This window comes from uncultured Nocardioides sp., assembly GCF_902805925.1.
Taxonomy (GTDB): Bacteria; Actinomycetota; Actinomycetes; order Propionibacteriales; family Nocardioidaceae; genus Nocardioides.
Genome location: NZ_CADCUP010000045.1, coordinates 1 through 48,324, shown reverse-complemented (window position 1 = coordinate 48,324; position 48,324 = coordinate 1). Strand labels below are relative to the sequence as shown.

Annotated in this window: 52 protein-coding genes and 1 tRNA gene; 18 read left to right on the top strand and 35 right to left on the bottom strand. The window is 73.4% G+C overall.

From position 1 onward, the window contains the following. Window positions 1-42: 42 nt before the first annotated feature. Window positions 43-555 carry an SRPBCC family protein gene (locus QZX64_RS03360; protein ID WP_295656958.1) on the bottom strand — a complete coding sequence of 171 codons (513 nt, stop codon included), beginning with the start codon at window positions 553-555 and terminating at the stop codon, window positions 43-45. Then, entirely contained in the window at window positions 552-923 is a 372-nt protein-coding gene (locus tag QZX64_RS03355) for a helix-turn-helix transcriptional regulator (RefSeq protein WP_295656957.1), read from the bottom strand. The genes QZX64_RS03360 and QZX64_RS03355 overlap by 4 nt, the downstream gene beginning before the upstream one ends. Before the next feature lie 51 nt (window positions 924-974). On the opposite strand from QZX64_RS03355, the gene QZX64_RS03350 reads away from it, so the two are divergent. Beyond that, window positions 975-2,363: an aspartate ammonia-lyase gene (locus tag QZX64_RS03350; protein WP_295656956.1), complete on the top strand. Its 1,389-nt coding sequence runs from the start codon at window positions 975-977 to the stop codon at window positions 2,361-2,363. Further along, a complete protein-coding gene (locus tag QZX64_RS03345; RefSeq protein WP_295656955.1) occupies window positions 2,360-3,070 on the top strand; it encodes a class I SAM-dependent methyltransferase in 711 nt (236 codons plus the stop codon). Before QZX64_RS03350 ends, QZX64_RS03345 begins: the two co-directional genes overlap by 4 nt. Before the next feature lie 46 nt (window positions 3,071-3,116). Here QZX64_RS03345 and QZX64_RS03340 read toward each other — a convergent pair whose 3' ends face one another. From QZX64_RS03340 to QZX64_RS03330, 3 genes are all read right to left on the bottom strand, one after another. Beyond that, entirely contained in the window at window positions 3,117-3,758 is a 642-nt protein-coding gene (locus tag QZX64_RS03340) for a lytic transglycosylase domain-containing protein (RefSeq protein WP_295656954.1), read from the bottom strand. Between the two features lie 224 nt (window positions 3,759-3,982). Continuing rightward, window positions 3,983-5,302: a PhoH family protein gene (locus QZX64_RS03335; protein ID WP_295656951.1), complete on the bottom strand. Its 1,320-nt coding sequence runs from the start codon at window positions 5,300-5,302 to the stop codon at window positions 3,983-3,985. 308 nt (window positions 5,303-5,610) lie between these two features. Further along, a complete protein-coding gene (locus QZX64_RS03330; RefSeq protein ID WP_295656949.1) occupies window positions 5,611-6,387 on the bottom strand; it encodes an isoprenyl transferase in 777 nt (258 codons plus the stop codon). Window positions 6,388-6,500: 113 nt separating this feature from the next. Between QZX64_RS03330 and QZX64_RS03325 the strand changes: the two genes are divergently transcribed. Next, window positions 6,501-7,241 carry a hemolysin III family protein gene (locus QZX64_RS03325; protein ID WP_295656947.1) on the top strand — a complete coding sequence of 247 codons (741 nt, stop codon included), beginning with the start codon at window positions 6,501-6,503 and terminating at the stop codon, window positions 7,239-7,241. 41 nt (window positions 7,242-7,282) lie between these two features. Here QZX64_RS03325 and QZX64_RS03320 read toward each other — a convergent pair whose 3' ends face one another. Then, window positions 7,283-8,194, bottom strand: a complete 912-nt coding sequence (locus QZX64_RS03320) for a DUF1353 domain-containing protein (protein ID WP_295656945.1) — start codon at window positions 8,192-8,194, stop codon at window positions 7,283-7,285. A gap of 49 nt (window positions 8,195-8,243) precedes the next feature. On the opposite strand from QZX64_RS03320, the gene QZX64_RS03315 reads away from it, so the two are divergent. Continuing rightward, on the top strand, window positions 8,244-9,443 hold the full coding sequence (locus QZX64_RS03315; RefSeq protein WP_295656944.1) for an AGE family epimerase/isomerase: 1,200 nt from the start codon (window positions 8,244-8,246) through the stop codon (window positions 9,441-9,443). A 7-nt stretch (window positions 9,444-9,450) separates the two neighbouring features. On the opposite strand, the gene QZX64_RS03310 is transcribed toward QZX64_RS03315, so the two are convergent. Further along, on the bottom strand, window positions 9,451-9,861 hold the full coding sequence (locus tag QZX64_RS03310) for a rhodanese-like domain-containing protein (protein WP_295656943.1): 411 nt from the start codon (window positions 9,859-9,861) through the stop codon (window positions 9,451-9,453). A gap of 103 nt (window positions 9,862-9,964) precedes the next feature. On the opposite strand from QZX64_RS03310, the gene QZX64_RS03305 reads away from it, so the two are divergent. Beyond that, the gene (locus QZX64_RS03305) at window positions 9,965-10,762 is read left to right on the top strand and encodes a glyoxalase superfamily protein (protein ID WP_295656942.1); all 798 of its coding nucleotides are present in this window, start codon (window positions 9,965-9,967) and stop codon (window positions 10,760-10,762) included. After that, entirely contained in the window at window positions 10,762-11,385 is a 624-nt protein-coding gene (locus QZX64_RS03300) for a cyclopropane-fatty-acyl-phospholipid synthase family protein (protein ID WP_295656941.1), read from the top strand. The genes QZX64_RS03305 and QZX64_RS03300 overlap by 1 nt, the downstream gene beginning before the upstream one ends. 117 nt (window positions 11,386-11,502) lie before the next feature. On the opposite strand, the gene QZX64_RS03295 is transcribed toward QZX64_RS03300, so the two are convergent. The 3 genes from QZX64_RS03295 to QZX64_RS03285 are packed head-to-tail and all read right to left on the bottom strand — an operon-like array spanning window position 11,503 to window position 13,575. After that, on the bottom strand, window positions 11,503-11,757 hold the full coding sequence (locus tag QZX64_RS03295) for a hypothetical protein (RefSeq protein ID WP_295656939.1): 255 nt from the start codon (window positions 11,755-11,757) through the stop codon (window positions 11,503-11,505). 9 nt (window positions 11,758-11,766) lie between these two features. Then, entirely contained in the window at window positions 11,767-12,648 is an 882-nt protein-coding gene (gene mca / locus QZX64_RS03290) for a mycothiol conjugate amidase Mca (protein WP_295656938.1), read from the bottom strand. Window positions 12,649-12,690: 42 nt separating this feature from the next. Further along, on the bottom strand, window positions 12,691-13,575 hold the full coding sequence (locus QZX64_RS03285; protein WP_295656937.1) for an aldo/keto reductase: 885 nt from the start codon (window positions 13,573-13,575) through the stop codon (window positions 12,691-12,693). A gap of 75 nt (window positions 13,576-13,650) precedes the next feature. On the opposite strand from QZX64_RS03285, the gene QZX64_RS03280 reads away from it, so the two are divergent. The 3 genes from QZX64_RS03280 to QZX64_RS03270 all read left to right on the top strand — a co-directional run bounded on the left by QZX64_RS03280 (window position 13,651) and on the right by QZX64_RS03270 (window position 16,302). Beyond that, the gene (locus QZX64_RS03280; protein ID WP_295656936.1) at window positions 13,651-14,049 is read left to right on the top strand and encodes a DUF4307 domain-containing protein; all 399 of its coding nucleotides are present in this window, start codon (window positions 13,651-13,653) and stop codon (window positions 14,047-14,049) included. 132 nt (window positions 14,050-14,181) lie between these two features. Further along, complete coding sequence (gene greA, locus QZX64_RS03275) at window positions 14,182-14,679, top strand: transcription elongation factor GreA (protein WP_295656935.1); 498 nt, start codon at window positions 14,182-14,184, stop codon at window positions 14,677-14,679. Between the two features lie 297 nt (window positions 14,680-14,976). Next, a complete protein-coding gene (locus tag QZX64_RS03270; protein WP_295656934.1) occupies window positions 14,977-16,302 on the top strand; it encodes an erythromycin esterase family protein in 1,326 nt (441 codons plus the stop codon). Between the two features lie 9 nt (window positions 16,303-16,311). On the opposite strand, the gene QZX64_RS03265 is transcribed toward QZX64_RS03270, so the two are convergent. The 5 genes from QZX64_RS03265 to QZX64_RS03245 form a co-directional block, all read right to left on the bottom strand. Further along, complete coding sequence (locus tag QZX64_RS03265) at window positions 16,312-16,698, bottom strand: VOC family protein (protein ID WP_295656932.1); 387 nt, start codon at window positions 16,696-16,698, stop codon at window positions 16,312-16,314. Window positions 16,699-16,789: 91 nt separating this feature from the next. Further along, window positions 16,790-18,019 carry a threonine ammonia-lyase gene (ilvA, locus tag QZX64_RS03260; protein ID WP_295656931.1) on the bottom strand — a complete coding sequence of 410 codons (1,230 nt, stop codon included), beginning with the start codon at window positions 18,017-18,019 and terminating at the stop codon, window positions 16,790-16,792. Further along, window positions 18,000-19,355: an AI-2E family transporter gene (locus QZX64_RS03255; protein WP_295656930.1), complete on the bottom strand. Its 1,356-nt coding sequence runs from the start codon at window positions 19,353-19,355 to the stop codon at window positions 18,000-18,002. Before QZX64_RS03255 ends, ilvA begins: the two co-directional genes overlap by 20 nt. 9 nt (window positions 19,356-19,364) lie before the next feature. Beyond that, the gene (locus QZX64_RS03250; RefSeq protein WP_295656929.1) at window positions 19,365-20,756 is read right to left on the bottom strand and encodes a glutamate mutase L; all 1,392 of its coding nucleotides are present in this window, start codon (window positions 20,754-20,756) and stop codon (window positions 19,365-19,367) included. Beyond that, the gene (locus QZX64_RS03245; RefSeq protein WP_295656927.1) at window positions 20,737-21,906 is read right to left on the bottom strand and encodes a cystathionine gamma-synthase; all 1,170 of its coding nucleotides are present in this window, start codon (window positions 21,904-21,906) and stop codon (window positions 20,737-20,739) included. Before QZX64_RS03245 ends, QZX64_RS03250 begins: the two co-directional genes overlap by 20 nt. A 95-nt stretch (window positions 21,907-22,001) precedes the next feature. Between QZX64_RS03245 and msrA the strand changes: the two genes are divergently transcribed. The 4 genes from msrA to QZX64_RS03225 all read left to right on the top strand — a co-directional run bounded on the left by msrA (window position 22,002) and on the right by QZX64_RS03225 (window position 24,939). Then, window positions 22,002-22,652, top strand: coding sequence for a peptide-methionine (S)-S-oxide reductase MsrA (gene msrA / locus QZX64_RS03240; protein WP_295656925.1), 651 nt, complete (start codon window positions 22,002-22,004; stop codon window positions 22,650-22,652). 139 nt (window positions 22,653-22,791) lie between these two features. Continuing rightward, window positions 22,792-23,295, top strand: a complete 504-nt coding sequence (locus QZX64_RS03235; protein WP_295656923.1) for a mycothiol transferase — start codon at window positions 22,792-22,794, stop codon at window positions 23,293-23,295. 37 nt (window positions 23,296-23,332) lie between these two features. Continuing rightward, window positions 23,333-24,664 (top strand): AarF/ABC1/UbiB kinase family protein, encoded by a 1,332-nt coding sequence (locus tag QZX64_RS03230; protein ID WP_295656921.1) that lies wholly within the window; start codon window positions 23,333-23,335, stop codon window positions 24,662-24,664. 65 nt (window positions 24,665-24,729) lie between these two features. Continuing rightward, window positions 24,730-24,939, top strand: a complete 210-nt coding sequence (locus QZX64_RS03225) for a hypothetical protein (protein ID WP_295656919.1) — start codon at window positions 24,730-24,732, stop codon at window positions 24,937-24,939. Window positions 24,940-24,976: 37 nt separating this feature from the next. Here QZX64_RS03225 and QZX64_RS03220 read toward each other — a convergent pair whose 3' ends face one another. From QZX64_RS03220 to QZX64_RS03190, 7 genes are all read right to left on the bottom strand, one after another. Continuing rightward, window positions 24,977-26,980, bottom strand: a complete 2,004-nt coding sequence (locus QZX64_RS03220) for a VWA domain-containing protein (RefSeq protein ID WP_295656917.1) — start codon at window positions 26,978-26,980, stop codon at window positions 24,977-24,979. Window positions 26,981-27,017: 37 nt separating this feature from the next. After that, window positions 27,018-28,406 carry a magnesium chelatase gene (locus QZX64_RS03215; RefSeq protein ID WP_295656915.1) on the bottom strand — a complete coding sequence of 463 codons (1,389 nt, stop codon included), beginning with the start codon at window positions 28,404-28,406 and terminating at the stop codon, window positions 27,018-27,020. A 71-nt stretch (window positions 28,407-28,477) separates the two neighbouring features. Then, a complete protein-coding gene (locus tag QZX64_RS03210) occupies window positions 28,478-28,969 on the bottom strand; it encodes a GNAT family N-acetyltransferase (RefSeq protein WP_295656914.1) in 492 nt (163 codons plus the stop codon). Beyond that, entirely contained in the window at window positions 28,966-29,490 is a 525-nt protein-coding gene (locus QZX64_RS03205) for a DinB family protein (RefSeq protein WP_295656913.1), read from the bottom strand. Before QZX64_RS03205 ends, QZX64_RS03210 begins: the two co-directional genes overlap by 4 nt. 110 nt (window positions 29,491-29,600) lie before the next feature. Further along, window positions 29,601-30,188, bottom strand: a complete 588-nt coding sequence (locus tag QZX64_RS03200; RefSeq protein WP_295656912.1) for a hypothetical protein — start codon at window positions 30,186-30,188, stop codon at window positions 29,601-29,603. Window positions 30,189-30,311: 123 nt separating this feature from the next. After that, window positions 30,312-31,598 carry a sodium:proton antiporter gene (locus tag QZX64_RS03195; RefSeq protein WP_295656910.1) on the bottom strand — a complete coding sequence of 429 codons (1,287 nt, stop codon included), beginning with the start codon at window positions 31,596-31,598 and terminating at the stop codon, window positions 30,312-30,314. A gap of 85 nt (window positions 31,599-31,683) precedes the next feature. Further along, window positions 31,684-32,463 carry a TSUP family transporter gene (locus QZX64_RS03190; protein WP_295656909.1) on the bottom strand — a complete coding sequence of 260 codons (780 nt, stop codon included), beginning with the start codon at window positions 32,461-32,463 and terminating at the stop codon, window positions 31,684-31,686. 76 nt (window positions 32,464-32,539) lie between these two features. On the opposite strand from QZX64_RS03190, the gene QZX64_RS03185 reads away from it, so the two are divergent. The 3 genes from QZX64_RS03185 to QZX64_RS03175 are packed head-to-tail and all read left to right on the top strand — an operon-like array spanning window position 32,540 to window position 35,941. Next, window positions 32,540-33,394, top strand: coding sequence for an ABC transporter substrate-binding protein (locus QZX64_RS03185; protein WP_295656908.1), 855 nt, complete (start codon window positions 32,540-32,542; stop codon window positions 33,392-33,394). Between the two features lie 39 nt (window positions 33,395-33,433). Then, on the top strand, window positions 33,434-34,855 hold the full coding sequence (locus QZX64_RS03180) for a cystathionine beta-synthase (RefSeq protein ID WP_295656907.1): 1,422 nt from the start codon (window positions 33,434-33,436) through the stop codon (window positions 34,853-34,855). Window positions 34,856-34,912: 57 nt separating this feature from the next. After that, the gene (locus QZX64_RS03175; RefSeq protein WP_295656905.1) at window positions 34,913-35,941 is read left to right on the top strand and encodes an SGNH/GDSL hydrolase family protein; all 1,029 of its coding nucleotides are present in this window, start codon (window positions 34,913-34,915) and stop codon (window positions 35,939-35,941) included. A gap of 65 nt (window positions 35,942-36,006) precedes the next feature. On the opposite strand, the gene QZX64_RS03170 is transcribed toward QZX64_RS03175, so the two are convergent. The 7 genes from QZX64_RS03170 to eno all read right to left on the bottom strand — a co-directional run bounded on the left by QZX64_RS03170 (window position 36,007) and on the right by eno (window position 41,228). Then, entirely contained in the window at window positions 36,007-36,864 is an 858-nt protein-coding gene (locus QZX64_RS03170) for a Bax inhibitor-1/YccA family protein (RefSeq protein ID WP_295656903.1), read from the bottom strand. A 155-nt stretch (window positions 36,865-37,019) separates the two neighbouring features. Further along, window positions 37,020-37,093, bottom strand: a tRNA-Leu gene (locus QZX64_RS03165). A gap of 20 nt (window positions 37,094-37,113) precedes the next feature. After that, the gene (locus QZX64_RS03160; protein ID WP_295656901.1) at window positions 37,114-37,932 is read right to left on the bottom strand and encodes a uracil-DNA glycosylase; all 819 of its coding nucleotides are present in this window, start codon (window positions 37,930-37,932) and stop codon (window positions 37,114-37,116) included. Beyond that, window positions 37,929-38,834, bottom strand: a complete 906-nt coding sequence (locus tag QZX64_RS03155) for an exopolyphosphatase (protein ID WP_295656899.1) — start codon at window positions 38,832-38,834, stop codon at window positions 37,929-37,931. Before QZX64_RS03155 ends, QZX64_RS03160 begins: the two co-directional genes overlap by 4 nt. Further along, complete coding sequence (locus QZX64_RS03150; RefSeq protein ID WP_295656897.1) at window positions 38,831-39,337, bottom strand: DUF501 domain-containing protein; 507 nt, start codon at window positions 39,335-39,337, stop codon at window positions 38,831-38,833. Before QZX64_RS03150 ends, QZX64_RS03155 begins: the two co-directional genes overlap by 4 nt. A gap of 7 nt (window positions 39,338-39,344) precedes the next feature. Beyond that, window positions 39,345-39,929 (bottom strand): septum formation initiator family protein, encoded by a 585-nt coding sequence (locus tag QZX64_RS03145; protein ID WP_295656896.1) that lies wholly within the window; start codon window positions 39,927-39,929, stop codon window positions 39,345-39,347. A gap of 6 nt (window positions 39,930-39,935) precedes the next feature. Beyond that, window positions 39,936-41,228 (bottom strand): phosphopyruvate hydratase, encoded by a 1,293-nt coding sequence (gene eno / locus QZX64_RS03140; protein ID WP_295656894.1) that lies wholly within the window; start codon window positions 41,226-41,228, stop codon window positions 39,936-39,938. A gap of 146 nt (window positions 41,229-41,374) precedes the next feature. Here eno and QZX64_RS03135 point away from each other — a divergent pair, with 146 nt between their 5' ends. Then, window positions 41,375-41,869 carry a DUF427 domain-containing protein gene (locus tag QZX64_RS03135; protein WP_295656892.1) on the top strand — a complete coding sequence of 165 codons (495 nt, stop codon included), beginning with the start codon at window positions 41,375-41,377 and terminating at the stop codon, window positions 41,867-41,869. Window positions 41,870-41,875: 6 nt separating this feature from the next. Here the strand turns inward: QZX64_RS03135 and QZX64_RS03130 are convergent, their stop codons facing one another. The 5 genes from QZX64_RS03130 to QZX64_RS03110 all read right to left on the bottom strand — a co-directional run bounded on the left by QZX64_RS03130 (window position 41,876) and on the right by QZX64_RS03110 (window position 47,504). Further along, window positions 41,876-42,481, bottom strand: coding sequence for a MazG family protein (locus tag QZX64_RS03130; RefSeq protein ID WP_295656891.1), 606 nt, complete (start codon window positions 42,479-42,481; stop codon window positions 41,876-41,878). Window positions 42,482-42,493: 12 nt separating this feature from the next. Next, window positions 42,494-43,180: a hypothetical protein gene (locus tag QZX64_RS03125; protein WP_295656890.1), complete on the bottom strand. Its 687-nt coding sequence runs from the start codon at window positions 43,178-43,180 to the stop codon at window positions 42,494-42,496. Then, window positions 43,177-46,788: a transcription-repair coupling factor gene (gene mfd / locus QZX64_RS03120; protein ID WP_295656889.1), complete on the bottom strand. Its 3,612-nt coding sequence runs from the start codon at window positions 46,786-46,788 to the stop codon at window positions 43,177-43,179. Before mfd ends, QZX64_RS03125 begins: the two co-directional genes overlap by 4 nt. Window positions 46,789-46,920: 132 nt before the next feature. Beyond that, window positions 46,921-47,097 carry a hypothetical protein gene (locus tag QZX64_RS03115; protein WP_295656888.1) on the bottom strand — a complete coding sequence of 59 codons (177 nt, stop codon included), beginning with the start codon at window positions 47,095-47,097 and terminating at the stop codon, window positions 46,921-46,923. A 134-nt stretch (window positions 47,098-47,231) separates the two neighbouring features. Further along, window positions 47,232-47,504: a hypothetical protein gene (locus QZX64_RS03110; protein WP_295656886.1), complete on the bottom strand. Its 273-nt coding sequence runs from the start codon at window positions 47,502-47,504 to the stop codon at window positions 47,232-47,234. Window positions 47,505-47,602: 98 nt separating this feature from the next. Here QZX64_RS03110 and QZX64_RS03105 point away from each other — a divergent pair, with 98 nt between their 5' ends. Then, a complete protein-coding gene (locus tag QZX64_RS03105; protein ID WP_295656884.1) occupies window positions 47,603-47,935 on the top strand; it encodes a DUF3140 domain-containing protein in 333 nt (110 codons plus the stop codon). A gap of 134 nt (window positions 47,936-48,069) precedes the next feature. Here the strand turns inward: QZX64_RS03105 and QZX64_RS03100 are convergent. Then, window positions 48,070-48,324: HNH endonuclease signature motif containing protein (locus tag QZX64_RS03100; protein ID WP_295656882.1), on the bottom strand; the 255-nt coding region annotated here is incomplete at its 5' end.

The window sequence follows — 48,324 nt, the reverse complement described above, 5'->3', positions numbered from 1 at the left end:
CCTGCAGGGCCGCGAGGAGACCTACTGGCTCTACGTCGCGCGTCAGGAGAGCTCGCCGCGGTAGTGCGCGGCGAACGCCGGGTAGTAGTCCTCGAAGTCGATGCCCGCCACGCCGCCCCCCGTCTCCGCCGCGACGAGACGGTCGAGGTAGTAGTCCCAGCCGGGGCCCACGCTCTCGGCGATCCCGGGGTCGGTGACCTCCTGGGCGAAGGTCAGCGTCGTCACGCCGCCGGACTCGGCCAGCGTGACCTCCCAGCGCCACAGCCCCGCAGGGTCGTCGGGAGTGACCGAGCGCATCACCAGGCGCGTGGGCCGCACGCACTCGTCGATCCAGACCGTCTCCTCGGGCACGTCGTCGCCCTCGGCGGTCATCCGGAACGCGACCGTGCCGGAGGTGGGGTCGCCCGTCCAGGTGCCGATCCAGCGCTCCAGACGTCCCGGCTCGGTGATGGCGGCCCAGACGTCGTCGGCGGGCGCGGGAAAGGTGCGCTCGAAGACGAGGTACGGCGCGTCGCCCCGTCGCTGGTGCCGGCCGGTCGGGCTCGCGGTGGTCATGCTGTCTCCTCGGTGGGGGTCGTCGACGCGGTGGTGGTGGGGGTCGTGGAGCGTTCACGTACGGTGCGCCGCACCTCGAGGTCGAGGCCGTCGAGGTCGGACGCGGTGAAGCGGGGGGCCGGCGCGAGGCCCGCGAGCCAGTCGGCGACCGGCGTCAGGCCGGCCCGCTCCAGGCGGTAGTGGCGCTCGCGCCCGCGGTCCTCGGCGGCGACGAGCCCCGCCTCCCCGAGCACCCGGAGGTGCCGGCTGATGGCCGGCCGGGTGATGTCGTGGTGCGCCGCGAGGTCGACCACGCGGGCCGAGCCCTGGGCGAGCCGGCCGAGCAGGTCGCGGCGTACCGGGTCGGCCAGCGCGGCGAAGACGTCCACGAACTATTGGTAACTGTTCTGTTACCTATCTGTCAAGGGTACGGTCGGCCCATGAGCGACGACGACTACCGCATCGAGCACGACAGCATGGGCGACGTGAGGGTGCCTGCCTCCGCCCTGTGGCGGGCCCAGACCCAGCGGGCCGTGGAGAACTTCCCCATCAGCGGCACCACCCAGGAGCCGGCGCTGATCCATGCGCTGGCCCGGGTCAAGGCCGCGGCCGCGACCGTCAATGCCGATCTCGGCGTGATCGGCACCGAGCGCGCGGAGGCGATCGCCGAGGCGGCCGCGGAGGTGGTGGCCGGCGACCACGACGGCGAGTTCCCCCTCGACGTCTTCCAGACCGGGTCGGGCACCAGCACCAACATGAACATGAACGAGGTGCTCTCCTCCCTCGCCGGCGTCGCCGGCACCGAGGTCCACCCCAACGACCACGTCAACGCCTCCCAGTCGTCCAACGACACGTTCCCCACCGCGATCCACGTCGCCGCCGCGCTGTCGGTGCGCGACGGCCTGGTGCCCGCCCTCGAGACGCTCGAGCGCTCGCTGGTCGCCAAGGCCGAGGAGTTCGCCGGCCTGGTGAAGTCCGGCCGCACCCACCTGATGGACGCCACGCCGGTGATGCTCGGACAGGAGCTCGGCGGGTACGCCGCGACGCTGGCCTACGCCCGGGAGCGGCTCGACGCCGTCCTCCCCCGCGTGCGGGAGCTCCCCCTCGGCGGCACGGCGGTCGGCACCGGCATCAACACGCCGCCCGGCTTCGCCGCCGCGGTCATCGAGGCGCTGGCCGCCGACACCGGCGAGCCCTTCACCGAGGCGCGCAACCACTTCGAGGCGCAGGGCTCGCGTGACTCCCTGGTCGAGCTGAGCGGCGTGCTGCGCACCATCGCGGTGGGCCTGACGAAGATCTGCAACGACCTGCGCTGGATGTCGTCGGGCCCGACCACCGGGCTCGCCGAGATCCACCTTCCCGACCTCCAGCCGGGGTCGAGCATCATGCCCGGCAAGGTCAACCCGGTGCTGCCGGAGGCGACGCTGATGGTCTGCGCGCAGGTGGTCGGCAACGACGCGACGGTGGCCTGGGCCGGGGCGTCCGGCAACTTCGAGCTCAACGTGATGATGCCCGTGCTCGCCCGCAACCTGCTGGAGTCGGTCCGCATCCTCGGCACCGCCTCGACCCTGCTGGCCGAGCGCTGCGTCGACGGCATCACCGCCGACGCCGAGCGGATGCGCACCTACGCCGAGTCGTCGCCGTCGGTCGTCACGCCGCTGAACAAGCTCATCGGCTACGAGGCCGCCGCCAAGATCGCCAAGCAGGCGCTCGCCGACGGGTCGACCATCCGCGAGACGGTGCTGGCGATGGGCTACCTCGAGCGCGGCGAGCTCACCGAGGAGCAGCTCGACGAGGCCCTCGACGTGGAGCGGATGACGCACCCGTGAGGGTCGACGACCCCGACCACGTCCGCGAGCAGTACGCCGATGAGACGCGGCTGGCGACCCGCACCGCCGTCTGGCAGCCGTCGGCCGACGGGCGCGACCCGGTCTCCGAGGCGCTCGCGGCGGTCGAGCGCGCACTGCCGGGCGGCACCGCCGACGTGCTGGAGGTCGGCTGCGGCACCGGAGCGATGGCCGAGCGCATCGCCGCCCTGCCGGGCGTCCGGCTGGTGGCCGTCGACTTCACGCCACGCTTCGTCGAGCTGACGGCGGGCCGCGGCATCGACGCCCGGCAGGCCGACATCCAGTACCTCCCCTTCGGCGACGGCTCCTTCGACGTCGTCTACGCCGGCTGGATGCTCTACCACGTGCCCGACCTCGACCGCGGGCTCGCGGAGATCCGGCGGGTGCTGCGGCCCGGCGGCACGCTGGTGGCCGTCACCAACGGCGACGAGCACCTCGCCGACCTCCGCGAGGCCGCCGGCGCCCCTCGGGCGCCCCTGCCCTTCTCCAGCGAGAACGGAGCAGCCTCGCTGGCCTCCCGGTTCACCGACGTGCGCCGCCAGGACCTGGAGACCCGTGCGGTCTTCGCCGACCACGCGGGTGCCCAGGCCTACCTCGACACGTTCGGCGAGGGCCTCGAGGGCCGGCTGCCGCACTTCGACGGCTCCCGGGAGTACGCCGGCCACGTCGGCATCTTCGAGGCGCGCTGACCCCTCGTCGCCGCCGGGGCGAGCAGGCACCTGCTCGCAGCCGGGGTCAGTACCAGCCGTTGCCCTGCTTGAAGCCCCACGCGTTGCACGGGGTGCCGTAGCGGTCGGCGATGTAGCCCAGCCCCCAGCGGATCTGCGACTCCGCGGACGTCTGGTAGTCGGCGGGCAGGTCGTGGGTGGCGGTGAGCGCCTGCGGGATGCCGTACGCCGAGGAGGTGGGGTTGTCGGCGTCGATGCGCCAGTTGCTCTCGCTGACGTAGAGCGCGTCGAGGCAGGAGAACTGCGAGTCGGCGAAGCCGTGCTCGGCGAGCAGGGCCCGGCCGATCTGCCGGGGGTCGGCGTCGTCGAGGCTCTCGGTGCGCGTGGTCGCGAGGCCCCGGCCACGCGACAGCGCCGCCTTCTTGGCCGGGTCGGTGGCCGTGCGGCGGTCCGAGCGCGACACCGGCGTCGTGGCGGCCCGTTCGCGGAGCCGCTCCTCGGAGACCTCGGCCGTCGCCGCCCCCCACAGTCCGGGCGACGTCTGGGAGGCCGCGGGCTCGTCGGCCAGGACACCGCCGGCGACACTGATGCCGGTCACCACCACGGCGGCGCCCGACAGGGCGGCTGAGGTGCGCTTGACGCGCCGACGCGCGTTCTGGGCGGTGGCGCGGGGCGCGCAGTGCTGGGGAACGTACTTCGTGGAGGACACGACTCTCACAGGGGTAGACGACACATGCGGGGGCCCGGACCGCGGCCCGTCAGGACCGACGGGAGGGGGAACCGTCGCGGAACGGCCACCAGCCACCCTGCACGAGTCGCGCAGGCGTGGCAAAACGACGGCGGAGCCCGGATCCAGGGATCCGGTCCCCGCCGTCGCACCGGTCACACCGGCCCCGTCAGCCTCACGTCACAGGGTCATGTCACAGGTTCATCTCACAGGGTCACGTTCTCCAGCATCTCGGTCACGAGGGCGGCGATCGGCGACCGCTCGGAGCGGGTCAGCGTGACGTGGGCGAAGAGCGGGTGCCCCTTGAGCTTCTCGATGACCGCCACCACGCCGTCGTGGCGCCCCACCCTCAGGTTGTCGCGCTGCGCGACGTCGTGGGTGAGGACCACCTTGGAGTTGGCCCCGATGCGCGACAGCACGGTGAGCAGCACGTTGCGCTCCAGCGACTGGGCCTCGTCGACGATGACGAAGGAGTCGTGCAGCGAGCGGCCGCGGATGTGGGTCAGCGGCAGCACCTCGAGCATGCCGCGGGCCAGCACCTCGTCGATGACGTCCTTGCCGGCCATCGCGCCGAGGGTGTCGAAGACGGCCTGGGCCCACGGCGACATCTTCTCGTTCTCCGAGCCGGGCAGGTAGCCGAGCTCCTGGCCGCCCACGGCGAAGAGGGGGCGGAACACCACGACCTTCTTGTGCTGGCCGCGCTCCATCACCGCCTCCAGCCCGGCGCACAGCGCCATCGCGGACTTCCCCGTGCCGGCCCGGCCACCGAGCGAGACGATGCCGACGTCGGGGTCGAGCAGCATCTCCAGGGCGATGCGCTGCTCGGCGCTGCGGCCGTGGATGCCGAAGGCCTCCCGGTCACCGCGCACCAGGTGCACCCGCTTGTCCGCGCCCACCCGGCCCAGGGCGGTGCCGCGGTCGGAGACCAGCACCAGCCCGTTGTGGCAGGGCAGGTCGCGCGCCTCGTCGAGGTCGACCGCGCCGTCGTCGTACAGCTCGTCGAGGACCGGCGAGGTGACATCCAGCTCGGCCATGCCGGTGTAGCCGGTGTCGGAGTCGCTGATGGCCTCGGCACGGTACTCCTCGGCGTCGAGGCCGACGGCGGAGGCCTTGATGCGCAGCGGGAGGTCCTTGGAGACCAGGGTGACGGCGTGGCCCTCGTCGGCGAGGTTCTTGGCCACCGCGAGGATCCGGGTGTCGTTGTCGCCGAGGCGGAAGCCCGACGGCAGCGCCTGGGGGTCGGTGTGGTTCAGCTCGACCCGCAGGGTGCCGCCCTCGTCCCCCACCGGCACCGGCTCGTCGAGCCGGCCGTGCAGGATGCGCAGCTCGTCGAGCGCGCGGAGGGCGCTGCGGGCGAAGAAGCCGAGCTCGGGGTGGTGCCGCTTCCCCTCCAGCTCGGTGATCACGACCACGGGGAGCACCACCTCGTGCTCGGCGAAGCGGCGCATCGCGCCGGGATCGGCCAGCAGCACGCTGGTGTCGAGGACGTACGTGCGACCGCTCTGGACCTGCTTGGTGCCTGCCACGACTACTCACCCTCACGGGCCGGCGCGCACACTCCTCGCCCGGCCCTAGTTCACACTGGCGGACCGGGAGCCTCGCGATGGTGCGCTGGAGGAGGTGACCCGAGAGCCGGAGTGCCGGCTCCCCCGGACGCGTGCGGGCAGCAGCCCCCAGTGGCGTCCTGCGTGGTCGTGAGCGTTCACGAACGGGCCTCCCGATGCGGCGAGCTTCCCCACTCGCCGATGGAGCCGAACGTACGCCGCGGCGCGGCCCGGATCGGGCGACACGCCCGAACGCGAGGTGACCGGACGGTGACGGTCGGGGGCTGGGCTCAGCCGCCGAAGCGGCGCTCGCGGTTGGCGTACGCGCGCACGGCCCGCAGGAAGTCGACCCGCCGGAAGTCGGGCCAGTAGGCCTCGCAGAAGTAGAACTCGCTCTTGGCCGACTGCCACAGCAGGAACCCGCCGAGTCGCTGCTCGCCGGAGGTGCGGATCACCAGGTCGGGGTCGGGCTGGCCCCTGGTGTAGAGGTGCTCGGAGATGTGCTCGACGTCGAGGGTCGCGGCGAGCTCCTCCAGGGTGGTGCCCTTCTCGGAGTGCTCGGCGAGCAGGGAGCGCACGGCGTCGGCGATCTCGCGGCGGCCGCCGTACCCGACGGCGATGTTGACCAGGATGCCGTCGACGTCGGCGGTGGCCGCCTCGGCCTCCTTGAGACGGCGCGCGGTGTGCGCGGGCAGCAGGTCGAGGGCGCCCACGGGGTGCAGCCGCCAGCGACGCTCGTCGGCGAGGGAGTCGACCGCCTCCTCGATGATGCCGAGCAGCGACTCCACCTCGTCGGCCGGCCGGTTGAGGTTGTCGGTGGAGAGCAGCCACAGCGTGACCACCTCGATGCCCGTCTCCTCACACCAGCCGAGCAGCGGCTCGATGTTGGCCGCACCCGCCCGGTGGCCGTGCGCGGTGTCGGCCCCGACCGCCTTCGCCCAGCGGCGGTTGCCGTCGAGCATGACGCCGACGTGCTTGGGGAGCCGGTCGGCGGGGAGCCGCCGTGCGACGCGGGCCTCGTAGGCCGGGTAGAGCACCCGTCGCACCGCGTCCTTCCAGTTCGCCACCCCCCGATGGTAGATGAAGCGGAGCCTTGCCTCGGTCGCTTCGCGAGGGCCCACCTATGACATCGCTCGCGAAACCCTGACGCACTGGGCCCGCTCACGTACCGTTGCCCACCATGAACGACTCGTTGCGCCACCGAATGGACGATGTCCACGGGCGCGTCGACGACGCCACGGGAGCGATCAACGACGCACTCGCCGAGATCAAGCCCCGCCTGCGCGGCTGGCTGCACGCGGGAATCGCCCCGCTCGCGCTGGCCGCCGGCATCGTGCTGGTCGTGCTGTCCCCCGACGCGACCACCCGGGTCGGGTCGGCCGTCTTCGCCCTGTCGGCCCTGGTGCTGTTCACCGTCTCCGCGGTCTACCACCGTGGCTCGTGGTCACCGACGGCGCAGGAGGTGCTCCGCCGCTTCGACCACTCCAACATCTTCGTCCTCATCGCCGGCACGCTCACGCCGTTCGCGCTGCTCCTGCTCGACGGGTCCGACCGCTGGACCATGCTCGCCATCTCGTGGGGCGGGGCGATCGGCGGCGTCGTCCTCAAGGTGCTGTGGGGCGGTGCCCCGCGGTGGCTCTCGGTGCCGGTCTACGTCGCCCTGGGCTGGGCTCCGGTGTTCTTCTTCGGCGACTTCGTCGAGGGCGCCCAGCAGCTCGGCGCCGGCATGGGGACGGCCGTCATCGCGCTCATCTGCGTGGGCGGGGCCCTGTACACGCTCGGTGGCGTGGTCTACGGGACGAAGTTCCCCGACCCCTCGCCCCGGTGGTTCGGGTTCCACGAGGTGTTCCACACCTTCACGATCCTGGCCTTCGTCTCGCACTACGTCGGCGTCTCGCTGGCGACGTACTCGCTGCGCTGACCGCGGGTGCCCGTCGCGGGCGCAGAGACCCCGCACCCCTCTCAGAGCAGCAGCACCGCCATCACCGTGACCGACCCGGCCACCACCGCCGCGCCGAGGCCGGCCGCCAGGGCCGGCCACCGGGTGGCCAGCACCTCGATCACGACGTAGGTGCCCGCGACCACCGCCAGCGCGAGGGTGACCGGCAGCAGGACGGCGAGCAGCACCCCGACGATGGCGCCGGCCGCCCGGAAGCGTCCCCAGGCCAGGCCCAGGAGCAGCGGGATCGTGACCGCCCCGGCGAATCCTCCGGCGAGCTCGACCCGCCACGGCCGCTCGCCCATCCACGGCACCTCGAACGTCAGCGGCCAGGAGGCGTCGAAGAGGTCGGCGACGGCGCTGATGCCCAGCACGACCACCACGCCGACGGTGAGGGCGACCGCCGCGCGGTAGCGCCACGTGCGTGCGCCCGACCACGCCAGCCCCCGGCCGAGCACCAGCGTCGCGACCGTGACCGCCGACCACACGAGCCAGCGGCGCACGACGCCGGTGCCGGTGTCGGCCATCGCGTCGCGGAAGACCCGGTCGGCCTCCACCCGGTCGACCCGGCGGCCCTGCGTCGAGACGTAGGACGCCGGCTCCTCCGGGTCCCGCACGAGCCCGTCGTGCAGGAGCGCGGCGGGCAGGTGCGCACCGGTCTTGGGCACCAGCCAGGTGAGGAGGGCGGGCACGGAGGTCAGGTCGGTGCGGAACACGTCGGGGTCGGCCGGCACCAGCAGCTCCCCGAGGCGCCGGTCGTCGTAGGCGATGCGTCGCTGCATGCCGAACGACTCGAGCCCGGTGTCGGTGTGCCGCTCCAGGACGATGCGCGGCGCCCGTCCGCGGGAGGGAGGCTCGCCGGGCTCCGCCCCGCGCGCCGGGACGCCGCCGTCGTAGAAGCGACCCACCTGCCGGTGCACCTGGGGGATCCACACGGCGCCCAGGGTGGCACAGGGCACGGACGGCATCGGGTTGGATGGCCACGTGGGCGCACCCGAGGAGACCTGGCTGGCCGAGCATCGACGATCCCTGCGGGCGGTGGCTGCCGGCTCCCGGCACCCGCTGGGCGGGTTCGGCTGGCTCGACCGCGGCTGCCGGCTCGTGGTCGACCGACCGGTCGAGCTGTGGATCACCTGCCGGATGACCTACGTCCTCGCGATCTCGGCGCTGCACGAGGGCATCGACACCCGGGAGCTGGTCGAGCACGGGCTGGACGCGCTGACCGGGCCGCTGCACGACGACGAGCACGGCGGCTGGTTCGCCTCCTTCGGCCCCCGGGGGCCGGTCGACGACACCAAGCAGGCCTACGCCCACGCGTTCGTCGTGCTGGCCGCCTCCGCGGCGCTCGTGGCCGGTCAGGAGCGGGCCCGGGCGGTGCTGGAGGAGGCGCTGGACGTGATCGAGAGCCACTTCCACGACGACGCCACGGGCCTGTACGCCGACGTGCTCGACCGCGCCCTCGCCGAGCGGGAGCCCTACCTCGGCGCCAACGCGAACATGCACCTGGTCGAGGCGATGCTCGCCGCCGCCGATGCGACCGGCGAGCGGTGGCCGGTCCAGCGGGCGCTGGAGGTGGCCACCCGCGTGGTGCACGAGATCGCGCCGGCGCTGGACTTCCGCCTTCCCGAGCACCTCGACACCTCGGGTGTCCCGATGCTCGAGCACAACCGCGACGACCCCGCCCACCCGTTCCGGCCGTACGGCGTGACCATCGGCCACCAGCTCGAGTGGGCCCGGCTCCTGGTGCAGCTGGAGCTGGCCCTCGGTCCGGCGGCACCCGGCTGGCTGCTGGAGGACGCGCGCAGCCTCTTCGCCCGGGCCGTCGCCGACGGCTGGTCGGTCGACGGCGACGAGGGCTTCGTCTACACCGTCGACTTCGACGGCCGCCCGGTCGTGCACGAGCGCATGCACTGGGTCGTGGCCGAGGCGGTGGCCGCGGCGCACGTGCTCGACCTGACGTTCCCCGGCGAGGGGTACGCCGACCTCGAGAGCAGCTGGTGGGACCACGCACGCCGCCACCTCGTCGACCCGGCCGGGTCGTGGCACCACGAGCTGGACCGGCACCTGCGACCGGCGCACACGGTCTGGGACGGCAAGCCGGACGTCTACCACGCCTTCCAGGCGGCGCTGCTGCCGACGACGGGCGTCGCGACCTCGTTCGTCAGCCGGCCACCGGGCCGCTGACCGGGAGCTACCGGACCAGCGGAGCCACGACGCCGGCGACGTCCTCGAGGCCGCCGGCGTTGTAGACGTCGGTGAAGCCGAGCTCCTCCATCCGGTCGGCGGCGATGCCGGCGCGCCGCCCGGAGGCGCAGTAGACGACGTACGTCGCGTCGCGGGCCAGCGGCTCGACCTGCGCGTCGAAGTCGTCGGACTCGACCGGGATGTTCATGGCGCCCTCGAGGCGGCCCTCCTCGAACTCCTCGGGCGTGCGCACGTCGATCACCAGGGCCCCGGTGTCGACCAGGTCGCGGGCGGCGCCCGGCGAGACGACGTCCTCGCCGGGATCGTAGGCGCCCTGCCACCGGGCGACCCCGACGGCGACGGCCACCGCGATCACGAGGACGGTGACGGCCACGACGACGATGCGCTGGCGGGTCATGCGGTCAAGCATGGCAAACCGCGCCACGTCCCCCGCGCACCGCCGCGGCCCCGCGGAGCCGGCCGCCGCCGCTGGACGCCCGAGGGGAGTAGCGTCTCCACGCATGGACAACCTGCTCCAGGCCGTGCCGCTGCTGCGGATCTACGACGAGGACAGGGCACGCGAGTTCTACCTCGACTACCTCGGCTTCACCCTCGACTGGGAGCACCGGTTCGAGGAGGCGCTGCCGCTCTACGCGCAGGTCTCCCGCGACGGCGTCCGCCTCCACCTCACCGGGCACCACGGGGACGCCACCCCGGGCAGCACCGTGCTGGTGCAGGTCGCCGACGCACGAGCGCTCCTCGACGAGCTGCGCGCGCAGGACTACGACATGCTGCGGCCCGGCCTCGAGCACCAGCCGTGGGGCCTGGAGGTCAGCGTCGTCGACCCGTTCGGCAACACCCTCCGCTTCCACGAGCCGCAGCCGGCCGACGCGGCCGAGGTGCCCGAGCCGATCCGGCACGAGGTGGTGGTGGCGGTGGAGCCCTCCGAGGCGTTCGACCGCTTCACCGGCCGGTACGGCGAGTGGTGGGACAAGCAGTACACCCCCGACCCCGGCACCTACGACGGCATGAGCGTGGTGCCGCGCGTCGGTGGCACGGTCGCGCTGCGGCACCGGGACGCCGAGGAGCACCCGATCGGCGAGGTGACCGTCTGGGAGCCGGGTGAGCGCTTCACCCAGACCTTCACGCTGGCCCTGCCGCCCGGGCTCGCCACGACGCTGGACGTGCGGTTCACCGCCGACCCCGCCGGCTCCCGCGTCGCCCTGGAGCACGGCGGCTGGACGGCCGGCACCGCGCACCTGCGTGACAGTTTCGGCGACTGGGCGCACCTCCTCGACCGCTACGCCGCGCTCACCTGATGGACGCGCGGCAGTGGGACGAGCGGTACGCCGCCACCGACCTGGTGTGGTCCGCCGGCCCCAACCGGCTGGTGGCCGCCGAGTGTGCCGCCCTGCCCGCCGGCTGGGCGGTCGACCTCGCGGCCGGGGAGGGGCGCAACGCGATCTGGCTGGCCAGGCAGGGCTGGCGCGTGACGGCGGTCGACTTCTCGCAGGTGGGGCTGGACAAGGGCCGCCGCGTGGTCGAGGCGGAGGAGCTCCTCGGTGCGATCGACTGGGTCTGCGCGGACGCGACGACCTGGACACCGGCCGAGCCGGTCGACCTGGTCGTGGCGGCGTACCTGCAGGTGCCGGCCGACGACCGCCGCAGGGCCGTCGTGGGAGCGGTCCGGTCGCTCGCACCCGGCGGCACGCTGCTGTGGGTCGCCCACGACTCCTCGAACCTCACCGAGGGCACGGGCGGCCCGCAGGACCCCGCCGTGCTGATGACGGCCGAGGACGTCCTGGCCGACGTCGCCTCGGCCGACGTGGCCGTCGACGTCGTCCGTGCCGAGCGGGTGGCCCGTCTCGTGGAGAGCGGCGACCACCACGGCGAGGAGCAGCGGATCGCCTGGGACGCGGTGGCCCGGGTCACCCGGCGCTGACGACCGGGACCGGGGCTGGTGGTGCCGGGGGTCGTCTACCACCTGTGGGCCGGCCGCCACCGGGTCGCACCGGAGGAGATGGTGCGCCCCGCCGGCGAGGACCTCGCCGAGGTGTGATCAGCGCTGGTCGTCGGCGCGGTGGTCGACCGGCGGCACGTCGTCGGACGCCGGCTCGTCGGTCACCGGCTCGTCGCCGTACACACCGGAGTCCTTGGCGGCCTGCGCCTTGCGCAGCTGCTTGACGAGGCTGAAGGCGAGCACGACCACGGCGAGCACCAGCAGCAGGAAGATGGTGAAGGCGGTCCAGCCGGCCTTGACGTCCTCGGGCTCGGGGACCTTGTCGGTGAGCGTGATGATCAGCAGGTCGAGCATGGGGGCCTCTCAGGCGGGGTCGGTGATGCCGGCGAACAGGTCGTCCTCCGGGGTCGGCGAGTCGACGTGGCTGACGACGAGCTCGTAGTCCTCGGTCGGCCACACCGACTGCTGGATCTCACGCGGGATCGCGAACCACATGCCGTCGGGGTCGATCTGGGTGGCGTGGGCCAGCAGGGCCTGGTCGCGGACGCCGAAGAAGTCGCTGCAGCTGACCCTCGTGGTGATCCGGTCGTCCCACTCCGGCTCCCGCTTCCAGGTGGCGAGCCGCTCCCCGTAGGGCGACTCGAGGTCGTGGGCGAGCATCGCGTCGTGGAGGGCCTTGGTCTTCGCCCAGCTCCAGCCGTGGTGGTAGTAGAGCTTGAGCGGCTGCCACGGCTCGCCGGCGTCGGGGTAGCGGTCGGGGTCGCCGGCCGCCTCGAAGGCCGCGACCGAGACCTCGTGGCACTTGACGTGGTCGGGGTGCGGGTAGCCCCCGCGCTCGTCGTACGTCGTGACGACGTGCGGCCGGAAGGACCTGATCAGGCGTACCAGCGGCTCGGCGGCCTCCTCGAGCGGCACGAGCGCGAAGCAGCCATCGGGCAGCGGCGGCAGGGGGTCGCCCTCCGGCCAGCCCGAGTCGACGAAGCCGAGCCAGTCCTGCCGGACACCGAGGATGTCGCGGGCCCGCTCCATCTCCTGGCGGCGGATCTCGGTGATGTTCTCGAGGATGTCGGGCCGGTCCATCTTGGGGTTCAGGATCGAGCCGCGCTCGCCTCCGGTGCAGGTCGCGACGTGGACGTCGACGCCCTCCTTGACGTACATCGCGGTCGACGCGGCACCCTTGCTCGACTCGTCGTCGGGGTGTGCGTGGACGTGCATGAGGCGGAGGCCGGAGGGGCGGTCAGGCATGCCCCGAGTCTAGGTGTCGCCCCTCCGGACCCCGCCCGGGGATCACTCCCGGTCCAGCCGGGCGAGCTCGTCGGCGTCGAGCACCAGGTCGGCCGCGGCGGCCGAGTCGGTGACCGAGCCGGGACGCTTGGCACCGGGGATCGGGATGACCACCGGCGACTGCGCGATCTCCCACGCCAGCGCCACCTGCTGCGCGCTCACCCCGTGGGCCGAGGCGACCTCGGCGCAGGCCGGGTGCTTCTCGGCGAGCTCCTTGGCGTCGGAGAGTCCGCCGAGCGGGCTCCACGGGAGGAAGGCCAGGCCCAGCTCCTCGCACACGTCGATCTCCGGGCGGCTGCTGCGGAAGGCCGGGGAGAACTGGTTCTGCACGCTGACCAGCGCGTCCCCGAGCACGTCGTGGGCGGCACGGATCTGCGCCGGGTCGGCGTTGGAGAGACCGACCATCCGCACCTTGCCCGAGTCGGCGATCTCCTTGAGCGTGCCGATGACCTCGGCGTAGTCGACGGCCGGGTCCGGCCGGTGGTGCTGCCACAGGGCGATCTGGTCCACGCCGAGGCGGCCCAGGCTGGCGTCGACGGCCCCCTTGAGGTGCGCGGCGGAGCTGTCGGTGGCCCAGCCGCCGCCCTCGGTGCGCACGTGCCCGCCCTTGGTGGCGAGCAGCACGCGGTCGCGGACCCCGAGCTCGTCGAGCAGGGAGGCGATGAGCGACTCGTTCGCCCCCTGGGCGTCGGCGCCGAGCTCGTCGCCCGGGCCGTAGGCGTCGGCGGTGTCGAACAGCGTCACGCCGGCGTCCAGGGCGGCCCGGACGGTGTCGGCGAGCTGCTCGCGCGGCTGGGTGCCGGTCTGGTCGAAGGTCATCAGGCCGAGGCCGATGACGCCCACCTCGACGCGGCCGACGGTGTCATTTCCGATCGTTCGTGTCTGCATGGGTCGCACGCTACGTCGCCCGTGGTGACACCCTTCGTGGGGCGGGGCGGGGGTGCGGGTGGCACGCTTGGCGGCATGACATCGCAGGCCGAGCTCGCCGACCGGTACGGCGGCACCCTGTCCGTGGGGCGCCGCCGCCTGCTGTGGGTCGTGGTGGCGTGCGTCGCCGCGGTGGCCCTGGCCTGGTTGGCCTGGACGGCGTGGTTCCACGCGACGCCGCCGGTGCGCAGCCAGCTCGTCGGCTTCTCCGTCGAGGACGACCACCGCACCACCGCCGAGGTACGGGTGTCGCTCGACGACGGCGTGGACGCCTCGTGCACGGTGCGTGCCTACGCGGCCGACCACACCACCGTCGGCGAGCTGGTGTTCACCCCGACCGACGGCCGCAACCAGCTCGTCGTACGCACCGAGAGGGAGGCGACGAGCATCGAGAGCATCGGCTGCACCGCCGCCGGCCAGCCCCGTCCCCGTTGACCCCCGGGCGACCCAGCGGTTGCTAGACTGGTCCGGAAGTCAACCCGCAGGGCCGCTCAACCCACCGCGTGCGCTCCCGGAGCGCACGTCGAGGCCGGCGGGTTTTTTCTTTTGTCCCACAGGAGTGAACCCATGACCCAGTCGACCGACCCAGCGATCATCTGGCTGACCCAGGACGCCCACGACAAGCTCGCCGCCGAGCTGGCGGACCTCAAGGGCCCCAAGCGCCAGGAGATCATCGACCGCATCAGCGCGGCGCGCGACGAGGGCGACCTGAAGGAGAACGGCGGCTATCACGCGGCCAAGGACGAGCAGGGCAAGCAGGAGGCCCGCATCCGCCAGCTCGAGGACATGCTGCGCCGCGCCGAGGTGGGCGAGACCCCGCCCGACGACGGCATCGTCGAGCCCGGCATGGTGGTGACCTACCGCTTCGTCGGTGACGACGAGACCGAGACCTTCCTGCTCGGCGCCCGCGAGATCGAGGACGACTCGATCCCCACGTTCTCCCCGCAGTCCCCCCTCGGCTCCGCCATCCTCGGCGCCAAGACGGGTGACACCGTCACCTACGCAGCGCCCAACGGCAAGCACCTCGAGGTGGAGATCGTCGACGCCAAGCCGTACGCCGGCTGAGGCGACCCCCGGGGCGCCTGACGCATGGCGGGCACCGAGCCGGGTACCGGGCCCGAGCAGCCCGCCCCCACCCGGAAGGTCCCCATGAGCCCTGTACGCATCCGACCCCTGGGTGGAGCCTTCGGCTGCCTGCTGATGATCCTGGTCTCGGTGGTGCTCTCGGTGCTGCTGACCGTCGTGGTGAACCTCGGGAGGTAGGGCCGTGGCCGCCACGCCGGCCGTGCGCGAGCGCGGCCGGACGTGATGAGCCGGGGCCGCCGGGGTACCGCGAGGGCCCGTCGACCCCAGGAGGCCGCCATGACCGTCCGAGCCGGCGCCGACCCGTGTGACCTGGCCCTGCCCCTGGCCTCGGCGGGCGACCTGGACCCCCTGCTGGCGAGGATCGGCGAGGCACGGGTGGTGTGCATCGGCGAGGCGTCGCACGGCACCCACGACTTCTACGCCTGGCGCGCCACCCTCACCCGCCGGCTGGTCGAGGAGCACGGGTTCGACCTCGTCGGGGTCGAGGGCGACTGGCCCGACTGCCACCGGGTGCACTGCTCGGTCGTCGGCTCGCCGGCCGCGCCCGACGACCCGCGTGCGGCGCTGGAGCGGTTCGAGCGCTGGCCGACGTGGATGTGGGCCAACGAGGAGGTGGCCGGCTTCACGCGGTGGCTGCGGTCCCACAACCTCGAGCGCGAGCCGGAGCAGCGGGTGGGCTTCCACGGCCTCGACGTCTACAGCCTCTGGGAGTCGCTGCGCGCGGTCCTCGACCACCTCCGCGAGCGGTACCCCGACGACCTGGACGCAGCCCTGCAGGCGGTGGAGTGCTTCGAGCCGTACGCCGAGGACCCGCAGGCGTACGCCCGCTCCACCCGCATCGTGCCGACCGGCTGCGAGGTGGAGGTCGTCGAGCTGCTCACCGACCTGCTGGAGCGCCACGCCGACGACGGGGACCACCTCGTGGATGCCGACGCCCGCTTCTTCGCCGAGCAGAACGCCCGCGCGGTGATCGGCGCCGAGGCCTACTACCGCGCCATGGTGGGCGGTGGCCCGGAGTCGTGGAACGTCCGGGACAGGCACATGGCCGACACCCTCGACCGGCTGCTCGCGCACCGCGGCAGCCGCCACGGTGGGCGGGCGGCGAAGGCGGTGGTGTGGGAGCACAACACCCACGTCGGGGACGCCCGCTTCACCGACATGGCCGAGGCCGGCATGACCAACGTCGGGCGGCTCGTCCGCGAGCGGTACGGCGAGTCCGACACCGTCCTGGTCGGCTTCGGCAGCCACCGGGGCAGCGTCGTGGCCGGGCGGTGGTGGGGGGCGCCGATGGAGGCGATGAGCGTGCCGCCCGCTCGCCGGGGCAGCATCGAGGACCTGCTCCACGACTCGCTCGGGGGCGCCTCGGCCCTCTTCGTCCCACCGCCGGAGCTGCCCGCGTGGCTGTCGCAGGAGCGCGGGCACCGGGCGATCGGGGTGGTCTACCGGCCCGAGGCCGAGCGCGTCGGCAACTACGTGCCGACGGTGCTGGGGCGACGCTACGACGCCTTCCTGTGGCTCGACGAGACCACCGCGCTCCAGCCGCTCGGCGGGCGCGAGCGTGCGACCACCGGCGAGCTGGAGACCTGGCCCTTCGCGACGTGACCCGGTGGGTCAGCCCGTGCTCGCGTCGTCGATGCACATGATGTTGCCCTCGCTGTCCTTGAACCACGCCGCGTGGCCCATCTCCGCCGCGAACGCGATGTCGCCCTGCCAGGTCACGCCCGGCAGGTCGTAGTGCTCGAAGGTGATCCCGTTGGCCTTGAGCGCCTCCACCTCGGCCGACACGTCGGCGACGTGCCACTGGGCGATCGTGTGGCCGGCCTGACCGGCGTACTCGGTCTCGTAGAGGTAGAACGAGGTTCCGCCTGCCGTCGTGTAGACCAGTCCGCCGGGGTTCTCGCCGGCGGGGGTGAGACCGAGCGTGTCGGCGTAGAAGCGCCGGGCCCGGTCGAGGTCGGCGGCCGGGATGTTGGCCGTCACCGTGCTGTCGTTCAGCATGTCGTGCTCCCTCGGGTCGGGAGTGCCCGAGCCGCTCACCTGGCACGCTAGTCCTGCACGGCGGGGTGTCAAGGAGCTTCGGAGGCCACGCTCAGTCGTAGACGCGGTAGCCGTGCTGGCGCAGCCGGTCCTTGACGGCCTCCGCGTGCGGCTCGCCGCGCGTCTCGAGCTGGAGGCTGACCTCCACCTGGTCGAGGTCCAGGCTCGCGGAGATCCGCTCGTGGGCCACCTCCAGCACGTTGGCCCCCACCTCGCTCACCTCGGTCAGGAGGCTGGCGAGCCCGCCCGGCACGTCGGGGATGCAGACGCGCAGGTAGAGGTAGCGCCCGGCACTGGCCAGGCCGTGACGGATGACCTTGCCGAGCAGCAGGGGGTCGATGTTGCCGCCGGAGAGGACGGCCACCGACGGCGTCTCCCAGCGGGTCGGGTCGTCGAGCATGGCGGCGACCGCCGCGGCGCCCGCCGGCTCGACGACCATCTTGGCCCGCTCGACCAGCGCCAGCAGCGCGCGGGAGAGCGACTCCTCGGAGACCGTGAGGATCTCGTCGACGTGGTCGCGGACGGCGGCGAAGGTGATCTCACCGGGGCACCCGACGGCGATGCCGTCGGCCATCGTCTTCATCGACGACAGCGGCACCGGCCGGCCGTCGCGCAGCGAGGCGGGGAACGCCGCGGCGCCCTCGGCCTGGATCCCGACGACGCGCACGTCCGGGCGCAGGGCCTTGACCGCGATGGCGATGCCCGCCAGCAGCCCGCCGCCGCCTGCGGGCACGAGCACCGTGCGCACGTCGGGCGACTGCTCGAGGATCTCCAGCCCGCAGGTGCCCTGGCCGGCGACGATGTCGACGTGGTCGAACGGGTGGATCAGGGTGGCACCCGTCTCGGCGGCGAACTCGCGGGCCCGCACCAGCGCGTCCTCGAGGTAGCGGCCGTGGAAGACCACGTCGGCGCCGTACGCGCGGGTCGCCTTCTCCTTGGGGATGGGGGCGCCCTCGGGCATGAAGACCGTGCTGCGGATGCCGAGCGAGGTGGCGGCCAGGGCGACCCCCTGCGCGTGGTTGCCGGCGGAGGCGGCCACGACGCCGTGGCGGCGCTCCTCGGCGCCGAGCCGGGAGATGCGCATGTAGGCACCGCGGATCTTGAACGATCCGGTGCGCTGGAGGTTCTCGCACTTGAGGTCCACGCGCCCGCCGGCCAGCGCGGAGAGCCACCGGGACTCCTCCATCGGCGTCACCACCGCCGTGCCGGCGATCGCCGCGCGGGCGTTCTCGATGTCGGCCAGCGTGCAGGCCGCGGTGGGATCAGCGCTGCGCTGCGTCATCCTCCACCTCCCTCTCGTCGTCGTCCTGGTGGTGGTCGTCGGAGCCGTCATCCAGCTGGTCGCTCTCGCCGGGGTCGTCGGCCAGCGGGGGTACCTCGTCGGGGTCGGGAGCGCTCGGCGAGCGCTCGGACAGGTGCTGCGCCACCGCGTTGACCGCGGCGGCGAGGGGCACCGCGATCAGCGCACCGGCGATGCCGGCCACCAGCACGCCGCAGCCGATGGCCACGACGACGCCCAACGGGTGCATGGACACGAACCGGCCCATCAGGAACGGCTGGAGGACCTGGCCCTCGATCTGCTGCACGAGGATCACGCCGCCCAGCATCAGCAGGGCCGTGAACGGGCCCTGGTCGACCAGGGCCACCAGCACGGCCACGGTGCCTGCGACCGTGGCGCCGACCAGCGGCACGAAGGCGCCCAGGAAGACGAGCACGCCGATGGCCAGCACGAACGGGACGCCGAGCGCGGCGGCGACGATCACGATGCCCACCGCGTCGACCAGCGCCACGATCACCGTGGCCCGCACGAACTGGGTCAGCGAGATCCAGGCGACGCGCCCGGAGCCGTCGATGGCCTGGCGGGCGGCCCGCGGCGCGAGTCGCACCAGCCACGCCCAGATGCGGTCGCCGTCGGCGAGGAAGAAGTAGCTGGCGAACAGGATGATGAACAGCCCGGCCACGACGTTGCCGAGCGCGGCACCGACCCCGGCGAGCTGGCCGACGACCGCGGTGTCCTGGCTGCGCTCGGTGATCGCCGCCTGCGCCTCCTCGATGTAGCGGTTGATCTGGCTGTCGGAGGCGTGCAGGGGCCCGTCGCGGAGCCACTCACGGATCTGCTCCAGCCCCTCGACCACCTGGTCGGCGAGGTCGGCGGCGCCGTTGGCCACCTGCTGGCCGGCGACCGTGAGCAGGAGCGAGACGACCGTGATGCCGCCGAGGACGACGAGCAGGCTGGCCAGCCCCCGGGGCAGCCCGACCGCGGTGAGCAGGCGGACCAGGGGTGAGACCAGCGCCGCGATGAGCAGGGCCACGGCCAGCGGGAGGGTCACCAGGCCGAAGAAGGTGAGCGTGCGGAAGATGACGTAGCCGGCCAGGGAGATCACCAGGAAGCGCCAGCCCCACGCCGCCGCCAGGTCGAGCCCCCACGGCACCTGGGCCGGCCGGAAGTTGGTCTCCCCGGTGGTGATCGGATCGGGGTCGGACCGGCGCTCGGCGCGGATCAGCGCCCACTGGGCAGCCAGCTGCTGGGTGAGCCGGTCGCTCAGCCGCTCGGCGTCGATCTGGCTCGCCCTCGAGCCTCGGCCGGGAAGGCGGAACCGGGGCTCCTGGGTGGTCACTGAGACAGGCTACTCACCGGGCGCGTGCGAGAGACGGCGAACCAGCCCGTACGCCGCCTCCGGATGTGTCCGCGCCAGCAGGCCGGCCGCCGCGAGCACGTAGTCGTGGTCGACCACGGTGCGCGGTGCCCGCGGCAGCTGCCACCCGCCGTCGACGTCGGCGCCCGTGGACCCGGCGAAGACGCGCTCGGCGACACCGGGCCGGCCGTTGCGCAGCACGCCTCCCGACCCGATGAGCAGGCCGACCTCTCGCAGGTCCTTGCCCGTGCGCTCGACCACCCGGCCCTCGGGGCTGAGCACCACCTTGCTGCGGCCCGCGTGGCGCCGCAGGGCGAGGCCGACGGCGGCCCGGGCCAGCGCCTCGTCGTCCTCGGCGCCCGCGTCGTCAGCGGGGAGGAAGCCGGGGTCGGCCTGCCGCAGCGCAGCGGCCTCCGCGAGGTCGTCGAAGCCGGCACCGGCGGCGGTGGTGACCGCCGACCAGCGCATGCCCAGGTCCCCCTCGACGGTGCGGGTGACCGGCGTCGTGGCGACCACCTCACGGGCGAGGCCTGCGTCCTCCGGGTCGAGCTCGACGACGCTGTGCACGTCGGTGGTGGCGCCGCCCACGTCGACGACGACCACGTCGCCGGCGCCGGGTCGCTCCTCGTCCAGCCCCCGGGAGAGCAGCTCGACGCCGGTGAGCACGACGTCGGGGGTGGCGCCGGCGACCATCGCGACGAAGTCGGCGCGGCTGCTGAGGTGCTTGCCGCCGATGACGTGGGCGAGGAACACCTCGCGGATCGCCGAGCGCGCCGAGTCGGGGGCGAGCACGCCGATGCGGGGCACGACGTTGTCGGCCAGCACGTACGGCGTCCGCGACTCACGGAAGCGGGCCTCGATGAGGTCCTGCGACTCCACGTTCCCCGCCACCACCACCGGGCCGGACCACCCGCTGCGGGAGAGGAGGCCCGCGTCGGCCTCCAGCACCTCGGCGTTGCCGCCGTCGGTGCCGCCCACGAGCAGCAGCACGTCGGGCTCGGCCGCCCGCAGGCGGCTCAGCGCCGCGTCGTCGAGGCCGCCGGAGAGCACCGCCACGACCCTGCCACCGCTGGACAGCGCCACCCGGCGGCCGGCCTCGGCGGTGACGAGCTCCTCGTTCCCGACGACCGCTATCCGCAGCCCGCCACCGGCGGACGAGCAGGCCAGCACCGCGGCGTCCGCGGCCCGGGGGTCCTGCTCGACCAGCCGCGCCAGGCACGCGTCGTACCCGTCGAGGACGTCGGTGCCGATGGTGGTCGGGTGCGAGGCCGCGGCCACGATGCGGCCCCGGGCGAGGTCGACCAGGCCGGCCTTGGTGAACGTGGAGCCGAAGTCGACGCAGACGACCGTGCCGGCGCCCGGGTCAGCCGACGGAGAGGGCACGGTCGAGGTCGCCGAGGAGGTCGTCGACCGTCTCGATGCCCACGCTGAGGCGGATGAGGTCGGCGGGGACCTCGAGGCTGGTGCCGGCCACCGACGCGTGGGTCATCCGGCCGGGGTGCTCGATCAGCGACTCGATGCCGCCCAGCGACTCCGCGAGCGTGAAGACCTCGGCGGCCGCGCAGACGTCGAGCGCGTGCTGCTCGCCGCCGGTGACCCGGAAGCTCACGATGCCGCCGAAGCGCTTCATCTGCTTCGCGGCGACCGCGTGGCCCGGGTGCTCCTCGAGGCCGGGGTAGATCACCTGCTCCACCCGGTCGTGCCGGGAGAGGAAGTCGACGACCTGCTCGGCGTTGTCGCAGTGCCGCTCCATCCGCACGGCCAGCGTCTTCAGGCCCCGGTGGGTGAGGAAGGAGTCGAAGGGGCCGGCGACGGCGCCGATGGAGTTCTGGTGGAACGCCACCCGCTCGGCGACCTCGAGGTCGCGCACGACGAGCGCTCCCCCGACGACGTCGGAGTGCCCGCCGCAGTACTTCGTGGTCGAGTGCACCACCACGTCGGCGCCGAGCGTCAGCGGCTGCTGGAGGTACGGCGAGGCGAAGGTGTTGTCGACCACGAGCAGCGCCCCGGCGTCGTGGGCCACCGACGCCAGCGCCTCGATGTCGCCGATGTTCAGCTTGGGGTTGGTGGGCGTCTCCACCCAGACCAGCTTGGTCCGCCCGGGCTGGATCGCCGCGCGCATCGCGTCGACGTCGGAGACCGGCGCCGGGCTGTGGTCCAGGCCCCAGACCTGCTCGACCTTGTCGAAGAGGCGGTAGGTGCCGCCGTACGCGTCGTCGGGGATCACCACGTGGTCGCCGGGCCGGCACAGCGCCCGCACGAGGGTGTCCTCGGCGGCGAGGCCGGAGGCGAAGGCGAAGCCGCGCTCGCCCTCCTCGAGGGCCGCCATCACGCCCTCCAGCGCGGTGCGCGTGGGGTTGGCGGAGCGGCTGTACTCGTAGCCGCCGCGCATCCCGCCGACGCCGTCCTGCTTGTAGGTCGAGGTGGCGTAGATGGGCGCGATCACGGCCCCGGTGGTCGGGTCGGGCTCGAAGCCGGCGTGGATCGCACGCGTGTCGAACCCGGACTTGCTGCGGTGCTGCTGTTCGCTCACCCTCCGAGCCTAGGCGCCCGGCGGTGAGGGGAACATCGGGGGGCGGTGGGCGGTTGAGATGGAGCAAGCACCATCCCTCGACGACGGGAGACCGCATGTTCGGCCGCACCAAGTCCACCCTTCCCACCGCCGACGAGGCCCTGCGCGGGCGCGAGGCCCGCTGGTTCGGTGTCTCCGAGCGCCACGTGGTGCTCGATGCCCCCGTCATCACCGACGACGTCCCCGCCGGCCTGGAGGTCGCGATCTTCGGGCTCGGCTGCTTCTGGGGAGCCGAGGAGATCTACTGGCAGGTCCCGGGCGTCTGGTCCACCTCCGTCGGCTACGCCGGCGGCATCACCCCGAACCCCTCCTACGAGCAGGTGTGCTCGGGCCGCACCGGCCACACCGAGGCCGTGCGCGTCGTCTTCGACCCCACGGTCGTGTCCTTCGCCGACCTGGTGAAGCGGTTCTTCGAGATCCACGACCCGACGCAGGGCATGCGCCAGGGCAACGACGTCGGCACGCAGTACCGCTCGGCGATCTACTGGACCACTCCCGAGCAGGAGCAGACCGCCCGCGACCTGACGAAGGTGTACGGCGACGAGCTCTCGCGCCGCCGCCTCGGTGACATCACCACCGAGATCCGGCCGGCCTCCGAGACGCCGTACTTCTACGCCGAGGACCAGCACCAGCAGTACCTCGCCAAGAACCCGATGGGGTACCGCTGCCACGCCAACACCGGCGTGCGGTTCCCCGCCACGGCCTGAGCCCCACCCGACCCGGACCCCGCGCCTCCTGGGCGCGGGGTCCTCCGCGTCCCGCCGGGGGGTCGTCCTGGCGAGCGGGTGGTCGTGGCTCCACCCCGGGGACGTAGCGCCGGCCCCGGTCCCGGACCAGACTGGAGGCATGACGCACACCTGGCTGACCGTGGTCGAGGACGCGCTCAGCCGCGTCGACGAGTCCCTCACCGCGACCCTGGAGGGGCTGGACCCCGACGACCTCGCCCGACGGCCCGGACCGGACGCCAACCCGGTCGGCTGGCTGGCCTGGCACCTGACCCGCGTGCTCGACGGCCACCTCGCCGACCTGGTCGGCGCGCCGCAGGTGTGGGAGGAGTGGCGTGTGCGTCTCGACCTGCCCTACGACGCCGGCGCCACGGGGTACGGGCAGTCCAGCGCCGAGGTGGGAGCCTTCCGCGCCGACGCAGCGTCGCTGACCGGCTACTGGGCCGCGACCTGGCACCGCACCCGCGAGGTCCTCCGCCAGCTGGCCGGCGAGGACGCCGAGCGCGTCGTCGACGACTCCTGGGACCCCCCGGTCACGGTGTCGTCCCGGCTCGTCAGCGTCGTCAACGACGTCACCCAGCACGTCGGCCAGATGGGCTACGCTCGGGGCCTTCTCGGCGCGTGACGAGCGCGATCAACCAACCATCACGGACAATGGGCCCATGACCGAGCTCCCTCGCAAGGCCTTCGCCCGGGGTGCCCGCCTGGCGGCACTCCCCCTCGGGTACGCCGGCAGGTCGGCGCTGGGGTTCGGCCGGCGCCTCGGCGGCCAGTCCGCCGACGTGGTGCTCACCGAGATCCAGCAGCGCACGGCCGAGCAGCTCTTCCGCACGCTGGGCGAGCTCAAGGGCGGGGCGATGAAGTTCGGTCAGGCCCTCTCGGTGCTGGAGTCCGCGCTGCCCGAGGATCTCGTCAAGCCCTACCGCGAGCAGCTGGTGAAGCTGCAGGACTCCGCTCCCCCGATGCCCACGCAGACCGTGCGTGACCAGATCGCGCGCTCGATGGGCCCCGACTGGCGCGAGCGGCTGGTGTGGCTCGACGGCGGCCAGGCCGCGGCGGCCTCCATCGGTCAGGTGCACCGTGGCCGGTGGCACGACGGCCGCGACGTGGCGGTCAAGGTGCAGTACCCCGGCGCCGGCGAGGCGCTGATGAGCGACCTGCGCCAGCTCGCCCGCGTGGCCCGCAGCGTGGCGCCGGTCTTTCCCGGCATCGACATCAAGCCCCTCGTCGAGGAGCTGCAGGCCCGAGCGGCCGACGAGCTCGACTACGAGCTCGAGGGCGAGGCGCAGGCCGCGTTCGCCGAGGCGTTCAGCGACGACCCCCAGGTCGTCGTGCCCGAGGTCGTGCACGCCGGGCCCTTGGTGCTGGTCAGCGAGTGGATGGACTCCCCCGGCTCGCTGGCGACGATCATCGCCGACGGCACGCGGGAGGAGCGCGACCACTACGGCGAGCTGCTTGCGCGCTTCCTGTTCTCCGGGCCCGCACGCACCGGCATGCTGCACGCCGACCCCCACCCCGGGAACTTCCGGCCCCTCCCGAACGCCGACGGCAGCCCCGGCAGGCTGGGGGTCCTCGACTTCGGCGCCGTCGCCCGGCTCCCGGACCGCCACCTGCCCGCCTCCATGGGCCGCCTGATGCGGGTCGCCGCGCAGGACGATCCCGAGGCGCTGGTCGAGGCCCTGCGGAGCGAGGGCTTCATCAAGCCGGGCATCCAGGTCGACCCGCAGCTGGTCTTCGACTACCTCTCGCCGTTCGTCGACCCCACCCGGGTCGAAAGGTTCCGCTTCAGCCGGGAGTGGATGCGCACGCAGTTCGAGCGGGTCAACGACCCGCGGCAGCCCGAGTTCGCGGTGGCCACGCGGCTGAACCTGCCGACGTCGTACCTGCTCATCCACCGCACGTGGCTGGGCGGCATCGGCCTGCTGAGCCTGCTCGAGACGGAGGCGCCGTTCCGGGCGATCCTCACCGAGCACCTGCCCGGTTTCGCCGGCTGAGCGACGCTTGTCCTCGACACGGGGTACCTGACACCGTCAGTGCACCCACGACGAGAGGAACCCCCATGAGCGACCAGAGCGACCAGAGCGACCGGCTCGGCCACCTGGACGACGCGGCGGAGGACAGCGAGCCGTCGTCGACCAGCGACGGTCCCGCGGCCGACGGTGAGTACGACCCCGCCCAGGGCTCGCCCGACAGCGGCCCGCACGCGGTCATGCCGGCCGACGCGGAGCCCACCGGCGACACCGGCTCGGAGTCGGGTCCCGACGACTGAGCCCGGACGGTCCTGACGCCCGCTTCTGGGCCGGCTCCTAGCCGGCCCAGAAGCCGCGGCCGCCGAACCAGTCGCGGTAGTCGGCCTGGCCCGAGGGGGCGCGCGAGCCCAGGTAGGAGCCGACCACCGCGGCACCGAGGTCGTCCAGCTCGGGTGCCACCACCCGGCCGTCGACCCGCTTGGCCATCGAGTCGACGAAGCGCGCCAGGCCCGGGTCCTCGCCCAGCCGGAAGAAGGTCACCTGCGCGCCGAGCCGGCCCGCGTTGTCGAGCTCGCGGACGGCGTAGGCGATCGTGAGCGGGTGGGGCGGGTACTCGAAGTACACCTCGCCGTGCGGCTCGAGGTGCGAGGTCGGCTCGCCGTCGGTCACCACGAGCAGCACCGGCTGCGCGTTCGGGTGCTTGCGGAAGTGCCGGTTGGCCAGCAGCAGCGCGTGGTGCAGGTTGGTGCCCTTGTCCCACCGGGCGTCGAGCGCGGTGAGCTCCTCGATCTCCATGGTGCGAGCCGCCCGGCCGAACGAGATCAGCTGCAGGTCGTCACCGCGGAAGCGGCTCCGGATCAGCGAGTGCAGGGCCAGCGCGGTGCGCTTCATCGGCACCCACCGTCCGTCCATCGCCATCGAGAACGAGGTGTCCACCAGCAGCGCCACCGCCGCCTGGGTGCGGGCCTCGGTCTCCTGCACCTCGATGTCGTCGACATGGATCCGGACCCGCCCGGAGACGCCGCCCTCCCCCGCCGTACGACGCACGGCGTTGCCGATCGTGCGGGGCACGTCCCACGGCTCGGTGTCGCCGAAGGCCCACTGGCGGGTGGCACCGGAGCGCTCGCCGGCCGCCCCGGACTGGCGCACGTCGCGCTGCCCCTGCCGTGAGGTGAGCCGGGTCGCGACGTCGCGCAGCAGCGCCTTGCCGAGCTCGCGCATCGCCCGGGGGCTCAGCCGCAGCTCGCCGTCGGAGCCGCGCTTGAGGTAGCCGGACTCGCGCAGCGCCCTCTCCAGCTCGGCGAGGGTGCGCGCGTCGACGGCCGCGTCGTCGCCCAGCTGGCGGGCCAGCCTGTCGAGGTCGACGTCGTCCATCCGGGCGCCGCCGTAGGACTGCGAGAGCTGCTCGGCGAGCGCGTCGAGGTCGGCGAGGTCCTGGAGGGCGCCGGTGCCGTCGCCGAGGCCGAGGCCCTCGTCGCCACCGAACTCCTCCGAGCCGCTCCAGTCCTCGCCCGGGCGGAGCGCCCGCAGGTTGTCGTCCATGCGGGAGAGCTGCTGCATCAGCTCGGGCGACCCGAAGGCCTGCTGCGAGAGCTGCATGAGCTCGGCCCGCTGCTCGGCGCTCATCGAGTTCATCATCCGCTGGGCCGCCGCGCTGCGGGCGGCGAGGGCGTCCATCAGCTCCTCGATCGTCTGCGGGTCCTCCGGGAAGAAGTCGCCGTGCTTGTCCATGAAGTCGCGGAACTCCTGCTCCGTGTCGTCGCCGAGGCGATGCTTCTCGAGCAGCTCGTTGAGGTCGCGCAGCATCTCGTTGACCGCGGCGCGGTCCTCGTCGGTGGCGTTCTCCAGCGCCTGCTTCATGCCGGCGAACCGCTGGTCGAGCACCTCCCGGCCGAGCAGGTCCTTGATCTGCTCGTAGGCCGCGCGGGCCTCCTGGCTCGTCCAGTCGTAGGACGCCAGCTCGCTCACCGCGGCAGCCGTCGAGGGTGGGAGGCCCTCGAGCTGCATCTCGCGGAACGCCCGGTCGCCGTCGTCCATGGTGACGTCGCGGGCCAGCTGCTTGCGCTCCTCGAGCACGGCGGTGTCGAGCAGCTCGCGCACCTCCTGGAGCGTGCCGTCGAGGTTGTTGCGGGCGAGCAGCTCGCGCCGCTTCTCCGCGACCCGGCGCGCCAGGTCGTCGAGGCCGGCCTGGTCCCTGCCGCCGCGGCGCAGGAACTCCTGCATCGCGCGCTCCGGCGAGTAGCCGGCCATCACCTCCTGGCCGATGGCGTCGAGCGCCTCGGCGAGGTCCACGGGCGGCGCCAGCGGGTCGCCGCCGCCGTAGCGGGTGTACCTGCTCACGGCTCTCTCCTCATCCACCCGTCGACCCGGTGGCCGCTCATCCGTAGACCGTCTCCGAGCCGTCGCTGTCCTTGCCGACCTTGCGGGCCAGGAACAGCCCCTCGAGCGCGAGCTCGACGGCCGCCGCGCGGGTGCCGTCGTCGGTCGCGCCGAGGCGGTCGCACACCTCGTCGTACAGCTCGGCCTCGCCCAGCACGGGCAGGCCGGTCAGGAAGTCGCGCGCCGTGACGTGCTCGCCCGTGGTGACCATGGATCCCGCCTCGATGGCGTCGACCAGCAGCGCGAAGTCGAGGCCGCGGAAGTGCCGGCGCACCGTCTCGGCCGTGGCGGAGCGGAGCAGGTGGGTCAGGATGTCGCCCTCTCGGCCCTCCTCGCCCGTCTCGAACTCGACCTTGCCGCCGAGCACGTCGACAGCCGTCTCGAGGTCGACGACGCGGGCGACGGCGTGCTCCTCGCCGTGCACCGTCGCGCGACGCAGCGCGGCGGCGGCCACGGTCTCGGCCCCGGCGATGGCGAAGCGGGCGCTGACGCCGCTGCGCTGGTCGACCGAGGAGGAGCCGCGCAGCCCGCGGGTGAACCGGGCCAGGATCTCCACGAGGTGGTCCGGGACCTCGGCCACGAGGTCGGCCTCCTGCCGGATGACCGCCACCTCGGCGTCCAGCTCGGCCGGGTAGTGGGTGCGGATCTCGGCACCGAAGCGGTCCTTGAGCGGGGTGATGATGCGCCCGCGGTTGGTGTAGTCCTCCGGGTTGGCGCTGGCCAGCACGAGGGTGTCGATCGGCAGCCGCAGCACGTAGCCGCGCACCTGGATGTCGCGCTCCTCCATGACGTTGAGCATCGCCACCTGGATCCGCTCGGCGAGGTCGGGCAGCTCGTTGATCGCCACGATGCCGCGGTGGCTGCGCGGGATGAGGCCGAAGTGGATGGTCTCCGGGTCGCCGAGCATCCGGCCCTCGGCCACCTTCATCGGGTCGACGTCGCCGATCAGGTCGGCCACGGAGGTGTCGGGGGTCGCCAGCTTCTCGGCGTACCGCTCGTCGCGGTGGCGCCACGCGACCGGCAGGTGGTCGCCCAGCTCGCGCGCCCGGCGCTGCGAGGCGTGGGTGATGGGGTCGTAGGGGTGCTCGCCGAGCTCCGAGCCCTCGATGACGGGGGTCCACTCGTCGAGCAGGCCGACGATCGTGCGCAGCAGCCTCGTCTTGCCCTGGCCCCGCTCGCCGAGCAGCACGATGTCGTGGCCGGCGAGCAGGGCGCGCTCCACCTGCGGGATCACGGTGTGCTCGAAGCCGTGCAGCCCGGGCCACGGGTCCTCCCCGGCGGCGAGCCTGCGGAGCAGGTTGGTGCGGATCTCGCTGCGCAGGGAGGTCAGCTCGTGCCCGGAGGCGCGCAGCTCGCCGAGCGTCTTGACGGTGGGAGCGGTGGTCACCTTCCCAAACTACTCAGCGCCCCAACGCGCCGCGGTCCGCTCAGGCGAGGGCGGCCTGCCGCACCCGGCGGCTAGGACGTGAGGTCGAGGAACATCACGTGCAGCCCCACGTAGCCGTGGGTCGGTGACCGGAAGGCACCGGGCACCGTGCCGACGACGCGGAACCCCAGCGCCTGCCACAGGCGCACCGCCGCGGTGTTGCTCTCGACGACCGCGTTGAACTGGATGCCGCGGTAGCCCTGCTCGCGGTGCCAGTCGACCACGAGCTCGCCGAGGCGTCGACCGACCCCCTGTCCGCGGGCGGCCGGCGACACCATGAACGACGCGGTGCCGATGTGCGAGCCGCCGGCTGGGCGGTTGGGGCCCATCTTCGCGCTGCCGAGCACCACGCCGTCCTGCTCCAGCACGACGGTCAGTCCGGGCGGCTGCTCGACCCAGAGGTCGCGGGCCTGCTCGGGCGTGAGGTCGGCGGGGTAGGCGTAGGTCTCACCGTCGGTGACGACGGTGTCGAAGATCGCGTGCACCGCCGGCCAGTCGCCCTCGGTGATGGGCCGGATGGTCACAGGCCCACCTCTCCGTCGATGGCCTCTCGGATCAGGTCGCCGTGGCCGGCGTGCCGGGCGTACTCCTCGATCAGGTGCACGAGGATCCAGCGCAGGCTGGCCCGTCTGCCGTGGCGTGCCCGCTCGGAGAGCTGGTCGAGGCCGTCGCGGGCCAGCGCCGCGTCGAGCACCACCTGGGAGCGGGCCACCTCCGCCTCGTGCCGGCCTCGGAGCTGGTCGGGGCTGTCGTGGACGGCGGAGTGCCAGTCCCAGTCCTCGTCCGCCTCCCAGTCGACGTCGGCCCAGATGCCCTGCGCCTCGCCACCGGTGTGGACGACGTGGAACCACCAGTGCTCGACGAAGGTCAGGTGCTTCACCATGCCGCCCAGGGTCAGCGGCGACGTCGGCAGCGGGGTGGACAGCTGCTCCTGCGTCAGCCCGTCGGTCTGGCGGCGCAGGGTCACGCGGTAGTAGTCGAGGAAGCCACGCAGGGTGGCCACCTCGTCGGCGGCCGCCGGTGGGTCGGTGCGCTCGAGGCTCATGCGCGTCACCGTAGGGGCCGGGCGGGTCCCTCCGCGAGCGACTTCGCGGGGCGGTCCGCGCAACCATCGGCACGTCGCCCACCCCCGTGCCGGCGAGTGCGGCGCCGGCGTCAGAGCGCCGGGCCCTCGCCCCGCAGCTTGTCGACCTCCGCCATCGCCTCGCGGAGCTGGCCGAGCCACTCGTCGGCGTGCTCGCCGACGAGCCGCACCGACCAGGCGAGCGCGTCGGAGCGCGACCGGGCCACGCCGGCGTCGACGAGGGTGTCGAGCACCTGCCGCTCCGGCTGGCGCAGCCGCGTCATCACCGGTGCGGCCACGTGGGTGAAGAGCGCCCCGGTGTCACCGAGGCGGGCCCCCCAGGAAACCTTGCGGCCGTAGCGGGCCTCGGCCTCGCCGGCGACCGCGATCCGCTCGTCGCGCGTGTCGGCACGGAACCGGCTGATCCGGCCCTCGGCCTCCGCGCCCTCGGCACCGGTGCCCTCCAGGGTGCCCACGACGGTGATCTCCTCACGGTCGACGGTCACCTCGACGTCGGAGAACCACCCGTCGGGAAGGCGCCCGGCGAACCAGGCGGGGGCGTCGGCGGCGCTGGGGAGGTCGGCGCTCTGCCAACCGCCGCGGCGTCCGCCGTGGTGCGGTCCGCCGCGGCCTCGGCCTCGGCGGGTGGTGTCCTGCTCATCGGTCTCTCGGGGACTCATGGGTTGCTCCTCTGTTGCAGTGCTTACGTGATTACAACATTACAGCAATGCTCAAGACAGCCCTTTCCCAGTGCCGTGGCGCGGCCCTGCTCCGGCGCGACGGTGATGTCGATCAGCGGTGACTCAGGAGGCGCCGCGATCGGGGTCGAGGCGTGCCATCACCGGCGTCGCCAGGGCACCGTGCACGAGCACCGAGGCGATGATCGTGAACGAGAGGGTCGACCACAGCCAGTCGGCCCCCAGCTCGGGCGCCTCGCCGGCGGCGTAGGCGAGGTAGTAGATCGACCCCACGCCGCGCACGCCGAAGAAGGCGGCCGCCCAGCGCTGCTGCGAGGTGAGCCCGGTGGCGTCCGCAGGCTTCCGCGTGCCGATCCTCAGCGCGAGGATGCCCGCGGCCGGGCGCACGAGGAAGATCAGGGCGAGGCCGAGGGCGGCACCGCGCCAGTCCAGGGCGTCGAAGAGGCCGCGGGTGAGGCCGATGCCCAGCACCAGCAGCACGAACAGGGTGAGCAGGCGCTCGAGCCGCTCGGCCACCTCGTGCATGGCGACGTGGTAGTCGTGCGACCGCTCCGCGGACCGGAACGTCATGGCGCAGGCGAACACCGCCAGGAAGCCGTACCCGCCGATCACCTCGCCGACGCCGTACGACGCGACCAGCGCCGCCAGGGCCAGCAGCGACTCGCCGCGCTCGGCCACCCGCAGGGAGCGGCTGCGGGAGCGGAAGGCGAGGGAGGCGAGCACCCGGCCCACGACGATGCCGGCCACGATCCCGGCCAGCACCTTGAAGACCAGGTAGAAGCCGACCCACTTCAGTCCCCAGTGCGACACCGCGCCCTCGGTCGCGACGAGGACGGCGACGTACACGAAGGGGAAGGCCAGGCCGTCGTTGAGGCCGGCCTCGGAGGTGAGGGTGAAGCGGAGCTCGTCGGTCTCGTCGACCTCGTGCTCCCCCGTCTGCGGCCCCGCGACCTGGACGTCGGAGGCGAGCACCGGGTCGGTCGGCGCGAGCGCCGCACCCAGCACGATCGCGGCCGCCGGCGCCAGGCCGGCCCACCAGCCCAGCAGGGCGACAGCCCCGATGGTCAGTGGCATGCCGATCAGCAGCAGCCGCCAGGTGGCCGTCCAGCGCCGCCAGCTCGCGCGCGACCTGACCTCCAGCGGCCGGTCCAGGGCCAGCCCCACGCCCATCAGCGCGACGATCACCACCAGCTCCGTCACGTGCTCGATCGCCGCCCGGTTCTCCTGGGGGTCCAAGGGCATGCCGTCGGGGAGCGGGGTGAGGCCGATCAGCATGCCGACCCCGACCAGCACCATCGGTGCCGAGATCGCCCAGCGTGACAGCAGCTCGGGCAGGACGATCGCGAGGAGCAGGCTCGCTCCGGCGACGAGGTAGACGAGATCGGGTCTCACGGGAACTGTGTACCCGACCAGCTCTCCGGCCCGGGACGCCGGTGCGCCGGCACGCGCTGCTGTCTCACCGGCTGACATGCCGCCGTCACCACAGCCCCAGCACCGCTCCGCCGATCCGCACGATGAAGGCCGACACCACGACGATGAAGAACACCCGCACGAAGCCGGCACCACGGGAGACCGCGATGCGGGCGCCGAGGTAGGCGCCGAGCAGGTTGGCCAGCCCGACCGCGAGGCCCACGCCCCACAGCACGGCGCCCTGCGGCACGAACACGCAGAGCGCGGCGAGGTTGGTGGCCCAGTTGGCCAGCCGGGCCTTGGCGGAGGCCTCCAGGAAGCTGTAGCCGAGCAGCCCGACGAGGGTGAAGACGAAGAAGGAGCCGGTGCCGGGACCCAGGGCGCCGTCGTAGAAGCCGACGACCAGTCCGGTGCCCATCGCCGCGAACGTGTGGTGGTGGCCGGCGAAGCGCAGGGCGGTGTCCCCGCCCAGCGACGGCTTGAAGACCACGTAGGCGCCCACGACGACCAGCGCCACCAGGACCAGCGGGTCGAACGCCGCCCGGGGGATCTGCGAGGCGACGAACGCCCCGCCCGCCGAGCCGACGAAGGCCAGGAGCATCAGCGGGAGGAAGGTGCGCGGATCGGGACGCACGCGCCGGTAGTAGGTCGCCGAGGCCATCGTGGTGCCGCAGATGGAGGCCAGCTTGTTGGTCGCCAGCACCTGCACCGGGGCGGCGTTCGGCAGCCCGAGCAGCAGCGCCGGCAGCTGGATGAGCCCGCCGCCGCCGACCACGGCGTCGACGAACCCCGCGGCGAGACCGGCGAGCACCAGGAACGCGACGACGTCGAGGCCGATGTCGCCCACGCCGCCCCTCTCGTCCCGATCCGGCGGTGTGCCGGCTGTTTGTGTGCCGGCCCCCGATGCTGCCAGAGTCGCGGGCGTGCCCCGCATCGTGTCCCTGCTGCCGTCCACCACCGAGATCCTCTTCGCCATCGGCGCGGGGGACGACGTCGTCGGCGTGACCTTCGAGTGCGACTTCCCCGAGGTGGCGCGCAGCCGCACCATCGTGTCGACCAGCGCGATGCCGGAGGGGCTCACCCCGCGCGAGATCGACGACTTCGTCGCCGCCGCGATGGCCCGCGGGGACGACCTCTACCACCTCGACGAGGGTGCCCTCGCCGGCCTGGACGCCGACCTGGTGGTGACCCAGGACCTCTGCGCGGTCTGCGCGGTCGACGTCTCCGTCGTCGACGACGCGCTGGCCCACCTCGGCTGCACCGCTGCGGTGCTCACCATCGACCCGCACACCTTCGCCGACGTGCTGGCGTCGATCCGCACGCTCGGCGACGCCACCGGCCACCGCCTCGCGGCCGACGCCCTGGTGTCCGAGGTCGAGGCCCGCCGCGACGCCGTCGTACGGCGCGTGGCCGGCCGGCCCCGCCCCCGCGTCCTGCTGCTCGAGTGGACCGACCCGCCCTTCGCGCCGGGGCACTGGATCCCGGAGATGGTCGAGATGGCCGGCGGCCTGCCGGTGCTCGGCGCGGCCGGCGAGAAGTCCGTGCGCGTCTCCTGGGAGGCCGTCCACGCGAGCACGCCCGACGTCGTGGTCGTGGCCCCGTGCGGCTACGACCTGCCGGGGGCGCAGGCGCTGGCCGACGAGCTGGTCGCCTCCCGTGCCCTGCCGGCCGGCGTACCCGTGCACGCGGTCGACGCGAACGCCTCGTGGGCGCGTCCGGGCACCCGGCTCGTCGACGGCGTCGAGGAGCTGGCGGCCCTCCTGCACCCGCCCGCGTGAATGTCGCCGCCCGACCGGGGCGGCACTAGGTTGGGCCGCGTGAAGTACGCGACCTCGCTCCTGGACCTGATCGGCAACACCCCGCTGCTCCGGCTGTCCACCTCGCTGGGCCCCGAGCTCCAGGTCGACCCCGCGACCCCTCGGGGTGAGGAGACCGGTCCGCTGGTCCTCGCCAAGCTCGAGCAGCTCAACCCGGGCGGCTCGGTGAAGGACCGCATCGCCGAGCGGATGATCGACGCCGCCGAGGCCTCCGGCGAGCTGCAGCCCGGCGGCACCATCGTCGAGCCGACCTCCGGCAACACCGGGGTGGGGCTGGCCATCGTGGCGCAGAAGCGCGGCTACAAGTGCGTGTTCGTGTGCCCCGACAAGGTGAGCGAGGACAAGCGCAACGTCCTCAAGGCCTACGGCGCCGAGGTCGTGGTCTGCCCGACCGCCGTGGCCCCGGAGGACCCCTCCTCCTACTACAACGTCTCCGACCGGCTCTCCCGGCAGCCCGGCGCCTGGAAGCCCGACCAGTACTCCAACCCGCACAACCCCCGCTCCCACTACGAGACCACCGGGCCGGAGATCTGGGCGCAGACCGAGGGCCGGATCACGCACTTCGTCACCGGCATGGGCACCGGCGGCACGATCAGCGGGGTCGGTCGCTACCTCAAGGAGCAGAATCCCGACATCCGGGTCGTCGGCGCCGACCCGGCCGGCTCGGTCTACAGCGGCGGCACCGGCCGGCCGTACCTCGTCGAGGGCGTGGGCGAGGACTTCTGGCCCGCGACGTACGACGCAGGGGTCGCCGACCGCGTCATCGAGGTGTCCGACGCCGACTCCTTCGCCTTCACCCGTCGCCTGGCGCGCGAGGAGGCGCTGCTCGTCGGCGGCTCCGCGGGCATGGCCGCCTTCGCGGCCAAGAGGCTCGCCACCGAGCTCGCCGGCACCCCCGAGGGCGAGGGTGCGGTGATCGTGGTGCTGCTGCCCGACTCGGGCCGCGGCTACCTCGCCAAGATCTTCAACGACGAGTGGCTGGGCCGCTACGGCTTCGCGGTCGGCGAGGACACCGACGAGAAGACCGTCGGCGAGGTGCTGCGCGGCAAGTCGGGCCGGCTGCCCGACCTGGTGCACACCCACCCCGGCGAGACCATCGCCCAGGCGGTCTCGATCCTCCAGGAGTACGGCGTCTCGCAGATGCCGGTCGTGCGCGCCGAGCCGCCGATCGTGGCCGCCGAGGTCGCCGGCTCGGTCTCCGAGCGCACCCTGCTCGACGCCCTCTTCACCGGCCATGCCCGGCTGGCCGACCGGGTCGAGGAGCACATGTCCCCCGCCCTGCCGAGCATCGGCTCCACCGTGCCCGCACACGACGCCGTCGCCGAGCTGGAGGGGGCCGACGCCCTGCTGGTCCACGAGGACGGCAAGCCGGTCGGCGTGGTCACCCGCCAGGACCTCCTGGCCTTCCTCGCCCGTCCCTGAGGTGGCATCGGGGGCGTTGTCGCTGAGGAGTCCCCGGGCGTTGAATACAGTGGTGTCGTGGGGAAGACAGCGGCAGCGCGCAAGCTCGCCTCCGCCGCGGCGTACGGCGGCGGTGGCCTCTCCGTGCTCGGCGCCGGCCTCTACGGTCTCCTGACGGCCGAGGCCAGGATCGCCCGGAAGGCCATCGGCCGCCTCGACCGCCAGCCGCCGGACTCCACCGGGTGGTACGGCCGCGGTCGCCCCGGACCGGCCATCAAGATCGCCCTGATCGGTGACTCCAGTGCGGCCGGCTACGGCGTCGACCGGGTCGAGGACACCCCCGGCGCGCACCTCGCCTCCGGGGTCGCGGCCGCGGCCGACCGCCGCGTCTACCTGCGCGACGTCGCCGTCGTGGGTGCGAAGTCGTCCCAGCTCGAGGAGCAGGTCGACCGGGTGCTGCCGATGGGCGCCGCGGTCGCGGTGATCCTCATCGGCGCCAACGACGTGACCGCGAGGCTGCTGCCCTCGCAGTCGGTGCGCTACCTCAGCGAGGCCGTGCGCCGGCTCCGCGAGGCGGGCACCGCCGTGCTGGTGGGCACCTGCCCCGACCTGGGCACCATCCGGCCCATCGCCCCGCCGCTCAAGCAGGTCGCCCGCGAGTGGTCACGCCGCCTCGCGGCCGCCCAGGCCATCTCGGTGGTCGACGCCGGCGGCCGCACCGTCTCCCTGGCCTCCGTGCTCGGCCCCGAGTTCGCCGCGGCGCCCGCCCTCCTCTTCGGCCCCGACCAGTTCCACCCCTCCGCCGACGGCTACCGCTCGCTGGCCGGCGTGCTCATCCCCTCCACCGTGGCCGCCCTCGGCCTGGGACCCGAGGAGACGGCGAGGCCCGACACGCAGCGCGGCGAGCGCGTGATGCCCGTCGCGGCCGCGGCCGTCCGGGCCGCTCGCAACCCCGGCACCGAGCTCGACGGCACGGAGGTCGGCGGCGCCCAGCGCGGCCTGCGCGGCCGCTGGGTCCAGCTGCGCTACCGGCGCCGGCAGCCGGCGGCGGAGACGACCTCGCCCGAGCAGGTCGAGGCGTCCGTGGCGCTCGACGCCGCCACCTGACCGCTGACGACATGCCACCGGCCCGCCTCCCCGAGGGGAGACGGGCCGGTGTCGGAGCCGGTGGCTCAGTCCTGCTGGAAGATCGCGAGGATGCGCAGCAGGTTGGTGTAGATCCAGACCAGGCTGACGGTGAGGCCGAAGGCCGCCCGCCACGACTCGCGCTCCGGGAGGCCGGCAGCGACGCCCTGCTCCACGAAGTCGAAGTCGAGGATCAGCATGAACACACCGAGCACCAGGCCCACCACCGCGGTGATCAGGCCGAGGGTGCCGAAGCCGAACAGGCCGGTGGTCACGCCGAACAGGCTCAGCACGAACGACAGCAGGCCCAGGCCGACCATGCCGAACATCGCGGCCACGACGAACACGCGGAACTTCTGCCCGACCTTGATGTCGAAGAACTTGTAGGCGGCGAGCGTGCCGGCGAAGGCGGCGAAGGTGCCGATCACGGCGCCCGTGACGACACCGGAGCCGAACTGGGCGTCGAAGAACTTGCTCAGGGCGCCGAGCGCCACGCCCTCGACCGCCGCGAACGCGATGACCAGGGCCGGGCTGATGACGCGCTTGAACGAGTTGACCAGCGACAGGCCGAAGGCCGTCAGCGAGCCGACCGTCATCAGGGCGATCGCCTGCTGGTAGTTGCCCTCGTCGACGACGCCGTTGGCGACGACGTCGCCGATGAACCACCACGTGATGGCCGCGGTCACCATCACCAGCAGCACCGAGATCCCGGTGGCCTGCACGACGGAGTCGATGCTCATCCGGCCGGCGGACCGCTGGTCGGTGGGCGTGCCGGTGCCCCAGCTGCTGGGGTCGGAGCCGCCCCCGATGATCCCGCCGCCGGGGTAGGTCTGGTTGCCGTAGGCGTTCGTGCCGGCGCGGTTGAACTCCTCGCTGCGCGCGAACACCGGGTTGTTGCTCTTCATGGTCTCCTCCTTGGAGGCCGACGTGCGGTAAGCCGTCGCGGTGACGACTGCTGGGCCCACTCTATGTGGACTCACCGGTTCCAACGCATGACGGTGGGTCGGTGTTCCCCTGGTGCCTGAGGGGAGCCTGTGTGTTTCCCGGGCGTCGCAGGGGGTGCCCCGGGTGGGGTTCGAACCCACACTGAGCGGTTTTTAAGACCGCCTCCTCTGCCGGTTGGGATACCGGGGCGATGCTGCCGTCCGCTGCGACTATAGGTACGTCGCGGCGCGGCCCAGCACGTCGTCGAGCATCTGCGGCGTCAGGCGGCCGGTGAAGGTGTTCTGCTGGCTCGGGTGGTAGCAGCCCAGGAGCGTCACGTGCCCGATCGCCACCTCGGCGCCGTGGCCGAACCGCGGCTTGGGCCGCGGCACCTCGAGGCCGGCACCGGCGAGCGCGCGCAGGGCGCCGTCCCAGCCGTAGCCGCCCAGCGCCACGACGACGCGCAGGCTCGGCGCCAGCATCTCCACCTCGCGGTTGATCCACGGCGCGCACGTGTCGCGCTCCTCGGGGGTCGGCATGTTCTCGGGCGGGGCGCACCGCACGGTCGCGACCATGCGGGTCCCGACGAGCTGCTGGCCGTCACCCGCGTGCACGCTGGTCGCCTGCGTCGCCAGGCCGGCCCGGTGCAGGCCGGCGAAGAGCCAGTCGCCGCTGCTGTCGCCGGTGAAGACCCTCCCGGTGCGGTTGCCGCCGTTGGCCGCCGGCGCCAGGCCGACCACGAGCACGTGCGGCTCCGCCTGGCCCCATCCGGCGATCGGCCGTCCCCAGTAGGGCTGCGCGGCGAACGACGCCCGCTTGGTGCGCGCCACGCCCTCGCGCCACCGCACCAGGCGGGGGCAGGCCGAGCAGACGCTGACCCGGGCGGTGAGGGTGTCGAGGTCGCGGGTCGCCGCCAGGCGCCGTACGCCGCCGGCCGTCCGCGCCACCGGGGTGCCCGGGGCCGCCGGGTCGCCCGGCCAGCCGGTGCCGGCAGGAACCGGGGAGGGGAACGGCTGCCCGGTGAGCGGGTGCGGCAGGTCGACGATCATGGCCCGCTGACCGACCAGGCGATCCCGTCGAGGATGTCGGCCTCGGAGGCCACCAGGGAGTCCACGCGCGTGCGCCGCAGCACCCGTGACAGCACCAGCGCCCCGGCGTCGATGACGTCCGCGCGGCCCGGGTGCATCCACGGCAGCGCCAGCCGCTCGGCCACGGTCATCGCGACCAGCCGCTCGACGAGCGCGTGCACCTCCTCGACGGGCAGCACGGCCTGGTCGATCGCCTCCGCGGAGTACGCCGGCAGGTCGAGCACGCCGGCCGCGACCGAGGTGACGGTGCCGGCGACCCCGACGACCGCGTCGGCGGACCCGAGGTCGACGCCCGCCGCGTGCGCGGCGTCCAGCGCGGCGTCGATGTCGCCCACGCACGCGACGACCTCGGCGGGGCCGGGCGGGTCGGAGCGCAGGCGGCGCTCGTGCAGCCGCACCGAGCCGACGTCCATCGAGTGGGCGGCCTCCGGGGTCGTGGTGCCGAGCACGAGCTCGGTCGACCCGCCGCCGATGTCGACGACCAGCACCCGGCCGGTCACCGGCGTGCGGAGGTTGCGCACCGCGCCGTCGAACGACAGCGCCGCCTCCTCGTCGCCGGAGAGCACCTCGGGCCACACGCCGAGCCGGGCGTGCACGCCGTCGGCGAAGACCTGCGCGTTCGCACTGTCGCGGGTGGCGGAGGTGGCACAGAACCGGAGCCGGGTCACGTCGTGCGCGGCGAGGATGGCGGCGTACTCGTCGAGCGCGGCGAAGGCCCGCGCCAGTGCCTCGTCGGCGAGCCGGCCGGTCGCGTCCACACCCTGGCCCAGCCGCACCATCCGCGTCTCGCGGACCGCGACGCCGGGCAGGTCGCCGACGAGCAGCTTGATGGTGTTGGTGCCGCAGTCGATGGCCGCGATCATCGGTCCGCAGACACGCACGGGCCCTCGGCCCACCACGCGCCGAGCAGGTCGAGCACCTCGTCGCCGAGCGGGTTGACGCCGCGGCCCTGGGCCAGCGACTGCCCGGCCAGCACGTGCAGGCACTTGACCCGGTCGGGCATGCCGCCCGCGGAGATGCCCTCGATCTCCGGCACCTCCTGCCCGGTCTCCCGCGCGATCTCGCCACGGGCCGCGAGGTAGCGCTCGTGCGCCGCACGGTAGGCCGCCGCGAGCTCGGCGTCCTCGCCCAGTCGCGCCTGCATCTCCCTCATCGTGCCGGTGCCCTCGAGGGTGCCGATGCGCGAGGCCGCTCGTGGGCAGGTCAGGTAGTACGTCGTCGGGAACGGCGTGCCGCCGGGCAGCCGCGGCTCGGTCGTGATCACGTCGGGGTTGCCGCACGGGCAGCGGTGGCCCACCTCGTGGATGGCCCGCGGCGCCCGGCCCAGCTGGGCCTCGACCGTCGCCTCGTCGGCTGCCTCGATCATCGGACGCTCACTGGCGTCCGCCGATCTTGTCGGCCGGACCCTCGGTGGCTACCGGCGGGTGCCCGGCGAGCTCGACCGAGGCCCACGCGTCGTCCCACCAGGCCGTGGGCTCGGTCTTCACGACCTCGTCGGGGTCGCTCAGCTCGGCCCCCGCCTCCAGCGGCCGGCCGCGGGCGTCCAGCACGACGAACCCGGTCTCCCCCGGCATCAGGTAGCCGAAGTGGGCGCGCGCCTGCGCCTCGACGTACGCCGGGTCCTGCCAGCGCCGCTTCTCGCTCTCGAGGTCGTTGATGCTGGCCTCCCGCTCGGCGATCGCGGTCTTGAGCTCGCTGATGTGAGCCCGCTGCTGCAGGTAGGCGCGCATGGAGGAGGCGTAGGACACCGCGAGCACCGCGAGCACGAGCACCAGCACGATCGCCCGCCCGGTCAGGCGGGGCCGCCGCCGGCCGGTGGCCGCGGCGACCGCCGGGCGGCCGGGCGTCGGGGCCGCGGAGGCCGAGGGCGCGATCGAGCGGGTGCGCGGGCGCTCACGCGGCCCGGGCCGCCTGCTGCCGCCGGGAGCGCCGCGCGGCGTACGTCGTTGCTGTGCCATGTCAGGTCAAGGATGACCGATTTCTGCCTGGAATCGCGGGAAGGCGCCCCTCCCGGCGTAGCGCGCCGCGTCGCCGAGGGTGTCCTCGATGCGCAGGAGCTGGTTGTACTTCGCCACGCGGTCGGAGCGAGCCGGCGCACCGGACTTGATCTGGCCGCAGTTGGTGGCGACGGCCAGGTCGGCGATCGTGGTGTCCTCGGTCTCGCCCGAGCGGTGGCTCATCATGCAGGTGAAGCCGCTGCGCTGGGCCAGGGCCACGGAGTCGAGGGTCTCGGTCAGCGAGCCGATCTGGTTGACCTTCACCAGCAGCGCGTTGGCCTGGCCACCGGAGATGCCCCGCTGGAGCCGCTCGACGTTGGTGACGAAGAGGTCGTCGCCGACGAGCTGCGTCTGGTCGCCGAGCCGCTCGGTGATGGTCCTCCAGCCGTCCCAGTCGTCCTCGTCGAGCGGGTCCTCGACGGAGACGATCGGGTAGGACGCGACGAGGTCGGCGTAGTAGTCGATCATCTCGGCCGACGACTTCGCCCTGCCCTCGAAGGTGTAGGCACCGTCCCCGAAGAACTCCGAGGCGGCCACGTCGAGGGCGAAGACGATGTCCTGGCCGACCGTGAGCCCGGCACCCTCGACCGCGGTGGAGATCAGGTCCAGGGCGTCGCGGTTGGACGGCAGGTTGGGCGCGAAGCCGCCCTCGTCGCCGACGCCCGTGGAGAGGCCCTGCTTCCTCAGCACCGACTTGAGCGAGTGGTAGACCTCGGCACCCTGCTGGAGCGCCTCGCCGAAGGTGGCGGCACCGACGGGGGCGATCATGAACTCCTGAACGTCGACGTTGCTGTCGGCGTGGGCGCCGCCGTTGAGGATGTTGAGCATCGGCACGGGCAGGACGTGCGCGTTCGGCCCGCCGACGTAGCGGAAGAGCGGCAGCCCGGCGGACTCCGCCGCCGCCTTCGCCACGGCCAGCGAGACGCCGAGGACGGCGTTGGCGCCGAGCTTGGCCTTGTTGGCGGTGCCGTCGAGGTCGATCATCGCCTGGTCGACCAGGCGCTGCTCGTCGGCCTCCATGCCGACCAGCGCCGGGGCGATGGTGTCGACCACGCCGGCGACGGCCCTGGTCACGCCCTTGCCGGCGTACCGCTCGCCCTCGTCCCGCAGCTCGACCGCCTCGAAGGCCCCGGTCGAGGCGCCGGAGGGCACTGCCGCCCGGCCGAACGCGCCGTCGTCGAGGAGCACCTCCACCTCCACGGTGGGGTTCCCCCGGGAGTCGAGGATCTCGCGTGCGCCGACTGCTTCGATGGATGCCACGGGCTGCTCCTGGAGGTTCGATCGGGTGTCGGGACGGGCGTCCGGCAGCCTATCGGCAGCGGCGCCGGCCACGGCGTGCCCGTCCATGCCGGACCCGGCCGACCGGGCGGGGCCGGGCCCGTGGGAGCCGCTTGTACGTTGAGGACATGCGCGCCCGTCCCGACCGCCCCGGACCCGGCCAGGAGTCGGTCTGGGACTACCCCCGTCCGCCGGCCCTGGTGCCCAGCGACGCCCTGGTCGAGGTCGTGCTCGGCGGCATCACGGTGGCCAGCACCCGCCGCTCGCTCCGGGTGCTGGAGACGAGCCACCCGCCGACGTACTACCTGCCGGCCGCGGACTTCCTCGCCGGCGTGCTCATGCCGGTGGAGGGCTCGACCTTCTGCGAGTGGAAGGGCGCCGCGTCGTACTTCGACCTCGTGGCCGAGGGGCGGAGCGCGCCGCGCGCGGGCTGGACCTATCCCACGCCGACGCGTGGGTTCGAGGGCCTTCTCGACCACGTGGCGGTGATGCCCGGGCTCGTCGACCGCTGCACCGTCGACGGCGAGGTCGTGCGGGCGCAGGCCGGTGGGTTCTACGGCGGCTGGATCACCGACGCCGTCGTGGGGCCGTTCAAGGGCGAGCCCGGCACCTTCGGCTGGTAGTAGCGCTCAGTCGAGCCGGCGGCGTACGGCGTCGCGCAGGGCCTGCTCGGGGTCGACCCCGTCGTCGTGGGCCTCCACGACCAGCGCCAGCAGGCGCTCGCCGAGGTCGGGCTCCTCCGGGTCGACCTGCGTGGTGACCCCGGTCCGGCCCAGCCGGTCGACCACCTTGTCGGCGTAGAGCAGCGCCGGCAGGCCGGGCGGGAGGCCGTCGGTGACCGACCCGCGATGCTTCTCGGTCGCCTTGACCGACTCCCAGAGCTCGTTGACCTCCGCGGGGGTCATCGTGCCCTCGCGGGCGTCGCCGAAGACGTGCGGGTTGCGCCGCCGCATCTTCTCGGTGATGCCGGCCGCGACGTCGTCGATGGTGAACTCGCCGGTCTCCTCGGCGATGACGGCGTGGAAGTAGACCTGGAGCAGCAGGTCGCCGAGCTCCTCGCGGAGGTGCTCGGGGTCGCCGCCGTCGATCGCCTCCAGGGTCTCGTGCGACTCCTCGAGCAGGTAGCGCGCCAGGGAGCGGTGGGTCTGCGACCGCTTCCACTCGCAGTCGCTGCGGAGCCGCCGCATCACCTCGAGGAGCTCGACGAGCGAGTCACCGGAGGCGGTCACGGACATGGTCGGGTGCCGTCAGCCGCAGCGGTGGCCGGCGGGCAGGGTGCGCGCGTAGACCGGGTCCGGCTCGGTGGCCGAGGCCGACTTCGCGACGTCGCCGACGGCGACCGAGAGGTTGGTGTCGGCGGGCTGCAGCTGCCCGTCGACCATGGCCAGGCCGTAGCGGGGGTCGACGTCGATGGCGTGCTGGTCGGGCCACGACTGGAAGAGGTCCTGCCCGCGCTGGGAGATCTCCTCCACGGTGGGGTCGGCGACGCCGTCCTGCTCCAGCGAGGCGCGGCCGACCGCGTCCACGACGGAGGTGACCAGGGGCTCGGCCGACATCACCTCGACGTAGTCCTCGCGCACCTCCTCGGGGAACGCCCGGGACGTCAGCCGCAGCTGCGACACCTGGCGGGAGAACTCCGGGCCCGGCTTCACGCCGTACTCGTCGGCGAGCTGTCGGGCCTGCTCGGAGGCGGCGAGCAGGGTGACCACGAACTGGCGCACGTTGCCCAGGGCCACGGTGTTGCCGGCCCCGCGCAGGTCGGGCTCGACCGACGTGCACACCGCCGCGGTGCCCCGGTCGACCTCGGCGACGGAGATGGTCTGGCCGTCGACGTCGACGGCGACCCCGGGCGAGGCGCTGCCGGCACAGCCGGACAGCACGGCGCCCGCGGACACGGTGGCGAGGGCGACGGCGAGGGGGCGACGGCTGCTCAACTGCTTCTCCCTGACTTCGACGATGACGACGGCGCCGGCTGGGCTGACGGTGCCGGCGGGGCTGCTGCGGGCGGGTCGAGGACGGTGTCGATCACGCCACGGGCCCATTCAAGCAGGGCTCGACCGGTGCCTGTCGCCGACCCGAGCGGTCGTGGGACCAGCATGGCGCTCATCTGGCTGAGCACCTTGCTCTGCGGGTAGAGGCGCTGCAGGCGTACGACGCGCGAGTCGGGCAGGTCGACCGGCGCGAAGCGCATGTTCTTGCCGGCCAGCCCGATCTCGTGCAGCCCGGCGTCGCGCGCCCTGGCCCGGAACCGGGAGACCAGCAGCAGCGTCTCGACCACCTCGGGCGGCTCGCCGTACCGGTCGAGGAGCTCCTCGCGGATCGCATCGACGTCGGCGTCGCCGCGGGCCTCGGAGAGGCGCTTGTACATCTCCAGGCGCAGGCGCTCGCTGGGGACGTACTCGTGGGGCAGGTGGGCGTCGACCGGCAGCTCGATGCGGACCTCGGTGGACTCCTCCTCCTCCTCGCCGCGGAACTGGGCCACGGCCTCGCCCACCAGCCGGACGTAGAGGTCGAAGCCGACATCGGCGATGTGGCCCGACTGCTCCCCGCCCAGCAGGTTGCCGGCGCCGCGGATCTCGAGGTCCTTCATGGCGATGGCCATGCCGCCGCCGAGGTCGGAGTGCTGGGCGAGGGTCGCCAGCCGCTCGTGCGCTGTCTCGGTGAGCGGCTTCTCGGCGGGGTAGAGGAAGTAGGCGTAGGCGCGCTCCCGCGACCGGCCGACCCGGCCCCGGAGCTGGTGCAGCTGCGAGAGGCCGAGGGTGTCGGAGCGCTCGATGACCATGGTGTTGGCGTTGGAGACGTCGAGGCCCGACTCGACGATCGTGGTGCACACCAGCACGTCGAAGCGCTTCTCCCAGAAGTCGAGCATCACCTGCTCGAGCTGGTGCTCGCCCATCTGCCCGTGCGCGGTGGCCACCCGGGCCTCGGGCACGAGCTCGCGCAGCCTCGCCGCGGCCTTCTCGATGCTCTGCACCCGGTTGTGGATGTAGAACACCTGCCCGTCGCGCAGGAGCTCGCGCCGGACCGCGGCGGTGACCTGGCGGTCCTCGTAGGCACCGACGTAGGTCAGCACCGGGTGCCGCTCCTCGGGGGGCGTGGTGATCGTCGACATCTCGCGGATGCCGGTGACCGCCATCTCCAGGGTCCGCGGGATCGGCGTGGCGCTCATCGCCAGCACGTCGACCGAGGTGCGCAGCCGCTTCATCTGCTCCTTGTGCTCGACCCCGAAGCGCTGCTCCTCGTCGACGATGATCAGGCCGAGGTCCTTCATCCTGATCTCGGGGCTGAGCAGCCGGTGGGTGCCGACGACGATGTCGACCTCGCCGGAGGCCAGCCCGGCGACCACCTCGCGGGCCTCCTTGTCGGTCTGGAAGCGGCTGAGCCCCTTGAGCACCACCGGGAACCCCGCCATCCGCTCCGAGAACGTGGAGAGGTGCTGGGTGACCAGCAGCGTCGTGGGCACCAGCACGGCCACCTGCTTGCCGTCCTGCACCGCCTTGAACGCCGCGCGCACCGCGATCTCGGTCTTGCCGTAGCCGACGTCCCCGCAGATCAGCCGGTCCATCGGCACCGTGCGCCGCATGTCGGCCTTGACCTCGTCGACCGTGGTGAGCTGGTCGGGCGTCTCGTGGAACGGGAAGGCGTCCTCGAGCTCGCGCTGCCACGGCGTGTCGGGACCGAAGGCGTGACCGTGGGTGGCCTGCCGGGCGGCGTACAGCTTGATCAGCTCGGCCGCGATCTCGCGCACCGCCCGGCGGGCGCGTGCCTTGCGCTTGGACCAGTCGGCGCCGCCGAGGCGGTCGAGGCTGGGCGCCTCGCCGCCGACGTAGCGGGTCACCTGGTCCAGGGTGTCGGCCGGCACGAACAGACGGTCCGGCGGTGCGCCACGCTTGCTGGCGCCGTACTCGAGGACGAGGTACTCCCGGACCGCGCCCTGGAGCTCGCGCTGCCGCATCTCCACGAACCGGCCCACGCCGTGCTTCTCGTGCACGACGTAGTCGCCGGCGGTCAGCTCGAGGGGGTCGATCTGCTTCTTGCGGCGCGCCGGCATCTTGCGCATGTCGCGCGTGGAGGCCTTCTGGCCGGTCAGGTCGTCGCCGGTGAGCAGTGCGAGCCGCAGGTCGGGGTCGACGAAGCCGTGGGCCAGGCAGCCGGTCGAGACGGTGACGACGCCGGGCGTGCTCAGGCCGTCCTCGGCCAGGCGGGCCGGGACGTCGTGCTCGCCGAGGACCTCCACCATGCGCTGCGCCGGTCCGTGGCCCTGGTGGACGACGACCACGCGGTAGCCGTCGCCGAGCCAGGCGCGGACGTCGGCGACCGCGCGATCGAGGTCGCCGCGGTAGCTCTCCGCCGGCTGCGCCTTGATGGTGCGGGACTCCACGGCGCCGAGGCGGACGTCGACGTCGAGCTCGGCGAGCTCGGCGGTGTCGCCGAGCCCGAACGGGCTCATCGACCACCAGGTCTTCGCCTGCCCGATCGTGTGCTCGCGCACGTCGGCGATCGAGCGGTACGACGCCGCGCCCAGGTCGATGGGGGCCGTGCCGCCGCCGGCCGCGGCCGCCCAGCTGGCGCCCAGGAACTCCTCGCTCGTCGCCACCAGGTCGTGCGCGCGGGTGCGGACGCGCTCGGGGTCGAGCACCAGTACGTGGGTCTCCTCGGGGAGCAGGTCGACGAGCAGCTCCATCTCGTCGACGAGCACGGGTGCGAGCGACTCCATGCCCTCGACCGCGATGCCGGCGGCCAGCTTGTCGGTGAGCTCGAGGAGCTGCGGGTGGCTCCGGCCGAGGTCGGCCGCGCGGCGCCGTACCTCCTCGGTGAGCAGCAGCTCGCGGCACGGCGGCGCCCAGAGGCGGTCGACGGCCTCGGTGGTGCGCTGGTCGGCCACGGAGAACGCGCGGATCTCCTCGACGTCGTCGCCCCAGAACTCAACGCGCAGCGGGTGCTCCTCGGTGGGCGGGAACACGTCGACGATGCCGCCGCGGACCGCGAACTCGCCGCGCTTCTCGACCAGGTCGACACGGGAGTACGCCGCGTCGGCCAGGCCCTGCACGACCTCCTCGAGCGGCGCCGACTGGCCCGGCACGAGCTCGACCGGCGCCAGGTCGGCCAGGCCCTTCACCTGCGGCTGGAGGATCGAGCGCACCGGCGCCACCACGACCTGCAGCGGGCCGTTGCTCGGGTCGGTGCCGGGGTGCCGGAGCCGGCGGAGCACGGCGAGCCGACGGCCGACCGTGTCGCTGCGCGGGCTCAGCCGCTCGTGCGGGAGCGTCTCCCAGCTCGGGTAGTAGCCGATGGTCGCCGGGTCGACGAGGTCGCCCAGCTCGACGACCAGGTCCTCGGCCTCGCGGGTGGTGGCGGTGACGACGAGGACCACGCGGTCGACGTCGACCAGGCCGCGGACGACGAAGGGACGCAGGGCCGCGGGACCGGTGAGGTCCAGCGCCGAGACGCTGCTGCCACGGGCGTCGGTGACCGACTCGGCGAGCACGGGATCGGCCAGCACGACGGGGACCAGCGCCTCCAGGGCGGGACTCGGACTCACGGGCTCACTCTCGCTCAGGACACAGCCTGGACACAGCACGACGGGACACAGCACGAACACCCCCGGCCGGAGCGGCAGGGGGTGTGGCCAAGTCTAGGTCGCGCTCGGCGAGGAGCGTCAGGCGGTGGCGCGTCAGGCGGTGGCGAACGCCGAGCGCGCGGGCAGGCCCGGGGCGGGCTGCGGGGTGCAGCTGCAGGTGTCGGAGCAGGGCAGGTAGGAGTGCATCGCGTGTCCGCACGACGGGCAGGGGCGGTCGTGGGAGAGGCTACGTGCGCTCGTCGCCCCGCTGGGCTCGGTCGTGTTCCACATGCCTCCATGGTCGGCCGGGACGATCCCGATCTCAGGGTATCGACACGGATCTCCCCCAGATCTGGTCACAAGTGACTAGGCGGTCCGGCCCGGAAGGAGGAGGTCCGCGGGCTCAGTCGGGCGGTGCGTGCGGCCTACTCGGCCAGCAGCCCCGCGAGGAAAAGGAAGAGCAGCAGCACCGCAAGGGCGGCGACCACGCCCCACAGACTCGAGGACTGCGCCCGCGCCCACCGCCACCCGAGCCGGACCGCCGCCTCGACCGCGCGGCTGCGCTCGACGACCGCCTCACCGGCGCGGTCGAGCGGGCCGGGCCGAGAGGCCGGCACCGGCGGGCGCCCGACGACGTCCGGCGCGTGGCGGTCTCCCGGAGGGGACGGCGGCGGGCTGGGCTCGTGCGGCGCGGACACCCGGGCATCCTCGCAGGCCGACGGCGGCGGTCGCAGCGATGCGATGCCGCCCACGGGGTACCGAGGCGCCCGACCCGCCAACGAAGAGGAGACAGACGATGGCCGAGACGATCGTCGACGACCTGCTGTGGGAGAACTTCCACCGGGTCGTCAACATGACCTCCCGCGAGCTGCGCGACTGGCTCGCCGTCGAGGGCGCCGGCGAGGAGACCGAGACGGTCCCCGACCAGGCCGGCAGCCCGCTCGGGCACCGCGTGCTGTCCATCCTGGCCAAGCGTCGCGCCGACTGCACCCCCGACGACGTGGAGACGATGGACCAGGTCGTCGAGATGGTCGTCGCCGAGCGCGGCGAGGAGCTCGACTCCGCCGTCGGGGACGACGCGTGGCGGCGCGGCCTGATGGACATCGGGCACGACCCGCTGAAGCCCTGACCCTGGTGGGCCCGCCCGGCTGCGGCAGCGAGGGCGCTCGTCGCACTGGTCGCTAGAGCCTGCGGATGAGCCCGTGCGATCGGCCGCCGGGCGCGCCCATCGCCCCGCCGGTGGCGGGGTGCAGGGCGGGGTGGTCAACCGGGCCCGGTACCGGTGGCGTCGCGCAGGTACGTGTGGCCCTGTGGGCTGGTCCAGGTGTACGCCGCGGGGCCGGTGCGCCGGTAGCGCCACCGTCCGTGGGTCTTGAGCCGGTGGTGGGACCGGCAGAGCGCGGCGAGGTTGTCGGTGGTCGTCGGGCCGCCGGTCTCCCAGGGGGTGATGTGGTCGAGGTCGCAGGACCGAGCCGGGCGGGTGCACCACGGAAACACGCACGTGCGGTCCCGCTGAAC

What these genes read in the sequence shown, in the direction of transcription:
- QZX64_RS03360 (WP_295656958.1), bottom strand. Translation starts at nt 555, where the DNA reads ATGACCACCGCGAGCCCGACCGGCCGGCACCAGCGACGGGGCGACGCG.
- QZX64_RS03350 (WP_295656956.1), top strand. Translation starts at nt 975, where the DNA reads ATGAGCGACGACGACTACCGCATCGAGCACGACAGCATGGGCGACGTG.
- QZX64_RS03325 (WP_295656947.1), top strand. Translation starts at nt 6,501, where the DNA reads ATGAACGACTCGTTGCGCCACCGAATGGACGATGTCCACGGGCGCGTC.
- QZX64_RS03310 (WP_295656943.1), bottom strand. Translation starts at nt 9,861, where the DNA reads ATGACCCGCCAGCGCATCGTCGTCGTGGCCGTCACCGTCCTCGTGATC.
- QZX64_RS03305 (WP_295656942.1), top strand. Translation starts at nt 9,965, where the DNA reads ATGGACAACCTGCTCCAGGCCGTGCCGCTGCTGCGGATCTACGACGAG.
- QZX64_RS03300 (WP_295656941.1), top strand. Translation starts at nt 10,762, where the DNA reads ATGGACGCGCGGCAGTGGGACGAGCGGTACGCCGCCACCGACCTGGTG.
- QZX64_RS03295 (WP_295656939.1), bottom strand. Translation starts at nt 11,757, where the DNA reads ATGCTCGACCTGCTGATCATCACGCTCACCGACAAGGTCCCCGAGCCC.
- mca (WP_295656938.1), bottom strand. Translation starts at nt 12,648, where the DNA reads ATGCCTGACCGCCCCTCCGGCCTCCGCCTCATGCACGTCCACGCACAC.
- QZX64_RS03285 (WP_295656937.1), bottom strand. Translation starts at nt 13,575, where the DNA reads ATGCAGACACGAACGATCGGAAATGACACCGTCGGCCGCGTCGAGGTG.
- QZX64_RS03280 (WP_295656936.1), top strand. Translation starts at nt 13,651, where the DNA reads ATGACATCGCAGGCCGAGCTCGCCGACCGGTACGGCGGCACCCTGTCC.
- greA (WP_295656935.1), top strand. Translation starts at nt 14,182, where the DNA reads ATGACCCAGTCGACCGACCCAGCGATCATCTGGCTGACCCAGGACGCC.
- QZX64_RS03270 (WP_295656934.1), top strand. Translation starts at nt 14,977, where the DNA reads ATGACCGTCCGAGCCGGCGCCGACCCGTGTGACCTGGCCCTGCCCCTG.
- QZX64_RS03265 (WP_295656932.1), bottom strand. Translation starts at nt 16,698, where the DNA reads ATGCTGAACGACAGCACGGTGACGGCCAACATCCCGGCCGCCGACCTC.
- ilvA (WP_295656931.1), bottom strand. Translation starts at nt 18,019, where the DNA reads ATGACGCAGCGCAGCGCTGATCCCACCGCGGCCTGCACGCTGGCCGAC.
- msrA (WP_295656925.1), top strand. Translation starts at nt 22,002, where the DNA reads ATGTTCGGCCGCACCAAGTCCACCCTTCCCACCGCCGACGAGGCCCTG.
- QZX64_RS03235 (WP_295656923.1), top strand. Translation starts at nt 22,792, where the DNA reads ATGACGCACACCTGGCTGACCGTGGTCGAGGACGCGCTCAGCCGCGTC.
- QZX64_RS03230 (WP_295656921.1), top strand. Translation starts at nt 23,333, where the DNA reads ATGACCGAGCTCCCTCGCAAGGCCTTCGCCCGGGGTGCCCGCCTGGCG.
- QZX64_RS03225 (WP_295656919.1), top strand. Translation starts at nt 24,730, where the DNA reads ATGAGCGACCAGAGCGACCAGAGCGACCGGCTCGGCCACCTGGACGAC.
- QZX64_RS03205 (WP_295656913.1), bottom strand. Translation starts at nt 29,490, where the DNA reads ATGAGCCTCGAGCGCACCGACCCACCGGCGGCCGCCGACGAGGTGGCC.
- QZX64_RS03200 (WP_295656912.1), bottom strand. Translation starts at nt 30,188, where the DNA reads ATGAGTCCCCGAGAGACCGATGAGCAGGACACCACCCGCCGAGGCCGA.
- QZX64_RS03170 (WP_295656903.1), bottom strand. Translation starts at nt 36,864, where the DNA reads ATGAAGAGCAACAACCCGGTGTTCGCGCGCAGCGAGGAGTTCAACCGC.
- QZX64_RS03160 (WP_295656901.1), bottom strand. Translation starts at nt 37,932, where the DNA reads ATGATCGTCGACCTGCCGCACCCGCTCACCGGGCAGCCGTTCCCCTCC.
- QZX64_RS03155 (WP_295656899.1), bottom strand. Translation starts at nt 38,834, where the DNA reads ATGATCGCGGCCATCGACTGCGGCACCAACACCATCAAGCTGCTCGTC.
- QZX64_RS03150 (WP_295656897.1), bottom strand. Translation starts at nt 39,337, where the DNA reads ATGATCGAGGCAGCCGACGAGGCGACGGTCGAGGCCCAGCTGGGCCGG.
- QZX64_RS03145 (WP_295656896.1), bottom strand. Translation starts at nt 39,929, where the DNA reads ATGGCACAGCAACGACGTACGCCGCGCGGCGCTCCCGGCGGCAGCAGG.
- QZX64_RS03135 (WP_295656892.1), top strand. Translation starts at nt 41,375, where the DNA reads ATGCGCGCCCGTCCCGACCGCCCCGGACCCGGCCAGGAGTCGGTCTGG.
- QZX64_RS03130 (WP_295656891.1), bottom strand. Translation starts at nt 42,481, where the DNA reads ATGTCCGTGACCGCCTCCGGTGACTCGCTCGTCGAGCTCCTCGAGGTG.
- QZX64_RS03115 (WP_295656888.1), bottom strand. Translation starts at nt 47,097, where the DNA reads ATGTGGAACACGACCGAGCCCAGCGGGGCGACGAGCGCACGTAGCCTC.
- QZX64_RS03105 (WP_295656884.1), top strand. Translation starts at nt 47,603, where the DNA reads ATGGCCGAGACGATCGTCGACGACCTGCTGTGGGAGAACTTCCACCGG.